The following is a 57671-nucleotide window of genomic DNA, read 5'->3' as shown; positions in this document are numbered from 1 at the left end:
CGCAAGGACCAGGGATCGAGGAGACGCGCCCGTCGGCGCAGCATGGTGCGCAAGGGGCGGGTATTGCTCGTGGCCAGGGGCCAGGGGCACCTTCTCCTGCTGATATCCAGCCGACGCGGCCCGCGCATCACCTGGCGGATGGGCAGCGGCAGGTGGCGCCTCCGCAGCGGATCGAGCCGGGTCAGCAAGGGGCCGCACCGCAGCAGCAGGCGAACGCCGGCGGGGCGGGTCGGTCGAAGCGGTTGGTGTTGGCGGCGGCGGGTGCGGCCGTGCTCGTCATCGCGTTGATCGTGGGCTTCGTGCTGATGACGACGGGTGACAATTCGCCGGAGGGGCAGGTGCGGGCGGTGATCGGTGAGTACACCGACGCGCTGCGCGAGGGTGATCTCGAAACCCTGCGGTCCACCACCTGTGGACAGCTGCACGACTTCTACCAGGGCATCAGTACCGAGCAGTTCCAGGGCGTACATCAGCTCTCGACCGAGCAGGGCTCCATTCCGGTGGTCGACAGCGTGGACGCGGTGCGGATCACCGACGACACGGCGCTGGCCGAGGCCACGGTGTACACGGCGGCGGAGACCAAGCGCACCGCACGCACCTTCGACCTGCAGAAGACCGACGGCGGCTGGAAGGTGTGCGACCCCACGGCGGCACCCTGAACCGGTGATGACCCGTCGTAGCGCCGGTCAGAGGTGCTATGACGGGTCACACATAACTGGTATCGGGCGCTGTGCACCCAGTATCATTTTTCGGATCATGAGCACGGAACACACAACGTCGCAGCCGGACATCGATGCTGTGGTCCCGGAGGCGGCGCTGGTGGGCCAGCGCTTCGGATTCCGCGATCACTACGAGGTGGGGCGCGAGAAGATCCGCGAATTCGCCCGGGCGGTGCAGAACACGCACCTCGCGCACCAGAACGAGGTCGATGCCCGCAAGCTCGGCTACGACGCGGTGATCGCACCACCGACCTTCGCCTCGGTGATCGGCATGAGCGCCACCCGCGCCCTGCTCGACGGCGTACTCACCGAGTACGACCTGTCGCAGGTGCTGCAGACCGATCAGGTCTTCGAGATCTTCCACCCGATGCTGGCAGGCGACCGGATCCGCACGGAGATCGAGATCGAGTCGATCCGCCAGTTCGCCGACAACGACTTCGTCAATGTCGGGTTCAAGCTGGTGAACCAGCACGACGAGGTGGCGGTACAGGGAACGACGACCATCGTCGCGCGCCGCGGCGTGGAGGTCGACCCCAATATCGTCGAGGCCGTCGAGAACATCAGCATGCACCCGCGTCCCGGCGACACCGGCATCGCCGACGACCTCCTGATCCGCCGCACCGGCCCCGCCCCCGCCGTGCCGCCGCGCGAGTTCGTACCCGTGCACACCGGCCCGGCGTTCGAATCGCTGACCAAGGGTATGGAACTGCCGGTCGCCACCGCGCGCGTCACCCGCGGTGACCTCGCCAACTACGCGGGCGTCTCGGGCGACCCGAACCCGATCCACTTCAGCGACCGCGCCGCCGAACTGGCCGGCCTGCCGACCGTCGTCGCCCACGGCCTGCTCACCATGGGCCTGGCCGCCCAGTACCTCACGGACTGGCTCGGCGACCCGACCGCTATCGAAAAGCTGGCCGTGCGTTTCTCCGGTTTCGTCCCGGTCCCACCGACCGCGGCGGGCGAGATCCAGTTCTCCGGCAAGATCAAGTCGATCGATACCGACCGCCGCGCGGCCACCGTGCTGCTGAGCGGAACCTCGGAGGGCCGCAAGCTCTTCGGCCGCGCCGCCGCGGAGATCCGCCTGACCTGACCGAAGCCGCACCGCGTAGCTGATACGCGGTGTCACATGTCGCTTACCTGTGTGTTGTCGTGCCGCAACACCCCGCGCGCACGCTTCGTTGATGAACGGGAATGTGCGGTTCATCGAGGTGCACGGGTATCGGCGTGCGTATCGGATGGCCGGGACAGGTCCGCCGGTGCTGCTCATTCACGGCATCACCGACAGCTCCGGAACCTGGGCGCCCGTCTTCGACGCGCTCGCCGAGCACCACACCGTGATCGCACCCGACCTGCTCGGACACGGTGAATCCGCGAAGCCGCGCGCCGATTACGCGGTGGCCGCCTATGCCAACGGCATGCGCGACCTGCTCAGCGTGCTCGGCATCGAACGGGCCACCGTGGTCGGGCACTCGCTCGGCGGCGGTATCGCCATGCAGTTCGCCTACCAGTTCCCGGAGAAAGTGGAGCGGATCGCGCTGGTGTGCCCGGCCGGCATGGGCGCGGGCGTGCACCCGGCGTTCCGGCTGGCCACGATCGCGGGCGCCGGGCCCGCGCTGATGGCCGTCACCAGTTGGCCGGTGCGCACGGCGGTGCGTGCCGTGATCCCGCTGGTCACGGCGGTCGGCGGGCTAGGCCTGGGACCCGATGCCGAATACGTGCTCCGCCTCTACGGCGGCCTGGCCGAATCGGGCGCACGCAACGCCTTCCTCCGGACCATCCGCGCGGCAGCCGACCGGCGCGGGCAGACCATCACCATGCTCGATCGCGGCTATCTCGCCGCCCACCTGCCCACCCTGGTCATCGGCGGCACGCGCGACACCGTCATCCCCTCCGGACACGCGACCCGCGCGCATCGCGCCTTCCCCGGCAGCCGCATCGAAATATTCACCGGCGCAGGTCATTTCCCGCACCACTTCGATCCGGACCGCTTCGTGACGCTCATCCGGCAGTTCATCGAGGAAACCGAACCGGCCGCCTACGATCCGCTGCGCTGGCAGCGCACCCTGCGCCGGGGCAGCCCTCTGGTCGCGCTGCCCACCCCGGAACCGGATCCCCCGATGATGACCGAGCAGGGCTGATGCCCCGGCTACCATGCGGCCTATGAGTTACCCGCTGCCGCCGCAGGGCTACTACCGCCCGCCGGACCACCCGGAGTCGACCCTCGTGCTGGTGCTCGGGGTGATCGGGGTGTCGTTCTGCGGTCTCACCGCGCCGTTCGCCTGGCTGAAGGCCAAGTCGGCGCTGGCCGAGATCGACGCGTCCAACGGCACGATCGGCGGCCGTTCGCAGGTGTACGCGGGATACATCATGGGCATCATCGGCTCCGCGATGCTCGGCATCGTGCTGCTGTTCCTCGTGCTCGCGGTGGTACTCATGGTGATCGGTGCGTCGGCGGACACATCCACCTACTGAGCTAGCATCCTGCGGGTGATCGAACCAGAGGCCGACGTCGCGGGACCAACCGAGTGGGGTGAACATCCACACGGCCTCGGCCCGTGGGAGCAGGAGTACGGCACGCCCGCTCCCACCGACGACCGCTACGACCCGGTGCTGCTCGCCGAGGGCGACCGCCGCAATGTGGTCGACGCCTACCGCTACTGGAAACGCGAGGCGATCGTCGCCGACATCGACGCCCGCCGCTTTCCCTTCCACGTGGCCATCGAGAACTTCGGCCACGACGCCAATATCGGGACCGTGGTCCGCACCGCCAACGCCTTCGCCGCCGCCGCGGTGCACATCGTCGGCCGGCGCCGCTGGAACCGGCGCGGCGCCATGGTCACCGACCGCTACCAGCACCTGGTCCACCACACCGACCTGACCGAGCTGCGCGACTACGCCGCCCGCGAAGGACTCACCGTGGTGGCCGTCGACAATGTGCCCGGCTCGGTGCCGCTCGAAACCGCCCAGTTGCCGCGCGACTGCCTCCTGCTGTTCGGCCAGGAGGGACCCGGCGTGAGCGACGACGCGAAAGACGCTGCCGCCCTCACGGTTTCGATCTCCCAGTTCGGTTCGACCCGCAGCATCAACGCGGGGGTCGCGGCGGGCATCGCCATGCACACCTGGATCCGTCAGCACGCGGATCTGTCGCTGGCCTGGCCGATCACCTGAATCCCGCGCGTCACATCAGGTCTGCCACGCCACACCGGTCGCCACAGACCACAATTTCCTTGCCCCGCATGCACACCGACCTGGCAACATGGACCCCATGACCTCGCGTGGGGGCCGGCGCCCGCAGCCGACTGATACCGGATCCGTACCGACCCCTGCGCTGTGGTCCGAACGTGCCGACATGGCCGAATCGGCCATCATCTCGCGCCACCTGCGCGCCCTGTGGGGTTGTCCCGGAACGGAATTGGGCGTCGTCGGCTGGCCGGCCACCCGCCGTGAGCGCCTGTTCGGCAGCTGGCACTACTGGTGGCAGGCGCATCTGCTCGACTGCGCGATCGACGCCGCGAACCGGGTACCGACACCGGCCCGGCGCAGGCGCATCGCCGCCATCGCGCGCTCGCACCGCATGCGCAACATCACCGGCTGGACCAACCGCTACTACGACGACATGGCCTGGCTGGCCATCGCCCTCGAACGCGCCGAACGCACCCAGGAACTCAGCGCGGCGCGCGGCGGTCTGCTCGCCCTGGAACAGCAGCTCTACAGCGCGTGGAACCCGGGGGTCGGCGGCGGCATCCCGTGGCGGGTGCGATCCGATTTCTACAACGCACCGGCGAACGGCCCCGCGGGCATCGCGCTGTTGCGACTGGGCCAGGTCGAACGCGCGCAGCAGATGGCCGACTGGCTGCACGACACCCTGCGCGACCCGCAGACCGGTCTCGTCCTCGACGGCATTCATCTGCCCTCCGGCGAGATCGAACGGCCCACGTTCACCTACTGCCAGGGTGTGGTGCTCGGCCTGGAGGCCGAGCTGGCGGTACACACCGACGACGACCGCCACATCGACCGCGCCGTCGACCTGGTCGACGCGGTGGAAGACCACATGACCCACCGGCTGGTGATCTCCGGCGGTGGCGGGGGCGATGGCGGCCTGTTCAACGGCATCCTCGCCCGCTACCTGGCCGTCGTAGCGCTGATGCTGCCCGGCGAGGGCAAACGCCCCGAGGCCGCGCGCCGCATCGCCGCGGCCATCGTGAAGACCTCGGCCACCACCGCCTGGAGCAACCGCCTCGAGGTGGAGGGCGAACCACTGTTCGGCTACGACTGGAGCAAACCGGCCCGCCTGCCGGGCGGTTCGGCGGGCGCGGGCAAGTTCACCGCGGGCGGTTCGGTGACCGCGTCGGTGGTTCCCGAACGCGACCTGTCGGTGCAGCTGTCGGGCTGGATGCTGATGGAAGCCGCCTACCAGGTGAGTGCCGCGGGCCTCTAGCGCTCGCCGACGCTCGCCTCGCACTCGACTTCGTAGTCCTCGGCGGGCTTGGCCATTTCCTGGCGGTAGTGCCGGATGCCGATCACTGTGCCGATGATCAGGCCGACGACGAGGGTGCCGATCACCGCGGGCATCAACCACGACACCCGCTCGAGGAACTCACCCGCGTAGTAGCCGATGAGCAGCAGCACCGGCGCCCAGATGATCGCACCGATGGTGCTGGCGATCGTGTACTTGCGGTGATCCATCCCGGCCGCGCCCGCGACCATCGGGCACAGCGTGCGCACCCACGGGATCCAGCGGGCGATCATCACCGCGAAGAACCCGTGCCGTTCCAGCAGATGCGTCACCTTCGCCAGGTTCTCGGTATTGATGTAGCGGCCGTTCTTGCGCGCGACCACACGATGGCCGGTGCGTTGGCCGACCAGGTACCCCACCTGGTTCCCGGCGATCGCCGCCAGCATGGTGCCGACGGACAGCCCCCACACCTGCGCTTCGCCGTTGGCGTGGGAGGCGAGCACGATACCCGCGGTGATCAGCATCGAATCGCCGGGCAGGAACAGCCCGATGATGAACGCGCATTCCAGGAACACGAACACCAGCACGACCGTGCAGACCACAGCGGGCCCGGCCGAGACCAGCGGATCGAAGCTGCCGACGGCGTAGGTGGATGGTCCCGCTGTCACGTCGATCAGAGCGTCTTGTTCGTCGAGACGGCCAGCTCGGCAGGCTCGGCGGGCACCACGGGCACCACGGGCAGAGCGCGGCGCGCGAGCACCTTCTTACCGACTGTGATGATGGCGGGCAGGATCGAGACGAACACGATCAGCAGGAAGATCGCTTCCACATGGTCGCGAATGAAGGGCACATTGCCGAGGAAGTAACCGATGATCGTCACGCCGCCGCCCCACAGCACGGCACCGACGATGTCGAACGCCACGTACTTGCGGTAGCTCATCTTCGACACACCGGCGAGCACCGGCATGAACGTGCGGACGATCGGCACGAACCTGGCCAGGATGATCGTCTTGGGGCCGTGCTTCTCGAAGAACTCGTGTGTCTCGACGACGTACTGCTTCTTGAAGAAGCGGCTGTCCTCCTTGCGGAAGATCGCCGGCCCGATTTTTCGCCCGATCCAGTACGCGCACTGGTCGCCCGCGAACGCGGTGACGATCACCAGCGGGACGAGCACCCAGATGTTCGGGCTGCCCTGCGCGGCCAGCATGCCACCGGTGAACAGCAGCGAGTCACCGGGCAGCAACGGGAACAGCAGACCGGTCTCGATGAAGACAATCGCCAGGATGGCGGGTAGCACCGCGTTCTTCAGCCACGTGTCCTGGAGCAGATACATCGGGTCCAGCAACTGGGTCAACGCGAGGTTGTGCGTCATCACATCGGAAACCGCCAGCAAAGTCACGGGGCCCACAGTACCGGTCGCGGCTGTGAAGTGAATGGGTGTGGGCGACCTGGCGGAAACCAGCCGGTGAACTCATCGATCACTTCCTAACCTAGGGTGTGGCCTGACAGAATTGGTTTTTTGCTCCCCACAGACGGAGGTCACTGCTGTGCCTATCGCGACTCCGGAGGTCTACGCCGAGATGCTCGGCCGGGCCAAGGCGCACTCGTTCGCATTCCCGGCTATCAACTGCACTTCGTCGGAGACGATCAACGCCGCCATCAAGGGCTTCGCGGAGGCCGGGAGCGACGGCATCATCCAGTTCTCCACCGGCGGCGCCGAGTTCGCCTCGGGCCAGGGTGTGAAGGACATGGTCACCGGCGCGGTGGCGCTGGCCGAGTTCGCGCACGTGGTCGCCGCGAAGTACGACGTGACGATCGCGCTGCACACCGACCACTGCCCCAAGGACAAGCTGGACACCTACGTGCGCCCGCTGCTCGCCATCTCCCAGGAGCGCGTGAACAACGGCCTCAACCCGCTGTTCCAGTCGCACATGTGGGACGGCTCGGCCATCCCGATCGACGAGAACCTCGAGATCGCCAAGGAGCTGCTCAAGCTCTCGAAGGCCGCCAACATCATCCTCGAGGTCGAGATCGGCGTCGTCGGCGGTGAAGAGGACGGCGTAGAGGCCGAGATCAACGACAAGCTCTACACCTCGCCCGAGGACTTCGAGAAGACCATCGACGCGCTCGGCGCCGGTGAGAACGGCAAGTACCTGCTCGCCGCCACCTTCGGCAACGTGCACGGTGTGTACAAGCCGGGCAACGTGGTGCTCAAGCCGGAGGTGCTGGCCGAGGGCCAGCGCGTCGCCGCCGCCAAGCTGGGCCTTGGTGCGGACGCGCAGCCGTTCGACTTCGTGTTCCACGGCGGTTCGGGCTCGCTGAAGTCGGAGATCGAGGACTCCCTGCGCTACGGCGTGGTGAAGATGAACGTCGACACCGACACCCAGTACGCCTTCACCCGTCCCGTCGCCGGGCACATGTTCACCAACTACGACGGTGTGCTCAAGATCGACGGCGAGGTCGGCAACAAGAAGACCTACGACCCGCGCAGCTACCTGAAGAAGGCCGAGTCCTCGATGGCCGCGCGCGTGCTCGAGGCCTGCAACGACCTCAAGTCGGCCGGTCGCTCCGTCAGCGGTTCCTGATCGAAGTATCGAACAACGGGGCCCGAGCTCATGAGTCTTGATGTCCGTGTGCTCGGGCCCGTTCGACTGCTCGTCGGCGGTGAGCCGGTGGCGGTCGGCGGGCCCAAGCCGCGCGCGCTGCTTGCCGCGCTCACCGTCAACCGGCGGCGCGCGGTGTCGTCGGCTGTGCTCGCCGAGATGGTGTGGAACGAGGATCCGCCCGACTCGTACGCGGCGAGCCTGCAGGTGTTCGTCTCCAATATCCGCAAGGCGCTGCGCAACGCCGGGATCGATTCCGCACAGGTGCTGCGCACCGAGGGCGCCGGGTATCGGCTCGAAATCCCCGACACCGCTTGCGATCTCGGCCGTTTCGAGAACGCGCGCGAGGCCGGTTCGCGCTGCCTCGACGCCGGTGATCATCCCGGTGCGGCCAACCTGTTCGGCGCGGCGCTGCGGGAGTGGTCGGGGCGTGCGCTGGCCGATCTGGCCGGCCTGCAGTTCGCCGACGGGTTCGCCACCGCGATGAACGAGGAGCGGCTACTCGCCGCCTCGGCCCGCATCGATGCCGAGATCGCCTGTGGGCGTTCGTCTTCGGTGATCGGTGAGTTGGTCACCATGACCAACGAGAATCCGCTGCGTGAACCGCTGTGGGGTCAGCTCATCACCGCGCTGTACCTGTCCGGTCGTCAGGCCGACGCGCTCGAGGCGTGCCGCCGGGTGCGTACCGTCCTCGCCGAGGAGCTCGGCATCGATCCGGGCGCGGCGCTGATCGAACTCGAGCAGCGTGTTCTTCGCCAGGAACCGCTGAATGTGCAGGCCTTCAAGCGATCCGAGCAGGTCGCCGCCGCGATGACGGAGACCGTCACCGAGGTGCCGCGCTCGATCCGCAACGGCAACCTGCGCTTCGCCGACGGCCGCACCATCCCGATTCCGCACGGGGGCTTGCGAATCGGGCGTATGACCGACAACGAACTGGTGCTCGACGACCCCAAGGCGAGCCGCTACCACGCCCACATCATGCCCAGCCGCGCCGGTCTGCTGATCAAGGATCTGCATTCGGCCAACGGTGTCTATGTGAACGAATTGCCCATCGACAGTGGGGCTTTGCTGGGCGATGGTGACATCATCCGTATCGGTGCGACCGTCCTGACGTTCCTCGCGGTGAGCTGACCAGCGGGTCGGCGGCTGTCGGCGGTGCGACGGTGAGGTGGTACTGGGCCGCCGCGTAGGTCGCGAGAATGACGCCCTCGGTGAGGCGGCGGGATCTTTCGGACTTCGCGAAGAGGCGGCGCAGGACGATCAGGCCGTCGGAGACGGTGAACAGCAGCGCGCCCACGCCGTAGCGGCTACGCGGGTCCTCGTTCGGAATATTCAGCCCGGCAAGGTTTTTCGCGTCGGGAGCCAGGGCAGGATCCGAGGCGAGGGTCGCGGCGGTTCCGAGAGTCGCGCCGTACGCGGTGAGCGGCAGAGCAAGCGCAGGCGCCTTGGCGCGGAGCAGCGCGGCCGCGCCTGCCCAGGCGAGCAGACGCGGCACGGCGATCTCGGGACGGGGGCGGGCCCCACGCTGCCACCACAGCAGCGTGTAGCCCGTCTGCATCACCGCGAACGACGACGCGCCCGCGATGAGCCGGCGGTCGTCGTCCGGGTCGATGAGCAGGACGTCGCCCACGGTGGCGGCGGCCAACGAGCCGAGCAGGATCCGGCGCTCGGCCGGGTCAACGGCGCCGCCGGTCACCGCGTCGGCCGCGAGCAACGGCATCAGCAGCGGTTTGGCCACCCATTGCAGGCGTTCGCGGCCGGTGACGGCACCGAAAACGGTGACCGCCGCCGCCGCGAGATAGCCCGCGCGCAACGGACGCATCGTCAGAAGCTCGGTTCCTTCGGGGCGGGCGGCAGGGTGACGACCTGGCCCGCGTAGCTCAGGCCCGCGCCGAAGCCGAGCAGCAGCGCCAGCTGACCGCCCTTGGCCTTACCGGTCACCAGCATCTCCTCCATGGCCAGCGGGATCGAGGCGGCCGAGGTGTTTCCGGTGTTCTCGATGTCGTTGGCCATCGGGATGTTCTCGGCGAGGCCGAGGTTCTTCTTCATCAGCTCGTTGATGCGGGCATTGGCCTGGTGCGGGATGAACACCTCGATGTCCTCCTTGGCCACACCGGAGGCGTCGAGCGCCGCCGACAGGGCGCGCGGCAGGGTGACCGCGGCCCACCGGAAGACCTTCGGGCCCTCCATGTGCAGCGACATGCGGCCGATCGGCTCCACCTCGGGATCGGTGCCCTGCATGGCCTGGGCCTTGTTCATGTAGGCGAGGAAGTCGACGTCCTGGGCGATGGCCTCGGCGTTCTCGCCGTCGCTGCCCCACACCGTCGGTGAGATGCCGTTCTCCTCGGCCGGGCCGACGACGACGGCGCCCGCGCCGTCACCGAAGATCATCGCGGTGCCGCGGTCGGTCGGGTCGAGGCCGACCGTCATGGTCTCTGCGCCGATCACCAGCACGTATTCGGCCGAACCGGCACGGATCAGGTCGGCGGCCACGCCGAGGCCGTAGCCGAAACCGCCGCAGCCGGAGGTGAGGTCGAACGCGGCGACACCGTTGAGGCCGAGGTCGTAGGCCACCGACGGCGCACCGTGCGGGGTGAGCTTGAGCCAGCTCGAGGTGCACAGCAGGACCGCGCCGATCTTGGCGCGGTCGACCGGGCTGTTCTTCAGCGCGCGCTCGCCCGCGGCCGCCGCGATCGAGCGGATGGTCTCGTCGCCGCTGATCCAGCGCCGGTTGTGGATGCCGGTGCGTTCGTAGATCCAGTCTGGCGTCGAGTCGAGAACCTCACACACCTCGGCATTGCTGACGATGCGCTGCGGGCGGTACGCACCGATCCCGAGCATCGCGACATTGTCGCGACCTTTGTTGATTGCAATGCTCACCACGGGTGACTCACACGTCCTTCTCACTGCCGGACGGCTTCGTCGCCGTCCGAGTTTTCTGACGTTCAGGCTAACTCAGAGCCAAGTCGTCGAGACCGAGGATGGACCGGTATTCCAGCCCCTCGGCGGCGATCACCTGGTCAGCACCGGTTTCGCGGTCCACGACCGTGGCCACACCCACCACGATGGCGCCCGCGTCACGCAGCGCGCGCACAGCGGTGAGCGGCGAATTGCCCGTGGTTGTGGTGTCCTCGACCACCAGCACCCGCTTGCCGACGACATTGGGGCCCTCGATCTGGCGCTGCATGCCGTGGGCCTTGGCGGCCTTGCGGACGACGAAGGCATCGATCGGGCGACCGGGCGCGTGCATGACGGCCATCGCGACGGGGTCGGCGCCCATGGTGAGCCCGCCGACGGCGTCGAAGTCCCAGTCGGCGACCAGCTCACGCAGCAGCGACCCGATCAGCGGGGCGGCCTGGTGGTGCAGCGTCGCGCGGCGCAGGTCGACGTAGTAGTCGGCCTCCTTGCCCGAGGACAGTGTCACCTTGCCGTGCACGACCGCGAGCTCGCGCACGAGCGCGGCCAACTGGTCGCGATCGGCTTCGGTGAGCGCCTGACGTGCCTGGTCGATCATGCGGTTTCCTTTCGGTCATCTGCGTGGGCCCTGCGCGATTACGCTACGCTGCCGCCGCCGGGGCCCACGCCATGCCCTAGGTCCTGCCGCGTGCGTTGAACAGGCCGCGATTGAGCCGCGTGATGAGGGTGCGCGGAACCATCCCCGCCACCGTGGTGATGACCTTGTACTGCAGGCCGGGAACGCTGATGACCCGGCCCGCTTCCAGGTCGTGCAGGCAGCCGTCGACCACCTGGTCCACCTCGAGCCACAGCGCCTTGGGCAGCGAACTCATCTCGATGCCGGCTCGCTCGTGGAACTCGGTGTGCACGAAGCCGGGGCACAGGGCCTGGATACGCACACCGGTGCCCGACAGCCCACCCGCGAGACCTTCGGTGAAGGCGACGACATAGGCCTTCGACGCCGAATAGGTGGACCCGCGGCCGGGAACGAGTCCCGCCACGCTGGCCACATTGACGATCGAACCGGACGCGGCCGCGATCATCGCGGGCAGCGCGGCCCTGGTGAGCTGCACGACCGAGGTGACGTTCACATCGAGCTGGGCCTGCAGCTCGGCGGGCTCGAGGGTCCAGAACTCCCCCGAATGCGCGAAACCGGCGTTGTTGACCAGGAATTGGAGGCCGGCCTCGGCACGTTCGGCGACGCGGGCGCGGTCGTCGTCATCGGCCAGGTCGGCGACGAGGACTTCGGCGGAGGTGGCGTACCGGCGGCCGAGTTCGTCGGCCAGGCCACGCAACCGCACCTCGTTCCTGGCGACGAGCACCAGGTCGTAGCCGAGCGCGGCGAGGCGGTGGGCGAAGCCGAGGCCGATGCCGGAGGTGGGGCCGGTGATCAGGGCGACGGGTCGGGACGCACCGGGCAGGCGCGCGGGGATATCGGTCATAGCTGGTCGATTCGGGTCGACGGGTGATGCCGTGTCACGGCATCGGGATCACTTGGGGACGGGGCCCTGGTAGGGGCGGAAGCCGGGGTGGAAGGGCCCGCCGGGCTGGTCTGAATCGTCGTCGGCCCGCTCTTCCTCTACGCGCGGACGCGGTTCCTCCGTGCGCGGACGCGGCGGCTCCACGCGTGGGCGCGGTTCCGGGACGACGGCGAGCGACGGGCGCTTCGGCGGTTCGCCGAGCGGACGGCGGCCGGGTGCCGGCTGGTCCTCGAAATCCGGGTCGTCGAGGTCGGGATCGAAATCCGGGTCGGCCGCGAAGGCGGGTTTGCGCGGCGGCAGGCGGTCGTAGGCGTCGTCGGGTGCCTGGGCGGGGCGCGCGGGGAACAGCGGTTCGGCGGCGCGGCCGTAGTGGTCGTCGACATCGGCTTCGTCGTCGGGACCGGGGAAGCGGGCGCGGCCGTCGATATCGGGCACGCGGGCGGCCGGAGCGTAGTCGTCGTCGTACTCGTCGCGGAAACCGTCGGGCGAGGGTTCGCCGATTCCCGAACGGGGACGGGTGTATTCGTTCGGCTCGGCCACCGGCGGCAGCACATGCAGCAGACCCGACAGGCGGAGCACGGCGTCGATCGCGGTCTCCCAGTCCTTGGACCCGCTGCCGACCGGGAGCATGCCGAGGGTCCAGTTGCCCTCGCTCCACAGCATCTGCACGGTGTCGGACAGGGATTCGATGAAGCCGACCATCCGCTGGTCGACGGCGTGCCGGGCGATCTCGGGGTCGGTGGCGAACACGACCCGGTCGCCGATGGCGCCGAGCAGTTCCAGGTCGTGGTCCTTGGGCGGCGACGCGGTCTTGAGCCGCATGTCGACATCGATCTCGGACCCGATCTGGCGGCGCACGGCCACCAGGGTGGCGGCGTCTTCCAGGTCGAAGAGCACGAACTTCTCGCCCTTACGGATACCGGAGACCACGTCGACCGCGGACAGGTACCCGAGCTTGGTCAGCGCGCCGCGCCGCCACGTCGAGGCGAGGGCGGGCTCCACCGACACATAGGTATAGCCCTGGGACTTCGCCCACACCTGGCGGGCGTGTCCGGTGCGCTGTCGCTGGACCCGATCGAAATACAGCAGTACGACCGCACCAACGAGTGCGATCGCCGCCAAGCCGAACCACATAGCCGTCATCGTCGCCTAGCCTATCCAGCCGTCGCCGTGATTGCCCGGTAGCACCGGGGATTCGACGCGCGGGTCGCTCATCGGGGGCCGCTCGGGAGCGCCGTGCTGATGATGATCTTGGCGCGGATCGACCCGTCTGGGTTCTTGTCGCCCTGCACCATAACCATGTCACCCACCGGAAGTTCGCTCGCCTTGGTGGTGCTCAGCGAGATCACCTGCGTGGCCTCGTCGATCAGCACCCGCACACTCGACCCGCCGAGGGTGCTCATGGTGATCTCGGAACCGGTGTTGGCGGTGATGCTGCCCATGGTGGCGCCGAGGTCTTCGGTGCCACCGAGGCCGGGTAAGCCGGGCAGGCCGCTCGCGCTCGGCGGCGCGGTCGGGGTGGTTTGCCTGGTCGGTGGTTGCAGAGTCTGGGTGGTGGGTGGTGCGGCGGCGGTGTCGTTGTCGGAACCGTCGCCACCGGTGAGCATCAGACCGGCCAGGATGCCGCCGAAGGCGATGAGCGCCACGACGGCCAGGCCGAGCGCGATCCACAGGCCGGTGTGCTTCTTCGGCGGTTCCTGGTCGCCGTCCTGTGGGCGCGGTGGATATTCGGGCTGCTGTTGCGGCCCGTAGCCCGGCGGCGGGGCGGGCGGATATCCCTGCCCGTAGGCCGGTTGGGGCGCGGGTTGCTCTGCGGGATAACCACTTTCATACGGTCCCCATTGAGCGTCGTGCGGCGGTAGTGCCTGGGTGGGGTTCGACGGTTGTCCCCACTCGTCGAACCCACCGCCGTACGGCCGTGTGGTTTCGTTCCCTGGCGAACCCAGCCGTTCCGTCGGCGAATCCTCCGGGCGTTGTCCCCACGGATCGTTCGGATTCGTCATGTCCCCAGCGTAGGTCAGCCCGGCGCGTAGAGAGGGTCCTACGCACCGGGCTGTGGATAAATCATGAACTGTGGACAACTTCGCGTCCGACGACCAGCTTGTCGGCGGCGTCGTCCACACTCACCGACACCGTGTCGCCATCGGTGACCGTGCCGGAGAGCAGTTCCTTGGCCAGGCTGTCGCCGATGGCCTGCTGGATCAGCCTGCGCAGCGGGCGCGCGCCGTAGGCGGGGTCGTAACCGCGCACCGCGAGCCACTGCTTGGCCTCCTCGGTGACATCGAGGGTGAGCCTGCGCTGCGACAACCGCTTCTGCAGCTGACGCAGGTTGATGTCGACGATCGACTCCAGCTGTTTCGCGTCGAGCGCGTGGAACATCACCACGTCGTCGAGCCGGTTGAGGAACTCCGGCTTGAACGCGCGACGCACCGCGTCCATCACCTGGTCCTTGGTGCCACCGGCACCCAGGTTGGAGGTGAGGATGAGGATGGTGTTGCGGAAATCGACCGTGCGGCCCTGGCTGTCGGTGAGCCTGCCCTCGTCGAGTACCTGCAGCAGGATGTCGAACACGTCCGGGTGTGCCTTCTCGATCTCGTCGAACAGCACCACCGAATACGGCCGCCTGCGCACCGCTTCGGTGAGCTGACCGCCCTGGTCGTACCCGACGTAACCGGGCGGCGCACCGACCAGGCGAGCCACCGAGTGCTTCTCGCTGTACTCGCTCATATCGATGCGGACCATGGCGCGTTCGTCGGCGAACAGGAACTCCGCCAGCGACTTGGCCAGCTCGGTCTTACCGACACCGGTCGGCCCGACGAACATGAACGAGCCCGTCGGCCGGTTCGGGTCGGCCACCCCCGCACGCGAGCGGCGCACCGCGTCGGACACCGCCTGCACAGCCTCCTGCTGACCGACGACGCGCCCGGCGAGCTCGGTCTCCATGCGCAGCAGCTTGGCGGTCTCGCCCTCGAGCATCCGCCCCACCGGCACACCGGTCCACGACGACACCACATCGGCGATGTCGTCCGGGGTGACCTCCTCGTTGAGCATCACCTCACCGCTAGCGGCGGCACCGCTGGCCTCCTCGGCCGCGGCCAGCTGCTTCTCCAGCGCCGGGATGCGGCCGTAGCGCAGCTCGGCGGCCTTGCCGAGATCACCGTCGCGTTCGGCGCGTTCGGATTCGCCGCGCAAGCGCTCGAGCTCCTCCTTGAGCCCGCGCACCGAGTCGATGGCGTTCTTCTCGTTCTGCCAGCGGGTGGTGAGCTGGTTGAGCTTCTCGCGGTCGTCGGCCAGTTCCTGGCGCAGTTTCTCCAGGCGCTGCTTGGACGCCTCGTCGGTTTCCTTCTCGAGCGCGACCTCCTCGATCTCGAGGCGCCGCACCGCGCGCTCCACCTCGTCGATTTCGACCGGGCGCGAGTCGATTTCCATGCGCAGCCGCGACGCCGACTCGTCGATCAGGTCGATCGCCTTGTCCGGCAGGAAGCGGGAGGTGATGTAGCGGTCCGACAGCGTCGCGGCCGCCACCAGCGCGGAGTCGGTGATCCGCACGCCGTGGTGCACCTCGTAGCGTTCCTTGATGCCGCGCAGGATGCCGATGGTGTCGGCCACCGTCGGCTCGCCGACCAGCACCTGCTGGAAGCGGCGTTCCAGTGCGGCGTCCTTCTCGATGTACTTGCGGTACTCGTCGAGCGTCGTGGCGCCGACCAGGCGCAGTTCACCGCGCGCGAGCAGCGGTTTGATCATGTTGCCCGCGTCCATCGACGAGTCGCCGGTGCTGCCCGCGCCGACGATGGTGTGCAGTTCGTCGATGAAGGTGATGATCTCGCCCGCGCTGTTCTTGATGTCGTCGAGCATGGCCTTGAGCCGCTCCTCGAACTCGCCGCGATACTTCGCGCCCGCGACCATCGCGCCGAGGTCGAGCGAGATGACCTTCTTGCCGCGCAACGACTCCGGCACGTCACCGTCGACGATGCGCTTGGCGAGGCCCTCGACGATGGCGGTCTTGCCGACGCCCGGTTCACCGATGAGCACCGGGTTGTTCTTCGTGCGCCGCGAAAGTACTTGCACCACACGGCGGATCTCGGTGTCGCGGCCGATCACCGGGTCGAGCTTGCCGGTGCGGGCGGCCTCGGTGAGGTCGGTCGAGTACTTCTCGAGTGCCTGGTAGGAGGCTTCGGGGTCGGGATTGGTGACCCGCGCGCTGCCGCGCACCGTGGTGAAGGCGTCACGCAACGCCTCGGGAGTCGCGCCATGCCTGCGCAGCAGCTCGGCCACCTCGCCGCTGCCGTCGGCCAGGCCGACCAGCAGGTTCTCGGTCGAGACGTATTCGTCGCCGAGTTCGGTGGCCAGTCGTTGCGCGGCGGTGATCGCGGCCAGCGCCTCGCGGCCGAGCTGAGGGGTGGTCGTGGCGCCGGTGGCGCGCGGCAGCCGGTCGACGAGGTCGCCCGCTTCCCGTTCGACGGTCGCGGGGTCGACACCGATGGCCTTGAGCAGCGGGGCGGCGATGCCATCGGTCTGATCCAGCAACGCCACCAGCAAGTGCGCCGGACGGATCTCCGGGTTGCCCGCCGCCGACGCGGCCTGCAAGGCGGCCGTCAGGGCCGCCTGGGTCTTGGTGGTGGGATTGAACGAGTCCACTGGTCTCCTCGGGGTAATTCCGGTATCGACTTGTTCAACGTCGGCAAAGTTGAGTCTGTTCCGCTCAACTTAATCTTTTTCTCGCCGGTTCGCCACGCCGCCTCACGCTACGCCGCATGTCGGAGCCCCCTCAGCCTAGGATTGCGGTGCCTGGATCACCCCCGATACGAGGAGTTGTCGACCATGCGCGCCATCGTGGTTCACAAGTTCGGTGCCACGCCCGAACTCGCCGATATGCCGGTGCCCGAACCCGGTCCGGGTGAAGTGCAGGTCGCCTTGGACGCCGCGGGGGTGAATCCGTTCGACCTGAAGATGGCCGACGGGCTGCTCGAAGGAAAAATGCCGACCGACTTCCCGATGATCCTCGGCGTGGACGGCGCGGGCACCGTGTCGGCGGTCGGGTCGGGCGTCACCTCGTTCGCCGTTGGCGACAAGGTGGTCGGCAAATTCCTGACCGCCCCCGCCGGCCACGGCAGCTGGGCCCAGTACGCGACGGTCCCCGAAGACGCCACGCTGGTGAAGATCCCCGACGGCATCACCACGGTCGCCGCCGCCGCCCTGCCCATCGCCGGGCTCACCGCCCAGGACCTGGTCGACGCCGCCCACATCCAGCCCGGCCAGACCGTGCTGATCGTCGGCGCCACCGGCGGTGTCGGTTCCTTCCTTGTACAGCTGGCCAATATCGCGGGCGCCCACGTGATCGCGACCGCCCGCGCCGACGCCACCGACCAGGTCGCCCGCCTCGGCGCCGCCGAAACCGTCGACTACACCCAGGCACGCCCCGACCCGCACGACCCGTCCACCCAGGTCGACTCGAACATCGTCGACGCCGTGCGCGCCACCCACCCCGACGGCATCGACGTCCTGTTCGACCTGGTCAGCACCGCCCCGGCCTTCGCCGACCACGCCACCCTCGTCCGCCGCGGCGGCCACGCGTACTCCACCGTCTGGGCCGCCGACGAACAGGCACTCACCGAGCGCGGCATCACCGGCGGCAACTTCGAATCCAAAGGACGCGGTCCGGAACTGAGCCGCTTGCTCGGGCGCGTGGCGGCAGGGGATGTGGTGGTCCCGGTCCAGATGACGGTGCCGCTGGAAACCGCTCCCGCTGTACTCGGCGCGGGTAGTGCACGTGGAAAGACCGTCCTGGCCATCTGATCCAGAGCTCGAGTACGTTGGGCTGCTATGAGTGAGTTTCGGTCGGCGCCGCCCTTCGACGGGAGAGATGCCGAGGGCAGGCCGGTGGTCAACCGGCCGCCTGTCGATCCACGGATCGTGGCACAGGTACTGACTTATCTCGAGTCCGCGCCGGTGATCCTGAGCGCCCGCAGTTACGCCACCGACGATTTCGACCCCGCGCAGCGTGATGTGCCGCTGAATTTCCAGACCGACGGCGTTTTCGTCTGGGCCGGTGCGGTGCCCCATTATCTGCGCAAATACGGGGTGCCCCCGGAACCTTCGCTGGTGCAGCACATTGTCACCAAAGGGTTCGTAGTCGGTGCTGTCGACGACGAAACGCGTCAGGCTGCCGTTCGCTCGGTTACAGGCTGAATCTCGCAGCCTGCCGGCCTGATAGCCCATAGCTCTCGAATGAGACATACCGCACAATAGGGATCCTCTTCGCGTTCCCGCGCGTCCAAAACCTCGACAGCACTGTTGGGCGAGGTTGGGATTTGGAATGAGTTCGATCGAGGCCGATCCCGATGCGCTACGCGGCACGCAGACCTCGTTCGACTCGGTGGCATCGACGATCTCGACCGCCCTCACCACGCTGACCGCCGCCCTGGCCGCCGAGGGTGAGTGCTGGGGTGGGGACGAGATCGGGCAGGCGTTCGCGCAGAACTACACACCCGGCGTGGAGCAGGGCAAAACTTCCGTCGACAATCTCGCGAAGTCCATGACCCAGCTCGGCACCAACATGGTGTCGATCGCCGACGCCCTCGTCGCCCAGGACACCGCGAACGCGGCCCAACTGAATCAGGTGGCGGGGAGCTAGTTCGTGGGTATCGAAATCCCCGATTCGCTCCAATGGGTCGCGAAATACATTCTCGGCGCGGGCGATTGGCCCGACGGTGACGAAACGGCTATGCGTCGCCTCGCCGATGCCTGGACCACGACCGCCGACACCCTCAACACCGTCGACGAGGATGCGGCCAAGGCACTGAATGCGGCCCTGTCCGCGCTGTCGGCGGGCGAGACCCACGACGCGATCGCCGCCTACCGCGACAAACTCCTCGCCGGCGACCAGGCCGCGTTCACCGCGATCGCCAAGTGGTGCCAGAAGCAGGCCGAACTGCTCGACGACGGCGCCAACGACATCGAACACACCAAGCTGGTGATCATCGGCACGATGATCGTCGCTGCCGTGGAAATCGGTCTGGCCCTTGCCACTTCGTGGACCGGTGTCGGCGCGGTCGCCGGTGTGGCCGCGCGCGTCGCCGCGCAGGTCGCGGTGAAGATGGCGATGAAATCGCTGCTGACCCGGATGATCGCGCGTGGTATTGCCAAAGCGGCGTCGCGGGCGGCACTGCGTGGGGCGGCGTTCGAGGCGCTCGAAGAGGGCGGCATCGATGCTCTTGCCCGTTCGATCCAGGTGGCCAAGGGCGACCGGTCGATGGACAAGTTCGGTTGGGCCGACCTGGGTTTGGCGACTTTCGGTGGTGCGGTCGGTGGGGCCGTCGGTGGTGGGCTCGGGAACAAGCTCGACGGTGTCGGGGAGGGGTTGTCCAACGGGGTGAGCAAGCTGGCGGCCAAGTCGGTCGCCGGTGCCGGTACCGAGCTGGCCGCCGATGTTTCTGCCCAGGTCGCTGCCGCCGGGGCGGCGTCGACGCTGATGGGGCAGGAGTTCCAGCTCGATATCGGGGTGGATACGTTCACCAGTGCTGGGGCTGGCGGGTTGCAGAGTGGGTTGCAATCCGGGGCGTTGGGGGGTGGGGATTCCTCGGCCGCGCCGGACGTTCCCGAGTTGGGGAATGTGGGGGCGCCCGCGACTTCGCCTGCGAATACCGGTGATTCGCCTTCTGATAGTCCTGGTGGCGTGCCTTCATCGGTCGGGGATGAAGGCGCTACCAGTCCGGCATCGGTTGGGGATTCGCCGGGGGCGGGTGGGGATTCACCCGGTTCGGCGGGTGATTCGCCCGGCGGGTCGCCCGGTTCGGGAGGTGATTCGCCTGGCTCCGCAGGTGATTCGCCTGGTGCGGGTGGCGATTCACCCAGCTCTACCGGTGATTCGCCCGGGGTGGGTGGCGATTCGCCCGGGGTGGGTGGCGATTCACCCAGTTCGCCGGGTGGGAATCCTGGCGATTCCGCGGGTTCACCGTCGACGGAAGCCCCAGCTGCTCAAGGGAATCCGCCCGGCGATGCGGGGGCGCCGTCTACTGAAGTGGCGCAATCGAACCCGTCCGACGCGGGATCACCCTCGCCGGGTGAGGGTTCTCCGGGTAACCAAGACAATCCCGCCGCTGCACCGCAGAGCGGAAACCCCAGTCAGCCACAGGAACCCGCACCTGTTGCTGGGCCGTCCACGGTCATGGATTCGCCTACCTCGGATCCCTCCGCGGACTCCCCCGCTTCGAATCCATCGACGGCCGACCCCGGCAACTCCAGCCCCGCCACGCCATCGGATTCGTCCCCGTCGAACCCTTCGTCGGCGAATCCGGCGAACCCCGGTCCGTCCACCGCTGCCGACGCACCGCCCTCGAACCCCGCACCGAGCCCGAACCCCACCGATTCGAACCCGTCCGCACCTGCACAATCGCCCGGCTCGAACCTGTCGACCGGGATCAACCCCGGCAACACGAACACGCTGGACACCTCCTCCCCTGCGCAGCCGTCCAACGCCGCGCCCTCATCGCTGAGCTTGCCGCCGATCGAAACCCCGGCCGTCCAGCCCCCCGATTCGCCTACAGCACAACCAAATTCGTCTCCCATCACCGGCGACACGAACAACCCGGCCGCCACCCCATCCACCCCGCAAGCCGGCGTCTCGAACCCGACCAGCACGAGTGCGCTCCCCACATCCGCGCCCGCGCAGTCCCCCGAGACCAGCCGACCATCTCAAACAACCGACCCCAGCACCACCAGCGCCGCGACGATGGCACCCGCAGCTCCGTCGACGACGACGCCCGCCGCACAGTCACCTCAGGGCGGCCCCACCACGCCGAGCGTCCCCACCAACTCCGGCCCTCCGAGCGGCACCCCGATCAACTCGGCGCCTCCAACCAGCGCACCCAACAACCCCACGCCAAGAGCCAGCACCCCAACCAACGGGACGCCACCAACCAGCAACAACCCGACGCCACCGACCGGGGCGCCCCGCAGCTCGGTGCCCCAGTCCAGTGCGCCCATCGACCCGACTACACCCGCCGACCCGACGCCGAGGTCGGCCTCCCCGAACACCCTTCACCAATCTCCCGCATCCAGTTCTCCCCAGGCACCCCCACCAAATCGGTCAACAGAGCCAGTCACGCCTGCACCGACCTCGAGCACGCCGACCAACTCTGTTCCGCCTCGAACGGACACACCGAGTAGTCCCCAGACGTCCCCAAACACGCGGCCGACGACGCCTCTCTCCACCGACCCGACCACAGGCATCCCCTCATCGGCGCCGACCACCCCTCGCGATCCCACAACCAGCCCTCCCCAACGTGGCTCATATCCCACCCCCGTGCCGACGACACCCCTGCGCGCCAACGGCAATCACGCCGCACCGACCCTTGCGCCGAGCACCGACCCCGCGCAGCCCTCCACTCCGACCACCCCGACTGATCCGGCAACCGATGGCACGCCTGTCGATTCGACCCCGACGACCACAGACCAGTCCGCACCCACCGATACAACTTCGACCACCACCCACCCGTCGGACCCACCACTCACCCAGCAAGCCCTCGCCAACGCCGACCAAGCACGCCAAGCCCGCGAATCCCTGCGCCCCCTCACCCCCGCCAACGACCAAGCGCTCCAGGTCAACCCATCCCCGGGCCGCCCATACCTCAGCGCCAGCTACCCCACCGCACTCGGCGCACCCGTCCGCGTAATCCGCCTCACCACCGCCGTAACCGGCTCCCCCACAACACCCCCCACCACCATCGACGCCGTCACCGCCCGCACCCAACTCGCCACCGACCTCACCTTCAACCAGGGCAGCCAATTCCCCCTCGGCGACTGGCTCATGGTCGACACCGTCCCCACCACAAACCCCACCACCGCCGACCTCACCATCAACGCCGACACCAACCCCACCCTCACCGACCTGGCCAACACCGTCCGAACCCACCTCGGCCTCCCCCCACGCCCCAACCCCACCCTCACCCCCGACGACATCGACCGCCTCGGCGCCGACATCTCCCGAGCAGACCTGGCCCGAGCCACCACCCCCTCCTGGGCAGACCAACACCGAACCCCCACAACCCAACCCGACAACACCGTAACCCCCACCACCGACACAAACCCGCCCATCGACCTCGACACCATCCACAACACCCACGCCGAACAAACCCCCGCAGGCATCTCCCACCACCGCGGCGACCCCACCATGGGCGACCTCCCCCACCGAGTCCCCGCCGACCCCACCCGCTTCACCGCCGACACCCACATCACCCCCGACGGCCACGCCGTCATCGGCAACCAAACCCTCACCCCCGAGCAGTACGGCGACCTCCTCCGCCGCACCCACTGGGACGGCACCACCCCCATCCGCCTCATCGGCTGCGACGCCGCAACCAACGGCTTCGCCGACCGCCTCGCCCAACACCTCGGCGTAGAAGTCCTAGCCCCCACTCAAGCCGCCTGGACCGACACCAACGGAAACGTCTTCACCACCAGCGCCATCACCAACCCCGACGGCACCCGCTCCCCCCGCATCCCGCCGGATGGTCAATGGCATTCCCACCTCCCGTCCGGGTCCACTGCAACCCACGGGACCAATCCGAACGCGCCTGGATCAGCACCGAATGCGATTGATGCTGACAGTGCGGTCGACCGCTCACGACAAGCCCCGAGCACCACGCCCCCGCCAGGCCACGAAACACCCTTCGCCGACCGCCGAGACGATGTACGAGATCGAATCACCCCACCTCGCCGTGTAACCAACAGCCCACTGCTCGACCCGAACAACCCCGACCACGTCAATGCCCGCGGAACTCTCCGGCCAGGCGACTATCCCCTGCCAACACCACCCGGAAACCCGACGGACGTACTTAATGGGCAAACTCCTAACGGCGCCCCGTTCACGGACACCATCTACGGAGAGCCACCCGCACACACCACGGTCCGCGACTACCACCCACGCATTGCCGAGTACCCACGCCGAACCGGCGGCACATTCACCGCCTTACGCCATGAACAACAAGTCATCTTCCCACCCGATGCCGACGGCAACGTCCAGTCGTTCTCACGATCCCAAGTAGGCGACAACGTAGTGCTCACCGAGTCACTCAACGGGCGACACGTGGCGACCACTGGCGTCATCCGTCACGACTTCTCCACGGGAGACGCGGTCAACCGCGACCGTGATAGCGCCGAGGCAACCGCAGCAACAAGCGTCGGCCATGAAGGCGTGGCGCCTCCAGGCACTAACATCACACATGATGGCGGCCATGCGTCCAGCTACCGAACTACCTTGGACAGGGGACTCGTGAACCTTTTCGCCCAAGAAAGTGAATTCAACCAACGACAATTCCGGGTACTGGAGAACGCTATTGCAGACTGGCCCCGATCGCGCGCGGGTCGGGAAACGCATATCGATTTTAGAACAGACCCTCCCGGCTCGAAAACTCCAGAGACGGTAATCGGTACAGTAACCATGGTCGATGCGCGAGGCGAAATTTTCCGCGAGCTAATCATAAACTTCAGCAACCGAGGCGGAAATACTTTTACACGCAAAGAGCACGGGATTCAACTGAAAGATTTTAGAAGATATGACGAGCATCGGACGTAGGAGGGTTCCATGACTGACATCGACGAGGCCGAAATGATTACCGAACTTGTGAAAGCAACAGGGGAATCGGCGGCGCTCGCATATCCAGACTGGACTTTTGCAGTCTCAACCAATGTCCAGACGGCCCGAGGAGTCAGCACCGCACTTGTGGTCGCATACCGTGGAGAGGAAGGAAAAGTTGTGAGCTTTTTCCGCCATGGCGATCTAAGTCACCGCGTCGCGAAGTATTCGGACAGGCTATTTGTGGCACAGGGGTCGGAGTGGGCTGGAATGAAATGTAACGTTGCTCGATCAGGGAATTTCCGTATCGAGTACTCATACAACGGCGACGAAGCAATCAGGTGGGCCAACCAGGTCTTCTCGGGACTTACCCCTGAAGAACTCGTGGAAATCCTTAGGCCGCCGCGTGATCTGTGACCCAGGGTGACATCACCAGAAGAATCTCACACGATTCATTCAGCAACCTTGATACCAACGGCCTTCGCGGAAGGCATTAATTCGGCAGCAGATGAGGAACGAGGTAAAGTCGCTACGGAACTGGTTCGAGTTATGGGGCAGGCGGGCGCGCTCCAGTATCCGGATTGGACGCATGTGGTTTCGACAGGAGTTCGGCCCTCGCGCGGCGTTAGCACCTGGGAAGTAATTGCCTATCGAGGCAGCGAGGGCGCGGTCGTGAGCCTCTTCGACCACCGCGAAATAGATCGTAGCCTGGAAAGCTCCTTGATGAAATTGTTTGCAGCCCAAGGAGAGACGTGCATGGGCCTAAAATGCTCAGTCGCCCGGTCGGGGCAATTTCGCATCGAATATTCCTACGACATCGACGAAGCGATCAAGTGGGCAAATCAGGTCTTCAGTGGCCTCCCACCAGAGGAACTGGTGGAAATTTTGCGCCCAACGGGCGATCTGTAACCAGAGGTCACTGCCAAGGGACAGGCACCAGAGACAGAGGCGGCAGATAGTGAGTGAAGTGTCGGTCTTGGCACGACGCATCTGGGATGTGTTGGTGGAGCGGGGTTTCGATCCTGTGCTACGACGTGGGGGTGGGGATGCGGCGTCCTACAAGGAGGAAACCGGGGTGGCTCCGCCTGCGGAAGCGGTCGAGTTGTGGTCGGTACTTGGGGGGCGGGACATTCTGGGGATGGACCTGGAGGGTGCGCAGTCGGCTGGGCGGTGGTGTGCTGCTCGGGCGGATGAGGCAGAGTCCAGCGGGCCGGGGGTGCCGTACGAGGAGTTGGACGGGTCGTCCGACGGGGCTGTTCGCATGGTGTGGTGGGACCGTGGATGGTGCCCGCTTCACGCCTCGGCCGATTGGGCGGTCGCGGTCGACACGCATCCTGGCGCGAAAGGGCAGGTAGGGCAGGTTATTTTCTGCGATCTGGATGTGGACTGCGATCGCGAAGCCGTGTGGGGGTCGGTTGCCGAGTTCCTTCGTGATGTGCTCGCGGTCGTCTCCTCGGATGCGCTGATCGTGGAGAACGGGTTCGGACTGTTGGATCACGTCGACAACTGGACCTGCACTGTTCTGATGGCAGTGCGGGAGCTCGGTCTGGCACGGCGAGATGGTCGCCCGATCCCTCTCCCCGGGATCGACCATCCAAAACCGTAGGTGACACAGAGAACCGCCCGTTCGCGACGCGTTGACGTAATGATCACGTCAATGCCTCATAGAAGGAGGCTCTATCCAACGCCGCAGCTCAGCAGCCAAGACAAGAAGGTCTTGGCCGCGGTCGACGACATGCGGGACCAGTTGCGCCACCGGGTGCAGGGCATCCCGGCGAAGTGGACCGGTGGGCTTCGAAAATTCCTCACAGCTGACGCGGTGGCGGCATCGAACTCGATCGAGGGTTTCCAAGGTCTCCACTGTTGAATTTCCGGTTCAGCAAGGGCCAGCTGAACGCGCTGCACTGGAACCTGCAGGGGCACCGGCACACCTCCCGCAAGCCTGCCGGTCAATGGCAGTCCGGCCCGGTCTATGTCATCGATGCGCGAGACCCCAGCATCGCGGCGTATACCGCCCCCGACGCCGACCGCGTTCCCGCGCTCGCCGATGAGCTCGTTTCCTGGCTGAACACCTCCGACGACACACACGCGCTCATCCGAGCAGCGATGGCGCACCTGCACCTGGTGTCGATCCACCCGTGGTGCGACGGCAATGGTCGCATGTCGAGATCGCTGCAGACCTTGCTGATCGCGCGGGAAGGCGTACTGGCACCGGAGTTTTCGTCGATCGAGGCCTGGTTGGGACGTCCCGGGAACACATGGGAGTGGTACTCGGTCGCCGCGGCGCGCACTACCAGCCGGATCAGGATGTCTCCGAATGGATCAGTTTCAACCTGCTCGCCTATCATCAGCAGGCGCAAACCGTGCACGCGAGGTTCGAGCGCTCGGCACGAGTGTGGGAACAATCCTCGAAATTCGCTACCGGATCCGGCCTCGACGACCGGATCGCCTCCGCCCTCCATGACGTGGCGATGGCCGGGCGGGTTCGCCGGTCACGCTACGGAGCAAGCGAAGGGTTGAGCGTCCAGCAGGCGCAGCGGGATCTCAAAACCTTGACCCAACGCGAGATCTTGGAGCCTGTCGGCCGAACCAGGGCTCGCTATTATGTTGCGGGGGAGAGGTTTCCGGAGAACATACTCTCAACGGCCCGAACGCCGATGGGGCTGGTGGATCCTTATCGTTTGTAGCGCGCATCGTTCAGACGTCGAAACAGGCCTCTGTTCAGGCGACTGAGGGGCGGGGGTTGGTCCAGAGGGCGTCGCCTGTGGCGGTGAAGCGTTGGGCGAGTTCGGTGCGGACGTTGGTTAGGCCGGTGGTGCCGGAGACGCAGAGTTCTGTTTCCGCGGGGGTCAGGAGTTTGATGTGGACGAGGCGGATTTCCGAGAGGGGGCCGGTGACGGTGCGGGGGACGTCGGGGATGTCCATGCCGAGCAGGACCGTTGCTTGGCCGGATTCGTCGAGGTAGGTGTCGGCCAGTTCGGTGGGGAGGTCCAGTTCGCCGATGCCGATGGACAGGGTGCCGTAGTGCTCTAGTGCGCGGGTGAACGCGAAGCCTTCGCGGCTGATGATGTTGGCGATTCGGGTCACCAGCCGGCCCAGCCAGTCGCTCGCTACCGTTGGCGCGTCGGCATCTGTCGGCACCGCGGTCGAGGCGGCGTAGACCTCGACTTCGAACCCGTTGGTCGGGTCGGCGTCCGACCAGCGGGCGGGCCAGGACAGGCCGCAGCTGCTCACCAGGACACCGTCTTCGCGGCGAACCACACGCAGGCTGGGGTGGTCGATGCTCGCGGGTTCGGGTTCGTGCAGGAAGTTCATGTGTTGCCACAGCTCGGCGGGGAAGATCTGCGATTGGTACGCGGGTGCCATTGGAGGTTCGACGAGCTGGCCCCAAGATTGCCAGAGTTCATCCATCAGCGTCCACATGTCGCCGTTGTATTGCATGCGGAAGTCTTCTTCGGTCAAGTCCTGCATCGTTGCAGTCAACCTGCGGACCCTGGCCCTCCGCAAATTGGAGCAGCTCTGACCCCTGCGAAACAGCTTGTGGAGCAAGGGATTCAGCCTAGGCGCGCCAGGCTTGTCGATCCGGCTCCCATACTGCCGTCGAGGTGGTAGCCGGGACGCTGATCAGGATCAGGTCGTAGCAGGCGCGTGCCGCAGCCAGCGCGATCTCCAGGTCGTGGTGCTCCGTGGCGAGCGGGCTCTTCCGGGCCGTTCCTGGCCACTGCCGGATCCAGTCCGAGCCGGGCGCCTGCATCGTCGAGGGCAGAGTGGGAATCCGCCGCAGCAGACGCTCGGCTTCCACCGCGGCCACCGTCGCACCGAGCTCGACCCGTAGATAAGTGCTGACCAGCAGCAGATCGACGAGATCACGGTAGCGCCCCGACGAGCCACCCGCCGCACCATATCGTTCGAACATCGCACACAGTTTGTCGGCGACTTGGTCAGCCAGTGGATACAGTGCGATTCGCGCCCCGCCCGGGAAGTCTCCGTTCGTTATCAGCTGCGGAACCTCCCGGTGTTCGATCGCGCCGACGAGCTCGCGTCGTCCGTCGACGACATCGATGGAGAACTTGTCGAACTCGCGAGCACCGAGCAGCGCTATCACCAGCACTGTCGAGCCTTTGCCATTGCTCAACGGTGACGGTTCACCGACCTCGAAGCGGAAATGGTCGAGATGGGTGTCGCGAACTGCGCTTCGCAGTTGGCTGATCGGGTCGGAACCCGCTGTCGGGTTGATAGCCAGCAGGTCGATGTCACGGCTGTAGCGCGAGCGGGGAAGACGAACCATCATTCCGACACCGCCTTTGAGGATCCATCGGTCCGGGTCGACAACGAAGACGCGCTCGAGGAATCGCGACATCACGAACTTGCGGAGCACCGAGTTGAAGTCCTGCCCCTGGTCCTTGGCTACTCGCTTGAGATGGTCGGTAATACTGTTGCGCAACGCATTCGGGTTTCGCATCACTGTTCGGTCCGCCCACCTGTTCGCTGCGCAGCGCGGATCGCGCGCAGTGTCGCCGGATCGAGTACCGGCCTGGCCTGCTCGAACGCCTCACGCAGCCCCGCATTCTGAAGAGCCGCAACAAGCGTCGGATCCTGCATTATGGCCCCGAGCACTTTGGCTAGAGCCTCCTCGATGGTTGTCTCGGTTCGAATTCTTTCCAGCGCGGAGAGGAGTTGGCCTGGCGGCAAGAGAGATTTTAGGGCCTCAGCCAGCTCGGCGGGGTCGGTGGCGCGCGCGACGGTGTGCTGAGCAGCTATGTGCGCCAGCGAAATTGCCGTCGTCGGCACTCCTGCCATCTCGACGAGTGCGTCGAGGAACCCTCGTCCGTCGAAGGGGGCATGACCGTAGGCCAGAGCCTGGTCGGCCAGCGCTGCGATGAGATCGTCCTCGCCGACCCGTCCACGGCTCAGCGCGTCCCGGACCACCCCTCCCAGGTGGCCGGTGTCGATGCCCGCCTTGGCAAGGTCGGCGACAGTGCGCAGCCCGGTGGTCACCGCAAGCCCGTCGATCACCTCCCAGTCCGCACGTTCGAGCCGCCCGCGATGTATTTCGACCTCGGGCATCGAAAGCCGGATTCGACGCTCGCTGGTTAGTTCCACGACATCAGCGTCCATGTCGCCGAGCCCGTGCAGCACCGCTGCGGACCGATGCGAGATCACCCCGACCGGCACTTGGTCATCGAGACGCTCCCACACCACCCGCGCCGGGTCCAGTGCCATCCACGCCACCCGAAGATCCTGGTGTTGGTCGTAGGGGAAGTTCGCCACCCTGTACATGCCGTGCCGAACGCGCTCCAGCACCCCCGCATCCGCGATTTGCTTGAGGTGCTGCGGGCTCACACCCACAACCGTCCCGGCCTGGCGACTAGTCACCAGGCCCCACTGATCATTGGCGAGAGCCACGAGCGCTGCGGCACGACTATCGCTATGCATGGCACGATAATAGCTTAAATACTTTAGTATTGTGCCAGTCGGTCCAATTATAGTGACCTGGCACAGGGCATTGATCGGACCATGCTGGGCGATGTCGACCGATCGGAGCACCCAGGGGTGCCGGTGTCGTTACCCCCTTCCCCGGACTCCCGATCACCATGCCCCGATAGACCCTCTCGGCCAACACTTCTGGCCGCGCGTCGCAATGGACGCGTGGCTCTGGTTGGACCGTGGCGAAGGTGTGCACTCCCGGCCGTCACGGTGCGTACGTGCGAGGCGTACGACTGGGGTACTCGCAGACGGCTGTTTAGTGGGTTGGCTGATCCCCGGTCGGGCTCGTCGGTGACGACCGCAGCGCGGCCCACCTGGAGAACCTGGGAACGAAACGACTGGTCGCGGCCGAGCACGGGGAGCATCGATCTGCTCCTAGCATCAGGACGGACGCTCGGCTGTGGAGCATGCCTGAGCGATGTAGGTATGGTGATCCCTACGGTGCGAACAGCTGCTATCTGTTTCGTACCCAGGCCCTCGGTAGCGTTGGTAGCGCTGCCGGGGGCCGAACTATTGTGCGCGACGTTACACCCGAAAGCTATTGATCAGCAACAACGTTGCCGAAGCGGAAGTACTGGCTGTATGCGGCGCTGAGATGCATCGACTGCTCGACATCTACAGCCACCGCCGACCAGTTCGTCACGGTCAAAGGCTATGGTCAGATGCCGAGTTCCTGGCCGAGGTCGGCAAGTTCTTCGACGGCGGCGCGACTGCGGGCCGCGCTGCGCCGCCGATAGCTCTTCAGGTCGTCGTATCGGATGCGGCGATGGGTTCCCAGCCCGACGACATACGGGCGCGAGACGTTGAGCAGATCCGCGGCCTGCCGGGTCGTCAACTCCGAGTGTGTGGACACGCACTGACCGTATGCCGTTCGGGCGGTTCCGGGCGAACGGATTCAGTGGGGGAGATGGGTGCCGGTGCGGGCTTTGGTGGCGGTGGTGTGGAGGATTTCGGTGAGGGTTTTGTGGATTCGGGTGGGGGTGGTGGGTTTTACGGTGAAGGTGGTTTCGCCGTAGAAGACGTAGCGGCCGTCGCCGGGGAGGTCGTGGAGCTGGAAGTCGTCGCGGCCTTCGGTGTGGCGGTTGTCGACGCTGGCGTGGGCGTAGACGCCGATGTGGGTGAGGGTGTCGGTGGGTTTGGCGAGAAAGGATTCGAGTTGTTCTCGGGGGGTGGGGTTCCAGCGGTCGCGGGTGTGGGGGCGGGGAGCCGCGAGTTCGGCTGCGGTGACGCGGATTTCGCGGCCGCGGCCGGGTGAGACTTTGGGGAGGGTGGAGAGGACGGCGGCGGCCAGGGTGTTGGGGGTCATCAGGTGCAGGGTGATGTCGCCGGGGTTGCGGGTGTCGCCGGGGGCCTGGACGGCGAGGGAGGCGTAGGTGTCGCGGGTGCCGCCGTGGGCGCGGATGGTTCGCACGCCGCGGGAGGCACCCGCCACCTCGACGCGGGCGTGGGGTGCGAGCAGGGCGGCCATGGCGCGGTCGAGGTCGGAGTCGAATTCGGCCATCAGGTTCTCGGCGGCCTTGCGACGCAGGCGGAGGACCTCGGCGTAGGTCTCGACGTCGGTGTACTGGTGTTGTAAGGGGTACGGGAGGACGTCGCGCCCCGCGGCTTCCCACAAGGTGCGGAAGTCGAGGGCGGTGAGATGCCAGGTGCGCACGGGAAATCTACTCTGTTCCATCGAGATCGGCACTCAGTCGGCGCCGATGACGGGCGGGACCATCTTGGGCAGGCTGTCCAGACCGGTGAGCTCCTCGCCGTTCTCCTGCGTGACGAGGTAGTCGGGGATGCCCTTGGTCGACTCGTCGTCCTTGCCGCCGCCACGTCCCGCGCCCGGGCCCATCATGCCGGGCATCCCGGAGCGGCCCGCAGCGCCCGCTCCGCCGCCACGGTTCGCGCCTGCGCCGGCCGACGCGGGGTTGCCGGGGACTGCCGCACCCGCCCCCGGTGAACTGGCGCCGGGAGAACCGCTGCCCGGCACGCCTGAGCCCGGGGAACCGCCACCACCGGGAAGGCCTGTGCTGCTCGGACTTCCGGGAGATCCCGGCGTTGTCGACTGCGGGGTGGTCGCGGCGGGGGTCGTCGAGGCCGGGGTGGTCGACGAGGGATCGGTGGTCTGTGGGGTGTCGTCCTCGGATGAATTCTGGTCATCGTCGTCGGCGGGGGTGTCGCCGGGCGTTTCGCCTGGGTCGGTCGTCGGGGTGACGGCCGCCGGCGTGCTCGGCGTCGCCGCGGGCTGACCGGACGGCGAGCCTGGATCGCCGGGACGTGCACCGCCGCCGGGGATTTCGGGATCCGCACCGTTGTCCACAGCCTTGGGGACCGGAATGACCGGAACATTCGTGTCGGACTCGTAAATGACTGGTGCGTAGACGGTTTGGAGCACACGCACCGCCTCGACCCGCGCATTCTCTTCCGCCACATCGTCATCGCGCCACGCTCGACCGGTGAACAGGCCGGTGAAGTTGTCGACGCCGCTGCGATGCTCGGGCTGATGGGGCACAAGACGTTTCGTCGGCTCGAGGCCCGTTCGCAACTCGACCAGTTTGTTGCTGGTGAGGGCGGCCGCGGTGGTGACCCGTTTGCCCGTGGTGTCGTAGGCCGCGACGGTCTGTGCGGCGGCGGTCGCGGCCGAACCCGCCCAGACATCGGGCGACATCCCGCGCGAGATCTGCTTGCGGAACTCGTCGAGGGAAGTGGCGTTGCGGGTGGAGATCTCGGTCCACGCGCCGATCAGATCGTTCACGGCATCGAGATCGATCTTGTCGACCTTGGCGCGAAGCTCGGCGACGGTACCGGCGAACAGGTTGTTCTTGACCACCGTTTGCGGGCGGAATTCGCCGTCGAAACCGAGCTGGCTCGCCTTCTGCCGGGTTACTGCGCGCTGGTCGTTGTATTCGTCCTGGATGTCGGCGATTTCGGAACTGTCGAGTTCGCCGTCGTCGCCGGAGAAGGAGACGAGGTCGCGCAGTTTGCCGTAGAGGTCGAGGCCGTTGATGCTCTGCATGCCGGTCATGGGGTCACCTGCTCGGAGATGTAGTCCATGGCGTTGGCGTTTTCGATGTCGGTTCCGGTGAGACGTTTGAACGAGAGGGCGAAGACTTCGCGCAATCGCTGCACGGCTTCGATGTCTTTGAGGATGACATTGTCGATCGAGTTCTCCTCCCCCGTCGCTTGGAGGAGAAACTTCTTTTCGAGGTCCTTCGCGATCTGGAAATCACCGAAGCCGCTCACAGCCTGTGTTCGTCGCACAGAGTCGCGTAATCCGCGGAGGTCGTTCAGGCGCACGTCGCAGGCTTTGAACATGTGGTAGGCGGCGGCTTCGTCATTCAGATAGACCGCACCGGCCTTGGCTTGGCTCAGCAGGTTGTCGTACGGGTTCGCTTCGGCCATCGGGCGACCTGCCTACTTCGGGAACGTGGGCACTAGAACTTCGCCCACCGTCGCCAGAGTCGTGCACGGGTCCTCGAGGTCGTCGATCAATGGGGAGCCGAGTACCTGCAGTTGGACCACACCCTGCGAGCTCGGGAAGACGACGTCACAGTCGAGGTGCTTCGAGGCACCAGCGACCCGGAACTCGCGGCCTGATCGACCGGCAATGGTCACGTCACGGAAATCGACGTTCCCCGGCTTCTGTTCGAACTCCTCGACCTTCTTACTGGTCGTGTACACGGTGAGTGAGTAATTCGGGCCTTCCCAGCCACAGATCTCCCACCCCGATTGCGGAACCCCCGCAACCCCCTTCTCCTCGGTCGCCGGGTCGACCCCGACCTCCGTCAACAACGCATCAGGAATCTCCGTACACGGATTCCACAACACCGGCTTGGCCGTCGTAGTCGTCCCCGAAGACGTCGACTTCCCCGCCTCGCATCCGGCTGCCCCGACAACCGCCAGACCTGCGAGCACTAGCGCGATCCCCGCCCGTTTCATCCCCACCCCTTCTCGCCGGTCCACTGCTTTGACCAGGGAGATTAGCACGGGCCTCGGACACGGAACCGGGTTCGAGCGGCGGGCAAACCGGTAGCAGCCGGCCTCTCATCGTGCGGTCAGCGACTCCACACCCGCGCCCGTCAGGGCGGGCAGCACGCTCGGTCTTCCGGTGAGAAGTAGGAGCAGATCCAGCGTGGAGCCGCGGATTTCGGGACCACTACCAACGGTCCATGCGGAGTCGTCGGCCACGAGGGACACACCGCGTAGCCGGCGGCGGGCCCAGAACGGCCAGCCCATCGTCCAGACACGCTGTGCGGCAACCGCGCACGCCCGCGCGTCGACTTCGATCGTGCGCGAGAGCGGGCGGGCGATGTCCTGGGCGTGGACGATCACGTCGAAGTGGATGTTGCGGTGGTTGGTGACCACGGGCAGGTCGCGGGAATCGGCCAGGCCGGCGAGGGCGGTGGCGAGGTCGGGGGTGGTGTCGGCGTAGCGGACGGCCAGGTCGTGGTTGAGGCGGTGGAAGCTGCCGTGGGCGCGGGCGGCCTCGCGCAGCATGGCGAGCGGGCCGGGCGGCTGGGGTGCCAGCGCGACATGCGCGGCGACATCGCGGACGCGCCAGCCCGCGCACAGCGAGGGGGCGTCGAGTTCGGCGGGAGTGAGCTCGGCCAGGAGCCCCGCGATGGCGCGGCGCTGATCGGTGATGGTTCGCCAGTACTGATCGGGGTCCATGCTCGGCTCCTTGTAGTCAGCCTTTCTGACTAATATAGTCAGTGTTACTGACCTAATCAAGGAGTGTCATGCCCGCTGACGAGCTCAATCTCGGAGTTCTGCTCTTCATTCCGTACCGGGAGATGGAGCGGCGGGTGCTCGACGCGCTGAGCGAGGGCGGCTTCGACGACCTGACCCAGGCCCAGGCGCGACTGGTCGCACGGATCGGGCCGGACGGGTCGCGGTTGACCGACTTGGCCGCCCAGGCGCAGGTCGCCAAGCAGACCGCGGGGGTGCTCGTCGACCAGCTGGTGCGCGCCGGATACCTGCGCCGCGAACCCGACCCCAGCGACGGCCGCGCGCGGCTGCTGCGGCTGTCGGACAAAGGGACACGGGCCGTCGAGGTCGCGAATCAAGCGGCGCGCCAGGTGGAGTCGGAATGGCTCGCCCACCTCGGGCCGCGACGGTCGACCGCGCTGCGCGGGGCGCTCGAGGAACTGCGGAAGATCACCGACCCATATCGATGACGCGAACTCGCGGACGCGCAGCAGCGCCGGGCATACGATCCGCGAGGCGTGATGAGCATCCCTGCACCGAGCTGGCGTTTTCGGGGGATACTTGAGACGGCGCCCGCCGTGGGGGCGGGGCCACCGGGCAACAATTCTAGGAAAGGGAGCTTGACGACGTGGATGCGCGTTCGCTTGCGCTGGTCCGCGCCGATTTTCGCGGAGTGATGGAGGCACCGGGCGGCCCCGAGCGGCTGACCAGGGCTTTTTACGGGCACCTGTTCGCACAGGACCCAAGATTGCGTGATCTCTTTCCGCCCACCATGGACATGCAGCCCAAACGGCTGACCACGGCGGTGCAGTTCGTCCTCGAACATCTCGACGACTTCGACCGCGCTCAGCGGTTCCTCGAGCAATTGGCGCGCGACCACCGCAAGTACGGGGTCGAGGCCGACCACTACGACATGGCGGGCCTGGCGTTGCTCGGTGCGCTGCGCACCTACCACGGCAACCGCTGGAACCGGGAGCTCGACGAGGGCTGGCGCGATGTCACCATCGTGATCTCGGCGGCCATGGCGATCGGCGCCAACCAGGACAAATCGCAGCCGTACTGGGACGCGACGGTGGTCGGTCATCGCCGCGTGCTCGACGATCTGGCGATCGTGCGGCTGCAGGCCGACAGCCCGATCCCGTTCAAGGCGGGCCAGTACGTGCCGATCGCGGTGCCGCAACGGCCGAACATGTGGCGTTACCTCTCGCCCGCCATCCCCGCCAACCCGTACGGCGAGATCGAATTCCATGTGCGGCGGGTGAGCGGCGGCTGGGTGAGCCCGGCCATCGTGAACGACACCAAGGTGGGCGACCGGTGGAAGATCGCCGGACCGCTCGGCGGGTTGCAGGTGGACCGCGAATCCGGGCGCGACGTGCTGATGATCGGCTCGGGCACCGGCATCGCGCCGCTGCGCGCGCAGCTGATCGAGATGAGTCAGCGCGGTATCAACCCGCGCGTGCACTTCTTCATCGGCGGGCGCTTCCCCGGCGACCTGTACGACGTGAACAACATGTGGCAGCTGTCGCAATCGAATCCGTGGCTCACGATCGTGCCGGTGTGCGAGGAGCCCGAGAACCCGTGGTGGTATCCGCCCACCCCGTCCGAGCCGCCGCCGGGCATGCACCGCAGGCTCACCGGGAATCTCGGCGCGGTGGTCACCAGTTTCGGCGCCTGGGCCGATCGGCAGATCCAGATCGCCGGATCCGCCAAGATGATCGACGACACCCGCCGCGCCCTCATCCGGGCCGGCACCCCGACCGATATCATCGCGGCCGATCCTGTCGGCTGACCGCGCGAAAGTGACTGATGAGCACCGAGTTTCCCCACCCGGCCTGGACGGCGACCGTTGTCGGTCATCATCGGCTGCGCAACGATCTGGCCGTGATCCGGTTGATCGGCGACTTCGTCCCGTTCGCCGCGGGCGGGTCGGTGGAGGTGGAGGTGCCGCAGCATCCGGGGGTGCGGCGGCGGTTGTCGCCCGCGCTGCCGCCCTCGCTGGACGGCAAACTCGAATTCCATGTGCGGACGGTGCCGGGCGGGTGGTGCTCGGGGTCGATCGTGGCCGACACCCAGCCGGGTGATCAATGGCGAATCAACGCACCGCACACCGTGTTCGCCGTCGACCCCGACGCGACCGAGGTGGTGATGATCGCGGGCGGCACCGGACTGGCACCGATGCGCGCCCAGATCCTCGACCTGGCCCGCCGCGAAAACCCGCCACGCACCTACCTCTTCTTCGGCGGCCGCAGCCCACGCGACCTCTACGCCGCCGACATGCTGTACCTGCTGTCGGGCGAATTGCCGTGGCTCACGGTGATTCCCGTGGTCGAAAGCCCCGACGACCCACCGATCCGCGACGAATGGCACGAACAGACCCGCGTCGATATCGGCTTCGCCCCCTCGGAAATGCTGCACGGCACCCTCGCCGACGTAGCCGCCGCCCACGGCCCCTTCGACCGACACCAGGTCCTGATCTGCGGCTCCCCCGCCATGGTCGCCACCACCACCGACCGCCTCGTCGCCGGCGGCACTCCCCCAACCAACATCACCTCCGAAGGCGCTTGAACATCACCCTTTTCGAGGTTGTCGCTTCACTGCGCCTGACCGGCACTTTCGACCCCGAGGAGATCACGGCGGCGCTATGTCGAGTGCCGACCGATCAGTGGCGAGCCGGACAGGCAGGGCCTGCACCCAAACTGCGTAGGAGTTCCGATGGTTGGGTGCTCGAATCGGCTGCCGGCGCCGGTCACGTCGGCGAGCAGGTGGACCGAGCCCTCGACGAACTCGCGCCGATCAGTGACCGATTGCGGCATATTCTCTCGGCGCGAGAGATGTCCGGGTGTCTGAGCGTCGCGGTCGACACCGACGGGCAGGGCAGGCCGGTCATCGCCCTTTCGGCTGCGGCGCTGAGGCTGCTGGCAGCTTCCGGACTCTCCTTGGATGTGGATGTCATCTCGGGGGCGACCGACGATCCGGACCCGGCCACTCCGGTCATACGAACCGAATCGACCGGGCATCCGGATGGGCCATTCCATCGGACGGTCGTGAGCTGGTGCGCTGAAGATGCGGTCAGCGCATTTCTGGACGAATGGCCTGACAGGTCGATGACTTCGCAAGACCGTCCTGGCGGCGAAATCTTGGTGCAAGCCGAAATGTCGGTGGGAAGCTTTCCTTCCATGTACTTCCACCCGCACCTGCTCGCCCGCCTTGCCTCGACCGCGATGTCGCTGCGGATCGAGACCTGTCCGCGCACGACCTGAGATCGGCTCAGAACAAGGGGTCGTGGCGGATGGATTTGGCTTGGGTGCCTGCGGCCATGAGGCGGAACTTGGTGGTTTGGACCATGGAGGGGGAGCCGACTATTTGGACGTCGCGGTCGGCCCAGGGGCCGAAGGCGGCTACGACCTTGCCGATCTGGCCGGTCATGCGGGGTTCCAGGCCGGGGAGTTCGACCTGGGGTTCGCCGGAATCGTAGTACCACCAGGGGTTTTCTTCGTGTTCGGTGACGGGGGTGACGGTGAGCCACTTGTTGGCGACGGCCAGTTGGCTCAGGACCTGCAGGTCGTAGAGGTCGCAGGGGTGGTGGCCGCCGACGAACAGGTGGACCTTCGGGTTCACCCGGCGCTGGGCCATCGCCATGATCTGGGCGCGCAGGGGGGCGATGCCGGTGCCACAGCCGATCATCAGCATCTTGCGCTTGGTGTTGCGCGGCACGCCGAGACCGCCGAGGGGGGCGCCGAGTAACCACTGGTCACCGACCGTGGTGTGCGACACGATCGCCGGACTCACCCAGCCGCCGAGCACACTGCGGATGTGGAATTCGATCTCGCCGTTGCTGTTCGCGGGATTGGCGGGTGACAGGTATCGCCACATACGCGGACGCGAGGGCACCTGCACACTGATGTACTGGCCTGCCGCGTACTCCATCGGATGTTCGAGCTGGACCCGGACGATCGACAGGTTGCGCAACACTTCGCGGCACTCGACGACGGTGGCGGTCCACGCGGCGGGACTGGTTTCCTTGTCGGCGGCGCCGATCATCGCGCCGCTGATATTGGCCAGGCCCTCGTCCCAGGCGGCGGCGACCTCGTCGGTCCACATCTCGTCGCCCACGCAGGCGCGGATCGCCGACTTCAGCGAATTGGCCACCGCCACATAGTGCGCCGGTTGCACGCCGTACTTGCGATGGTCGCGCCCGAGCTGCGCGAGGAACGGCAACAGCTTGTCGGGTTCTTCGAGCCGGTCCAGCGCGTAGGAGATCGCATGGACGAGGCGGTCGCGCTGGGCATCCATGGCGGCTGGGAAGAAGTCACGGACACCGGGGTAGTCCGTGAACAGGATCGAGTAGAACGACCTCGCCAGTGTCTCGGACCCACCCTCTTCCGCAGCAACCGCCTTGAACGTGGTACGGATCAAAGCGACAGTCCGCGAATCCATATGTGTCACAACCTCGTTTCGCCATCGAACGCTTGTCGCGCCGGCGAGTGACGGGCTGGGAGGACACTCGTCAGCAGCCGATGCGAGAAGTCTAGGCGAGGTTTGCCAGCTTAGGAATCGTACTCTTAAACATCACGCATGTAATTCTGACAAAACTGGATACAGACACTGTGGCGCGCCAAAGAAACAGACCTGGAGCCCGTGAATGAGGCGTGGACGTGACCGATTGGGCCCGGAATTCGGACGTCCTCGCCGCGCGCTTCTACTTCCGGACGGCAAGATCGAAAATAAATGAGTTGCTGGATAGTCACCAGCCGATCGCCGGGGATTGACCAGCACACGACAGAGCCCCCGATCCGCGACCGCCGTGGCGGACAAGCGAACCGGGGGCTCGGTGAAACGAGTGCCTCAGCGGCGATGACGTGGCTGCCACACCACGAGCGCGGTACTGCGTTGCGGCGGAGACAGATCGGGCCGGTAACCAGCCCGCAACCGCTCCAGCTCCGCGCTCATCTCATCCACCCGCTGCTGCAGAGCCTCCACCTGATTGGTGAGCTCGATGATGCGTTTGATGCCCGCCAGGTTGACGCCCTCGTCCTGCGACAGCCGCTGCACTTCGCGCAGCAGCTCCACATCGCGGGCCGAGTAACGGCGTCCGCCACCCGAAGTACGTTGAGGGGTGACCAAACCCAGCCGGTCGTAGGTACGCAACGTCTGCGCGTGCATCCCCGCCAGCTGAGCCGCCACCGAGATCATGAAGAACTCGGCGCGCGAGGATCCCGCAGACTTCGGATCATCGGACATCAAGCACCTGCCCATCCTGCACGCGGATCGAAACCGCTCGCCTTCTCCGCCTCCTGGTACCGCTTCAGGGCCTCGGTCGCCTCGGCATCGAGAGCCTGCGGAACCGCGACCTTCACCGTCACCAGCAGGTCACCTGCACCACCGGCCGGACCGCGCTTGGGCACACCCCGGCCGCGTACCCGCAGGATACGCCCGTCGGCGGTACCCGGAGGCACCTTCACGCCGACCCGGCCCTCCAGCGTGGGCACCGAAACGGTTGTCCCGAGCACCAATTCGGCATAGCTCACCGGCAGCACCAGGGTGAGGTCGTCACCCTGACGACCGAAGACCTTGTCCTGGCTCACGTGCACCGTGACATACAGGTCACCCGACGGCGCGCCACGCAGGCCCGCCTCACCCTGACCGGCGAGCCGGATCTTCTGCCCGTCGCTGACACCCGGTGGGATGCGGACGGTGATAGTGCGAGTGCGGTTCTGGATGCCGGTGCCCGCGCAGTCGGTGCACGGGTCGTCGATGATCGAGCCGGTACCGCGGCAGTCGTCGCACGGTTCGCTGAAACCGAACGCACCCTGATTGCGGCTCACCACACCCGCACCGTTGCAGTGCGGGCACACGCGCGGGCTGGTGCCCGGCTTGGCGCCGCTGCCGTGACACGTGGTGCACGGTGAGGGGCTCGTCATCCGCAGCGGAACGGTGACACCCTGGGCCGCCTCGCGGAAGCCAAGCGTGGTCTCGGTTTCCACATCGGCGCCACGGCGCGGACGGCTCGACGCACGCCCGCCCCGGTTGAACAGGCCACCGAGGATGTCACCGAGGCCACCGTCGCCCGCACCGGGACCACCCGGCTGGCCGAAGATGTCGCCCAGGTTGAACTCCTGCGAGAACCCGCCGCCCGCACCGGGAGTGAAGCCGCCGCCGTAGCCGCGACCGCCACCACCGGCGAACAGGCGCCGCGTCTCGTCGTACTCCTTGCGCTTGGCCGGATCCGACAGCACCGCATTCGCTTCGCTGACGGCCTTGAACCGCTCCTCGGCCTTCGTGTCACCCGGGTTGGAGTCCGGGTGCAGGTCACGCGCGAGCTTGCGGTAGGCCTTCTTGATCTCGTCCTGCGACGCGCCGGAGGAGACACCCAGCTCCTTGTAGAAGTCCTTCTCGATCCACTCCCGTTGACTCACCGGGCATCTCCTCCTCTCACGCTATTCGTTATCGGCGTCGGCATCCGAATCCGATGCCCCCACGGTCTCGGGATCGGTTACCCCGACCATCGCGTGCCGAAGCACCCGATCGCCGAACCGATAGCCCTTGCGCATGACCACGCCGATCACCGGCTCCGAACCCGAACCCTCGTGCTGCACGGCCTCGTGCAGCGTCGGGTCGAACGGGTCACCGACAGCACCGAATTCGACCAGGCCCTGCTTGGTGAGCGCGGTCTCGAGCTTGTCGGCGACCGACTTCAACGGGCCGGAATCCAGGTCGCCGTGCGCCCTGGCGCGGTCCAGATCGTCGAGGACACCGAGCAATTCGGTGACCACGCTCGCCTTGGCCGCGTCGATATTGGCCTGGCGATCGCGCTCCACCCGGCGGCGGTAGTTCGCGTACTCCGCGGTCAACCGCTGCAGGTCGGCGGTGCGCTCGGCGAGCTCGTCGCTCTCCGGGGCTGCCTCGACCTTGGGTTCCGGGGCGGACTCCGCCTCGGGGGCGGAGTCCTGATCCGGTGCCGCGTCCGCCTCGGGGGCTTCGGCGGCGGTCTCCTCGATCAATTCCTGTTCGGAGTTGGCCTCGGTCACTTCTTCTCCGTATCAACCGGCTCGTCGACAACCTCGGCATCGACGACCTGGTCGTCGGCCGCGGTGTCGGGGCCCGCACCGTCGGTGGCCTGGCCTTCGGCGGCGCTGGCCTCGTAGAGCGCCTGGCCGAGAGCCTGCGACTCGGCGGCCAGCTTCTCCACCGCCGACTTCACGGCGGCGATGTCGGTGCCCTCGAGCGCCTTCTTGGCGTCGGCGATGGCCTCTTCGACCTTCGACTTGGTGTCGGCCGGGACCTTGTCCTCGTTGTCCTTGATGAACTTCTCGGTCTGGTGCACCAGCGACTCGGCCTGGTTGCGGGTCTCGGCCTCCTCGCGGCGGGCCTTGTCCTCGGCGGCGTGCGCCTCGGCGTCCTTGACCATCCGGTCGATCTCTTCCTTGGACAGGCCGGAGCCGTCCTGGATCTTGATCTTGTTCTCCTTGCCGGTGCCCTTGTCCTTCGCGGTGACGTGGACGATGCCGTTCGCGTCGATGTCGAAGGTGACCTCGATCTGCGGCACGCCGCGCGGGGCCGGGGGCAGGCCGGTCAGCTCGAAGGAGCCGAGCAGCTTGTTGTGCGAGGCGATCTCGCGCTCACCCTGGAACACCTGGATCTGCACCGACGGCTGGTTGTCGTCGGCCGTGGTGAAGGTCTCCGAGCGCTTGGTCGGGATGGTGGTGTTGCGCTCGATGAGCTTGGTCATCACGCCACCCTTGGTCTCGATACCCAGCGACAGCGGGGTGACATCGAGCAGCAGGACGTCCTTGACCTCACCCTTGAGCACGCCGGCCTGCAGGGCGGCGCCGACGGCGACGACCTCGTCCGGGTTCACGCCCTTGTTCGGCTCACGGCCACCGGTCAGTTCCTTGACCAGGTCGGAGACGGCGGGCATACGGGTGGAGCCACCGACGAGCACGACGTGGTCGATATCGGCCACGTTGATGCCGGCGTCCTTGATGACGGACTGGAACGGCGCGCGGGTGCGATCCAGCAGATCGGAGGTGATCTTCTGGAACTCGGCGCGGGTGAGCTGCTCGTCGAGGAACAGCGGATTCTTGTCCGCGTCGACGGTGATGTAGGGCAGGTTGATCGAGGTGCTCTGGCTGGAGGACAGCTCGATCTTCGCCTTCTCGGCGGCCTCACGCAGACGCTGCATGGCCATCTTGTCCTTGGTCAGGTCGATGCCCGAGCTGGCCTTGAACTTGTCGACGAGCCAGTTGACGATGCGCTCGTCCCAGTCGTCGCCACCGAGGTGGTTGTCACCGGAGGTGGCGCGGACCTCGACGACGCCCTCGCCGATCTCCAGCAGCGACACGTCGAAGGTGCCGCCACCGAGGTCGAAGACCAGGATGGTCTGCTCTTTGTCGCCCTTGTCCAGGCCGTACGCCAGCGCGGCCGCGGTGGGCTCGTTGACGATGCGCAGCACGTTCAGACCGGCGATCTGACCGGCTTCCTTGGTGGCCTGACGCTGCGCGTCCTCGAAGTAGGCCGGGACGGTGATGACCGCGTCGGTGATCTCCTCACCGAGGTAGGCCTCGGCGTCGCGCTTGAGCTTCATCAGCGTGCGCGCGGAGATTTCCTGCGGGGTGTACTTCTTGCCGTCGATCTCCACGGTCCAGTCGGTGCCGATGTGGCGCTTGACCGAGCGGATGGTGCGGTCGACGTTGGTGACGGCCTGGTTCTTGGCAGGCTGACCGACGAGAACCTCACCGTTCTTCGCGAACGCGACGATCGACGGAGTGGTGCGCGAGCCTTCCGAGTTCGCGACGACGACCGGCTCGCCGCCTTCCAGCACGGAGACGACAGAGTTCGTGGTCCCGAGGTCGATTCCGACCGCACGAGCCATAGTGGGTTCCTCCTGATAATTGACGACAACTCCCAGCAACGCTGAGCGTGATGCGCTCAATCCTGCCTGTCGGCTCCGCCGGGCGTCAACCCGAACTTGAGTGACATGCGCTCAACATCGTTGATCTGCACAACGAGCACCTGCGGCGATTCATTCCCGCCACCCGAAAATTCTTCCCGACACCCTTGGCCATTCTTGCCACGACCGCACTCAACCACGGCGGCCGATGCGGGATCGTGACGGATCGTTCATGCCTTGCGCGCGGGTTCGACGAAGGCGGTAGCCGCCAAGGCAAGCACCAGCAGGCCCGCGCACAGGTAGCTCGACACCTCGATACCCGCCGCCATGGCCGCCCGGGCCGCTTCGGCGGCATCCGCGGGGAGGGCTGGGATCACCGATCCGGCACTGCCGGTGACTGTCGATGTCAGCTGATCGGCCTCGGCTTCGGGCATGTTCGCGTCGGCCAGGCGGTCACGAAGGCCGGAGCCGAGGGTGCTGAAAAAGACAGTGGTAAGGACGGCGATACCAAGGGCCGAGCCGAGTTCACGTGCGGCACTCTGAATTCCCGAGCCTTGGCCTGCGCTTTCGGCGGGGACGTCGGCGAGCACGACATTGGTGACCTGGGCCGTGGCGAAGCCGACACCGATGCCGTAGACGAACAGGGCCACGGCGATCGACCACCAACTGGCGTCGGCGACGGCGAACAGGCCGAGCAGCGCGAGACCGGCGGCTTCCAGCAACAGGCCGATCCTGACCTGACCGAACGCCGAGACCGTCATCGCGAAGCTCGCGCCGCTGGCGGCGAAACTGCCGACCGCGAGTGGGACCAGTGCCAGGCCCGCCTGCAGGGCGGTGTAGTCGAGGGCGAACTGCATCCACAGCGGCAGGACCGCGATGATGCCGAATTCGCCGAGGCCGACGAGCAGGGTCACCACATTGCCCTTGCGAAACGAGTCGATGGTGAACAGCCGCACATCGAGCAGCGGGTGACCATCGGCGATCCTGGCTTGCCTGCGCCAGAACATGCCGAGCGCGAGGATCGCACCGGCAAGTGCGACGAGGACCGGAGAAGGTCCACTGCGCCAGGCGAATCCGCCGATACTCAGGGGCTCGGTGACCACCAGCCATCCGTAGTGACGGCCCTCGATCAGGGCGAAGGCGAGGAGACCGAGGCCCAGTGCCGACTGCGCGGCGCCTCGCCAATCCACCTCGCCGGTAGAGCTCGGCGACACCGGGAGATAGCACAGCACTGCGACCATGATCAGGGCGACCATCGGGATGTTGATGCCGAAGGCCCAGCGCCAGGAGAAGTCGGCCAGCCAACCACCGAGCAGTGGGCCGACCGCCGCGGCCGCGCCGATCGTGGAGCCCCAGATCGCGAAGGCCTGTCCGCGCGCCTTGCCGGTGAACGCGGAGTTCACCAGCGCCAGGGAGGTCGGCAGGATCATCGCTCCGCCGATGCCCTGCAGGAATCGGGCAAGGATCAGGAGGCCGCCGCTCGGGGCGAGGGCGGCGAGCAGGCTCGTCACGCCGAAGACGACGAGGCCGATCAGGAACAGCCTGCGTGCGCCGTACAGATCGCTGAGCCTGCCGGTGAGCAGCAGCAGCGCCGCGAAGACGATCGCGTAGGACTCCTGGATCCATTGCGCCTGAATCGAAGTGATCGCTAGGTCGTCGACGATCGGCGCGACGATCACGTTCACGATCGTCAGGTCGACCACGATCAACGCGACGCCGAGCGAGACGGCGATCAGCCCCAGCCACAACCGCAGCGGTGGGGTCTCGGTTTCGGTAGACAATTTACCTCCATCATAAAGTCACTTTATGATGAAGCTAATTGTCAGGCGGTAGGTTGTCAATCGAGCGGCGAACGAGAGGACGACATGGCGAAGACATCCGGCGATGTCGCACGACAGCGGCAGCGGCTCGCCGCCGGGCTCATCGGCTACGGCGCGAGTTTCACCGAATTGGGCCGTCGGTTCGCCGAGACCCTCGGCGTGCACTCGACCGACGCGTTCGCCCTGATGGAGATCGCCGCCGCCGAGGCGGCGGGCACACCGCTGTCCCCCGCGCTGCTCAGCAAGCGGATCACGCTCACCTCGGGGGCGATGACCACCCTGATCAACCGGCTGGAGCAGGCGGGATACGTCACCCGCAGCCGCGAACACACCGACCGGCGAGTGGTGACATTGCGGTGCAGCGCGCAGGCCCGCCGCCTCGCCGACGAGTTCTTCCACACGGTCAATGCCGAGCAGGACGCGATCCTGGCCGAGTACCCGGCCGACCAGCTCGAGCAGTTCGAGACCCTGATCGCGCGACTGCGCGCGGCGATGGACGGGCCGTCCACCTAGCGCGGCGGCTACTTCGGCAGCGGGATGCGGGTGGGGGCCGTGAGGGCGGTGGCGTGGTTGCGCAGGGCGGCTACGGCGGTGAGCTGGTGTTCGAGGGCGGCTGTCCGTTCGGCGCGGTGTTTGGCCTGGATGGAGGCCGCTTCCTGGGCGGCGGTGAGGGATTCGTCGATGGAGCGGAGGCTGCGTTCGGCGATGCCCGCGTAGTGGTCGCGTAGGGCGCGGTGGATTCGGTGGATTCGGTCTCGGGAGTCCTTGCCCGCCTGGAAGGCCACGTCGTCGAGGAAGCGGCGGACGGCGTTCTTGGCCTCGGCGCGGCGGCGGGTGAGGCGGGCCTGCTTATCGTCACGGTACGCCTTGCCGCCCACGAGCACGCCCGCGCCGAGGGAGATGGGGTTCAGCAGGGCAAGGCCCGCGAAAGTCGTTGCCAGACCGACCATCAGGACGCCGCCGTAGGAACCGCGCATGCCGACGAGGACCTTCGACAGGACGCCGATATCGGGTTCGAGATCGCCCAGAGTGCCGGTGCGGTGGGTGGTACCGGAGGGGTCGAGGGCGGTGGGGAGGTCTACCGCGCCCAGCTCGAGGAAGTGTTCGGCCACCTGGTCGGCCAAGGCTTCCGCTCTGGTGTGCGCCCAGAGCAAGTTGTCGCCCAGGGCTGAATCGACTGTGCCCGTGAGCCATTCGGTGATGGCTCCCCAGTGGCGGCCGGGGTCGTGGTCGTCGATCCACTCCTCGCCGGTGCGGGCGATCTCGCGCAGGCGTTCGCGCAGGTCGTGGTCGACGTCACCGGCCAGGTCGGTGATGCCGTCGGCGAGGGTTTGCTGCCAGGCGGCGGTGCGGCGATGCAGTTGCTGTGCACGGGCTTTGGCCGATTGCAGCTCGCCGACCGCGGCCGCGGCTTGTTGCGGATCGCGTAGGGCGACGAGTTCGCTGCCCAGAGCCAGTGCCAGATGCTCTGCGGCCGAGGACATCTCACGAGCGATGGCGGCGCGGGTCGTGGCTTCGTCGCGGGCGACCACCTGCTCGCGCAGGAATTGGTAGAGCTGCCCGTAACCGGACTCGGCGCCCAGCTGCACGTCTTGCAAGCGCAGGGCGTGGGCGCGGAGCAGGGCCGAAATCGGGAGCAGCGGGAGGTCGAGGTTCGCCCTGCGCAGGTGTTCCCGGTCGGCTTCGAAGACCTGGCGCCAGTGCGGGTAGAGGTCGGTTTTCGACATCAGAACCGCTGTGGCCGGGCACAATTCGGTTGCTTGTCGCAGGAACGTGAGTTCCGGGGCGGTGAGTTCGGTTGAGGCGTCGGAGATCACAAGGACGGCGTCGGCCGCGGGAAGCATCTCCAGGACACCGAGGGCGCCCGCCGTGGTTCGGGCGCCGATGCCGGGAGTGTCGATGAGGACTATGCCGTCGGCGAGCAGGTCGGCGGGGAGGTGCACCTCGATGCGAAGGATCTGTTTGCCCGCCACGGATCGGTCACCGATCGACGGCAGATCGGCGATCGGGAACTCGACCCGCTCCTCCTCGGAAGATGTTGTAGCCAGCACCAATTCAGCTCGCGGCTGCGGTGCGTAGGCGAGCTGCATCGGGAAACGGGTGGTGACGTCGTCGCCCACGGGACAGATCTCGACATTGAGCAGCGCGTTGATGAAACGGCTCTTGCCCTGATCGAGCTGGCCCGCGACGACGATCCGCCGCCGCGGGTCGCGCACCCGGACCGCCGCCGTTTCCAGGCGGGCGACCAGGTCGTCACGACCCGCGGCACGAGCCGCCGCGACGGTGTTGTCGAGAACCGACAGCAACGAATCCATCGGTCTGAACTACAGGGCTTCAGGGGTGTCGAACTGGGTCTCCGGGGCGGTGAACGAGGAGTCGAGCAGGCCCGTTCCGCCGGAGAGCGGGGAATCGCCGAGGGCCGGGCCGAAGGCGCTGTCCACGTCGACCGTCGACCAGGTATCGGCGGCCGAGGTGAAATCGATGGTCGAGGTGGGTTCGGTGGTGGCTTCGCCGGTGAGGTTCATGGAGGTCTCCGAGGTGAAGGCGGTTGATGCCACGGTTTCGAAGCCGCTGGTCGCCCCGAGGGTGGATTCCAAGCCGGTGGATGTGGTGAAGGTGGAATCGAGTTGCGGCTCGGAGTGGATGGTGGAGCCGAGGCCTGCGGCTACGCCGGTTTCGGTGGACCAGTCGGGGGTTGTGCCGAGGCCGAGTTCGAGACCTGTTGCGGCGGAGGTTGTTACGTCGGCGGTTGCGGCAACGCTGGCTGCGGCTTCGGCAGACGCGGCTGCGTTGGCGGCGGCGTCCGCGGAAGCGTGGGCTCCGGCGGTGGCAATGCCGCCGAGGCCGGTGGCGATGCCGGTCGAGTTCGCTACTGCGCCGGTGAGGGTGGACTGGAGTGCGGTGGTGGTGTTCGCAGCACCGACCAGGGCGGTATCGAAGGCCGAGGTGGACACGAGTTCGGCCGCGGTGTCGACGGTCGAGGCTGCGGCGAGATCGGTGTTGAAGGCTGTGCTGAGGGCGGTTTCGAGGCCGGTGGCCGGGGCGGCGGTGAAGGGAGCGCCGAGAGTCGCGGCTGCACCGGTGGACAGGCCTGCGGCGATTTGAGTGCCGAGGTCCGCTGTCGCCGCGGCGCCCGTGAGACCGGCGGCGAGATCGGCGCCTGCGCCGGTGAGGCCGATCTGCGTGGTCGAGGCGACCGCACCGGTCAGCGAAGTCGCCGCAGCAGCACCGGCATTCGCAGCCGCACCGACCTGCATCCCGACCCCACCCGCCCCCGAAAGTCCTGTTTCAAGACCCGTCTCGAACGCACCACCAACGGAAGTGCCCAGCCCCGCAACGCCTTCGGTCAACCCGGAAGCAGAGGCATCGAAACCCGAGCCCAACGAACCCATCCCGGACAGGGCGGCGGAGTTCAGACCCGCCGTGGAGCCAGCGGCAAGGTCGGCGACAGTATCCAGCGCACCCCCGGCGGCGAGACCCGAAGTCGCGCCGAAGCCCGCAGTGGCGCCGGCGGTGAGGTCGGCGACAGCGTTTGTGCCGATCGAGCCTGCGGTCGTGAGGCCGGTTTCGAGGCCGGTAGTCGCAGCGGTGCTGGCGGACAGTGCCGACTGGACGGCGGCAGCGTTGGTGGCGTCGAGTGCTGCGGAGACGGCGAGGTCGGTCTCGGTTGTTGCTGTAGTCAGGCCGCTCACAGTCGTGCCGAGGCCGGCGGCGACACCCGTGGTGGCGTCGAGTGCGCCTGCGACGGTGGCACCGATTCCAAGGTCGGTTCCCGCCGTTGCGGAGAGGTCGGCACCGGCGGTGGCCACCGAATCGAGGGCGGAATCGAGACCGGTGGCGGCACCGATCACCGAATCGTGTCCGAACGAAAGGCTCTCGCCTACCGCGCTATTCGTGGCGGCAGTCAGTTCGAGGCCGAGGTCTGCGGTGGTGTCGGTGGTCGTGGTGACGGCCGAGTGGATGATTGCCGATGCGTCGGCGAGGAGACCTGTGGTCGTCCCGAGACCTGCGGTGACGTCCGCGCCCAGGTCGACGGCGGCATCCGCGCCTGCACCGAGGCCGGCCGTGAGGTCGGTGGTTACGTCGGTTGCGGCTTCGAGGGTGGTTCCGAGGCCGGTAGTTGCGGTGGTCACCGCATCGAGGGTGATGTCAGTGGTCGCACCCAGATCAGCTGTGGTGCTGCTGATGGCGCCCAGGCCGGCGGCGATGTCGGTGGCAGCTGTGGTGCTGCTGATGGCGCCCAGGCCGGCGGCGATGTCGGTGGCAGCTGTGAGGCCTGTGTTCACGCCGGCGCCCAGACCTGCTGTGAGGCCTGCTGCTACGTCGGTTGCCGCGTCGAGGCTGGTGTTCGAGGTCGCGCCGATACCTGTGGTTGCGTCAGTGGCGGCACTCAGGCCGGTACCCAGAAACGCACCGAGACCGGCGGAAACGTCAGCGACAACACCCAGACCGGCACCCACAGACGCACCGAGACCGGCTGAAACCTCAGCGGCAGCATCCAAACTCGCACCCAATCCGGCAGACAAATCGGCGGCTGCATCCAGGCCGGCACCTACAGACGCGCCCAAACCAGCAGACACATCAGCGACAGCACCCAGACCAGCACCCACAGACGCGCCCAAACCGGCGGAAACATCAGCGGCAGCGGTCAGGCCGGTGCCCACGGTGGCGCCGAGGTCGACGGTCGTTTCCAGGCCGGTTTCGATGTCGGCGGCCGTGGTGACGGCTGCGGCGGTGGTGGCGGCTACCGAGGTGGTGGCGGCGGTGGTCACCGAGGCGGCGGCGGTGTTGAGGGCGGTGAGGGTGGAGGTGCAGTCGGTGGAGAGGGTGGCGGCGATGGTGGGGGCGGCGGCCGCGATCTCGGCGGGGGTGGCGGGGAGGTCCGCTTCGCAGAGGACGTGGACGGGGTTGGCGCAATAGTTTGCTGCGGCTTGGGGATCGCGCAGCAGGTTCAGGATGAACTCGAGGATCGCGGTGGGGTTCATTCGGGTCAGCTCCTCCAGATCGGGGCTTGCGCCGGATCCGTACTCGTCTGTCGGTGGGTGCTTTTCACGCTTGGCCATGCGAGTGTTCGGAAAGCTAGTCCGATTCCGCAACGAAATCGTTACCGATGAAGAGTGTGACCTTTTCGGGGCCGAAAAATCGGTGTCTCCTAAATATCTCGCCGCACCCAGGCGAGGTTGCCCGCGTCGTCGGCCATGGCGGCCAAGGCGGTGAGTAGACGATCCCAAGTGCCGTCGGCCTGGTAGCGGCGCTGCCGTTTCCAGACCGTCTGCCACGGACCGAATTCGGCGGGCAGATCACGCCACGCGATACCGGTACGCAGCCAGAACAGCATGCCCTCGACCACGACACGATTGTTGGCGAAGTCACGGCCCGCACGGCCCGCCGAGGTGGGCAGCAGCAATTCGAGCAGCGCCCATTGCGCGTCCGTCAGTACCCGGACGGGGTCGCCGATCGTCGTGGTCACGGCGGAATCATGCCGTATCGAGCAGCGACAAGCCCAATCGATCGGCGAAATAATTGGGAGACAGGATCAGCCCGGTAGCTGGGAGAGTGCTCCCTCGACACTGCGTACGGCGGTCAGGCACGCCTCGACTGTCGTCTTGTCGATGAGCGGATGCCGGGATCTGGTGCGCCACTTGCGCGCCGCGTCGAGGGCATGGGCGCGCATCGTCGCGGGGTCGGTGTCGGCGGGTAGGCCCAGGCGCACGTGCGGGGCGACGCCGGCGCCGCCGACCAGGCGGAACAGTTCGGCGAGGTCGTCGGGTGGCAGTGGCAACTCGTCGGCGCGCAACCGGCCGAGCAGTCGCAACTCGGCGAAACCGTGCACGTCGGCGAGCAGGGTGCGCACGCGCGGCAGCAGTTCGTCGGCGGGGGTGCCGGGGTGGGCGGTGATCACCCGGTCGAGGGTGGTGAGCGCGGAATGGGCTTTGAGCTGCTCGGCCCGCTGACCGAACTGCACGTCGAGGACCCGGCGCAGCTCGTCGATGCCGCTGCGGGCACTCAGCTCGGCCGACAGCGACGCCGCGTCGCGCACGCCGGTGCGCACGAGTTCGGTGGCCATCCGCACACCGAACATGCCGAACCGGTCCAGCAATTGGGCGCGGACCAGCGGCGATACCGGCAGTTCGATATCGGGGCGCGAGAACCGGTCGGCCGAGAGCAGGGCCAGTTCGAGGGTGTCGGCGGGCAACCCCGCCAGGGCTGCGAACGCGGCGAACTCGGGCTGGGTGAGGGTGGCGGCGGCGAAAGCGAGCAGGCCCGCCACGGGGATCACCGCCTGGCACAACCCGGTGCGTTCCAGCTCGGTGGCGAAGCGGGTGGCCACATCGCGCGCCGAATTCAGGGCGTTGATGTGGCCCGCGCTGATCTCGTCGGCTCGCGACACCACCCCGACCACACCGAGTGGACCGGCCGGACCGCCGGAGCCGATCTGTTCGAGGAAATGGACGTCGGTGGCGTCGAGGCGGCGCAGCAGGTAGACCACGGCGTCGGCGCCGGGGATGCGCAGGGCGCCGGGTTCGACATCGGCGGGGGTGAGCAGGCGCATGGTTCGCTCGGACACCTCGTGCGACAGCGACGACGTGCCCGGCGTGTCGATGATGGTGGTGCGTGACAACTCGGCCGTCGGCCAGCGCACTTCCAGGTGGTCGACGGCGTGCGTGCCCGGCGGCTGCCAGCGCAGACCTGACAGCTCGAAGGTGAGACCGTGCGCTCCGGCCCCTCGACGGACCGCCACGTTCGCCGACGCGCCGTCGGCCGCGAACGCCGTCACCGTCGGGGTGGTTCCGCTGCGGTACCAGGTGACCACGCGGGTGCATTCGGTGGCGTCGGTGGGGGCGATGCTCTGCCCGACCAGGGCGTTGAGCAGCGTCGACTTGCCCGCCTTGATCGAACCGGCCAGCGCGACCCGCAGCGGCTGACGCAACCGCTCGGCGCATTCGTCGATCAACTGCCGGGCGCCGGGGTCGCGCAGTTCCCGCGCGGCGGCCTCGACGAGCCGGTGCGCCTCGCCCGCGCCGGTCGTGGGTGCGGTGGGTGCGCCGCCGGGAAGCGGGGATTCGGGCCGATAGTGTCTCATCGGCGCGCGGCCTCCGCTTCGACCCACGCGGCGAGCATCATTCCTTCACTTAAACACACCCTCGCGCGCCGGAGCGAACACGGCGTTCACCGGCGTCCGTCCTCGGCGGGCACCGGCCGCACACCGGGTGACGGCGCCGAATACGAACGCTGCCTGCCCGGCGCCGAGGTGAGTTCGAGCATGCCGTCGGCGTAGCGGCGCAACTCGGCGACCCGCACCAACTGGTGTTCGAGCTCGCCGCGCCGACCCGACCGGCTGTTCACCGCCGAATTCGCCGCGTCCTGCGCGGCCTTCAGCGAGGCATCGATCGAGCGCAGGCTGCGTTCGGCGACACCGGTGAAGTGGTCGCGCAGGGCCCGGTGGATGCGGTGCATGCGGTCCTTGGCCTCCTTGCCCGCCTGGAACGCCACATCGTCGACGAACCGCCGCACCGCCGCCTTGGCCTCGGCGCGCTTGCGAGCCAGGCGCAACTGTTTGTCGTCCTTGTAGGCCTTGCCGCCGACCAGCACACCCGCGCCGATCGACAGCGGATTCAGCAATGCCAGGCCGGCCAGTGTCGAGGCGAGACCGACCATCAGCACGCCACCGTAGGAGCCGCGCAAGCCGACGAGGACCTTGCTGGTGACGCTGATATCGGGTTCGAGACCGGCCAGGGTGCCCGCCGCCGCGCCCGTGCCCTCGGCATCCATCGCGTTGTCCACATCGGGCAGGTCGACGGCGCTGGCCTTGCCGAAATGTTCGGCGACCCGCTCGGCCAGGGTTTCGGCCCTGGTGTGCGTCCACAGCAGGTTGTCGCCGAGGGCGGTGTCGACCGTGCCGGTGAGCCACTCGGCGATGGCCTGCCAGTGCCTGCCCGGATCGTGTTCGTCGATCCAGTCCTCGGCGGTGTGGGCCACCGCGCGCAGGCGTTCGCGCAGGTCGTGGTCGATATCGCTCATCAGGTCGGTGATGCCGTCCTGCAGGGTCTGCTGCCAGTAGCCGGAGCTGCGGCGCAGGTCCTCGGCGGCGGTGCGGGCGCGTTGCAGTTCGCGGATCGCGTCGTCGGAGCGTTCCGGGTCGCGCAGGGCGATCAGTTCGCTGCCGAGGACCAGGGCCAGATGTTCGGCCGCCGCATGCAGTTCGCGTGCCACCGCGGCCCTGGTCGACACCTGGTCGCGGGCGACGACCTGTTCCTTCAGGAACGCGAACAGCGCGCCGAAACCGGACTCGCGACCGAGCTGGGCATTGTTGGTGCGCAACGCGTGCGCGCGCAGCAGCGACGACACCGGAAGCATCGGGATCTCGAGCCCCGACCGGGCGATGTGCCCGCGATCGGCCTCGGCGACCTGACGCCAATGCGGATACATGTCCACCTTGGTGAGCAGCACCGCGACCGTCGGACACAGTTCCTTGACCTGCCGCAGGAACGACAGCTCGGGTTCGGTGAGTTCGGTGGAGGCATCGCTCAGCAGCAGCACCGCGTCGGCGGCCGGAACCATGCCGAGCACGGCCGCCGAATACGCGCTGCTGTGCCCGCCGACACCAGGGGTGTCGACCAGCACGATGCCCTCGCTGAGCAGCTGATTCGGCACCGCCGCCTCGATCCGCGCGATCTGGCGGCCCTGCGCGTACGGGCTGCGGGCGTCGAGGGAACCGATCTCGTCGAACGGCACCTCCACGCGGATGTCGCTCGCGCCCGGCGCGGTGAGCACCAGCTCGGCGCGCGGGACGGCACCGTACTCGAGCTGCAAGGGGATGGTGGTGGTCTGGTCGTCGCCGACCCGGCACACATCCAGCCCGAGCAGCGCGTTGACGAAACGGCTCTTGCCCTGTTCCAGCTGACCGGTCACCACGATCCGCCTGCGCGGATCCCTTACCCGTTGCGCGACCGCCTCCAACCGGACGACCAGGTCGTCGCGGTCGGCGGCGCGCGCCGCCTCGATCGTGTCGCCGAGCACCGTCAGCAGCGGGGTGGCTGCTGACGGTGCTGCCGACGTCTTCGCCGGAGTCGTCATGACGATCCTCAGAGGAGGCCGCCGCCGAGGAGGCCACCGTCGTCGGCCTCCGGGGTGGTCGTGCTCGACGAGTCGCCCAGCAGGCCGGTGTCGGTGGCGCCGAGGCCCGGGCCGAAGGCGCCGCCCACATCCACGCTGTCCAGGGTTTCGGTGACACCGCCCGTGGCCGCCTCGGTGGTGTCGTAGACCCCGCCGGTCGCCGCCTCGGTGGTGTCGGACAGGCCGCCCGTCGCCGCGCCGGTGGTGCCGGAGGTGTCCGGTGCGGTGGTCGGCATCGGGGTGTAGTCGTAGCCGGGGACCGGGGCGTCGACCGCGTCGCCGACCGTCGAGCCGGCGCCGGTGAGGGTGTCGAACGGTTCGCCCGTGCCGACCACCTCGGTGGGCACGTCGCCCAGGAGGCCGCCGCCGGTGAGGCCTTCCACCGCGCCGAAGCCGGTTTCCAGGCCCGAGCCGACGAGGTTGCCGTCCTCGTACGGCATGGTGTGCATGGTCGGCAGCACCTCGTCGACCAGGTCGCCTGCCACATCGCCACCGGGGAGAACCTCGCCCGGGTCAGCGCCGAGGAGTCCGCCGGGCGCGTCGTCACCGGGCAGGACACCGTCGAGCAGACCGGCCCCGGTCGCGTCGCCGGTGATCGCGCCGGTCACCGCGTCGAGGGGGCCGAAGCCGGTCTCCAGGCCGGTGCCCGAGGGGTTCGGTTCACCGGGTGCGATGCCGGTGAGGCCCGCGTCGCCGAAGGTGTTGCCCAGGTCGAAGCCCAGATCGTCGTCGCTGAGGCCGGCCAGGCCTGCGGTCGAGGCCGCCGCGCCGGTGAACGCGCTGGCCGCGTTCGCCGCCGACGCCGCACCGTCCGAGGCCGCCGAGGTGGCGTTGCTGTACGGCGAGGAGTTCGTCGAACCGGTGTTCTCGTGGGTGCTGCCCGTCAGACCGCTGCTGAACAGGCCCGCCACCGCGGTCGGGTTCAGCACGTCGGTCATGCCGTTCATGACGCCGCCGACACTGTCGACATTGCCGCCGACACCGGTGATGTCCTCGAAGTTCGAGCCGTTGATCAGACCGTCGACCAGGTCGTTTCCGATCGGGCTCTGGTCGATCGCGGCACCGACGCCGTTCGCGGTGATGTCCTGGAAGGCCGCGCCGTTGAGGACGTCGACCACACCGTCGTCGACCACGTCGTTGAGGATCGGACTCTCGTCGATCGCCGCACCGACGCCGTTCGCGGTGATGTCCTCGAAGTTCGCGGCGCCGAGGAGGCCGCCTTCGCCACCGAGGAGGCCGGAGGCGATGCCGCCGTCGACCACGTCGTTGAGGATCGGCACGTTCGACTCGTCGATCGCGGCACCGATGCCATTCGCGGTGATGTCGTTGAAGTTCGCGTTGCCGAGCAGGCCGCCTGCCACTCCACCGTCGAGGGTGTCGGTGAGGATGCCGTCGTCGACCACGTCGTTGAGGACGTTCGACTCGTCGATCGCCGCGCCGATGCCGTTGGTGGTGATGTCCTCGAACACCGCGCCGTTGAGGATGCCGTCGTCCACTCCGGCCACACCGCCGTCGACCAGATCGCCGACGCCGGTGACGTCGCCGGTGTTGGTGACGCCACCGAGCAAGCCACCCTCACCGCCGCCGAGCAGGCCGCCGTTGAGGACGCCGCCCAGATCGTCGACGTTGCCGCCGATGCCGGTGACGTCCTCGACGTTCACGTTGTTGAGAATCGCGCTCTCGTCGATCGCGGCACCGATGCCGTTGATGGTGGTGTCCTCGGCGCCGCCGAACAGGCCGCCGTCGCCGCCAGCTGCCAGCAGGTCGTTGCCGACGCCTGCCGCGCCGAGCAGGCCGCCGTCGCCGTTCAGCACGCCGCTCGCACCGGCCAGGCCACCGTCACCGTTGAGGACGCCGCCGGTGCCGAGCAGGCCGCCGTCGCCGTCGCCGGTCACCGCGCCGACGATGCCGCCGACCACGTTGCCGTTGCCGATGCCGTCGCCCGCCGCCAAATCATTGAGGACCGAGCTCTCGTCGATCGCCGCACCGATGCCGCTGGTGGTGATGTCCTCGAAGGTGTTGCCGGACAGGATGCCGCCGTCGACCACATCGGACACGTCGTCCACCGCGGCGCCGACGCCGTTGGCGGTGATGTCCTCGAAGGTGTTGCCGTTGAAGACGCCGCCCGCGCCGGCCAGACCGCCCTCGCCGTTCAGGACGCCGCCTGCCACGCCGGCCACGCCGCCGTCGACCACGTCGTTGAGGACCGAGCTCTCGTCGATCGCGGCACCGATGCCGTTGGTGGTGATGTCGGTGAAGTCGGCGAAATCGGTGACATCGTTGCCGCTGAGCAGACCGCCCGCACCGGCCAGACCGCCCTCGCCGTTCAGAAGGCCGCCTGTCACACCGGCGACACCGCCGTCGAACACGTCGTTCACGTCGACCGCGTCGGTGACATCGTGGGCGCCGATTCCGGTGAGGTCGCCGCCGACCAGGCCCTCGCCGAGAGCGCCTGCCAGCACGCCGTTGCCGAGGCCGCCGAAGTTGTTGAGCGATTCGTCGACCTGGCCGCCGATGCCCTGGATCTGCACGTCTTCCCAGTTGTCGGCGATGCCGCCGAAGTTGTCGCCGATGCCGTTCACATCGTTGAGGCCCGCACCGAAAATGTTGTTCTCGCCGCCGATATTGATGTCACCCATGTCACTCACATCCCCAATTCCAAGGTCAAGGTCGCCTACCACCCCGGTCACGTCGCCGACCGCGCCGACAACTCCGGTCACATCTCCCGCGATGTCACCGACGACGCCGGTCACATCACCACCGATATCGCCGACGTCGACCGAGCCGGTCACGTCGCCGATCGTGTTCGCCAGATCCAGATCACCGATCAGTCCGGTCGCGCCGGTGATGTCACCGAACGAGCCGGTCACATCGCCGACCACCTCGCCGACGACGCCGGTCACGCCGACGCCGGTGAGGTCACCGACCGAGCCGATCAGGTCACCACCGACACCGGTGAAGGTTCCGGTCAGGTCGCCCGTGAAGGCGGCCACGTCACCGGCGATACCGGTGAAGTCTCCGAAGAAGGCGGTGAGATCGCCGACCGAGCCGGTCAGGTCACCGCCGATGCCGGTCAGGTCGGCGACGAAGCCGGTGACGTCGCCACCGAAGCCGGTGAGGTCGCCGAAGGAGCCGGTCACGTCGCCGAACACATCGGACAGGTTGCCGCCGATTCCGGTGATGTCACCCGCGATACCGGTCAGGTCGCCTGCCACGCCGGTCAGGTCGCCCGTGACACCGGTCAGGTCACCCGCGACACCGGTGAGCGAACCGGTGATGTCGCCGACCGAACCGCCGATCCCGGTGAGCGAGCCGGTGACGTCGCCGATCGAACCGCCGACGCCTCCGACCGAGCCGACCAGGTCGCCGCCGATGCTCACCACGTCACCGCCGATGCCGACCACGTCGCCGAAGCTGCCGGTGATGCCCTCGACCGTGTTGTTCCAGTCGCCGGACACGTTCACCAGTTCGCTCACCACGCCGCTGCCGAAGCCGGTGATCTCGAGCGCGTTGTCGCTCAGGCCGGCGATCATCGCGGACCAATCGCCCGACACGCCGGTCACGTCGCCGAAGACGTCGCTCACGTTCAGGTTCTCGAACGCGCCGGACAGGTCACCGAAGGAGCCGCTGATGTCGCCGATCATGTTCGACCAGTCACCGAACACGTTCGTGATGTCGCTGAACGAGTCGGTGATGCTCACCAGGTCGCCGACCCAGGTGACGTCACCGGTCCCGCCGCCACCTCCCCCGCCGCCGCCTCCGCCATTGCCGCTGAGGATGTCGCCGATCGTGCCCGAGATGTCGTTACCGCTCAAAGGTCCGGTCATGTCGCCCACCGTGCTGGTCAGGTCACCGGCGATGCCGGTCACGTCGATG

53 protein-coding genes and 1 pseudogene (1 of these 54 only partly in view) are annotated in these 57671 nt (G+C 67.4%); 21 read left to right on the top strand and 33 right to left on the bottom strand.

Annotation, left to right across the window (positions count from 1 at the left end):
• Positions 1-152 precede the first annotated feature (152 nt).
• The 6 genes from ACSVDM_RS21585 (at position 153) to ACSVDM_RS21560 (ending at position 5157) form a co-directional block, all read left to right on the top strand.
• Complete coding sequence (locus tag ACSVDM_RS21585) at positions 153-659, top strand: Rv0361 family membrane protein (protein WP_439267328.1); 507 nt, start codon at positions 153-155, stop codon at positions 657-659.
• A gap of 97 nt (positions 660-756) precedes the next feature.
• Entirely contained in the window at positions 757-1809 is a 1053-nt protein-coding gene (locus tag ACSVDM_RS21580) for a fused (3R)-hydroxyacyl-ACP dehydratase subunits HadA/HadB (protein ID WP_067642139.1), read from the top strand.
• Positions 1810-1900: 91 nt separating this feature from the next.
• On the top strand, positions 1901-2857 hold the full coding sequence (locus ACSVDM_RS21575) for an alpha/beta fold hydrolase (RefSeq protein ID WP_067642140.1): 957 nt from the start codon (positions 1901-1903) through the stop codon (positions 2855-2857).
• A gap of 22 nt (positions 2858-2879) precedes the next feature.
• Entirely contained in the window at positions 2880-3191 is a 312-nt protein-coding gene (locus tag ACSVDM_RS21570) for a DUF4190 domain-containing protein (RefSeq protein WP_067484345.1), read from the top strand.
• 15 nt (positions 3192-3206) lie between these two features.
• Positions 3207-3887, top strand: a complete 681-nt coding sequence (locus ACSVDM_RS21565) for a TrmH family RNA methyltransferase (protein ID WP_439267325.1) — start codon at positions 3207-3209, stop codon at positions 3885-3887.
• Positions 3888-4068: 181 nt separating this feature from the next.
• Complete coding sequence (locus tag ACSVDM_RS21560) at positions 4069-5157, top strand: glycoside hydrolase family 76 protein (protein ID WP_439267324.1); 1089 nt, start codon at positions 4069-4071, stop codon at positions 5155-5157.
• On the opposite strand, the gene ACSVDM_RS21555 is transcribed toward ACSVDM_RS21560, so the two are convergent.
• Together ACSVDM_RS21555 and ACSVDM_RS21550 are read right to left on the bottom strand one after the other, a co-directional pair.
• Positions 5154-5843: a DedA family protein gene (locus tag ACSVDM_RS21555; RefSeq protein WP_067484333.1), complete on the bottom strand. Its 690-nt coding sequence runs from the start codon at positions 5841-5843 to the stop codon at positions 5154-5156. The genes ACSVDM_RS21560 and ACSVDM_RS21555 overlap by 4 nt on opposite strands.
• 5 nt (positions 5844-5848) lie before the next feature.
• A complete protein-coding gene (locus ACSVDM_RS21550; protein WP_371851925.1) occupies positions 5849-6550 on the bottom strand; it encodes a DedA family protein in 702 nt (233 codons plus the stop codon).
• 172 nt (positions 6551-6722) lie between these two features.
• Between ACSVDM_RS21550 and fbaA the strand changes: the two genes are divergently transcribed.
• Positions 6723-7760, top strand: a complete 1038-nt coding sequence (gene fbaA / locus ACSVDM_RS21545) for a class II fructose-bisphosphate aldolase (RefSeq protein WP_067484330.1) — start codon at positions 6723-6725, stop codon at positions 7758-7760.
• A 30-nt stretch (positions 7761-7790) separates the two neighbouring features.
• The gene (locus ACSVDM_RS21540) at positions 7791-8909 is read left to right on the top strand and encodes a BTAD domain-containing putative transcriptional regulator (protein WP_067642144.1); all 1119 of its coding nucleotides are present in this window, start codon (positions 7791-7793) and stop codon (positions 8907-8909) included.
• On the opposite strand, the gene ACSVDM_RS21535 is transcribed toward ACSVDM_RS21540, so the two are convergent.
• The 7 genes from ACSVDM_RS21535 to clpB all read right to left on the bottom strand — a co-directional run bounded on the left by ACSVDM_RS21535 (position 8863) and on the right by clpB (position 16852).
• On the bottom strand, positions 8863-9600 hold the full coding sequence (locus ACSVDM_RS21535) for a lysoplasmalogenase (protein WP_439267323.1): 738 nt from the start codon (positions 9598-9600) through the stop codon (positions 8863-8865). The genes ACSVDM_RS21540 and ACSVDM_RS21535 overlap by 47 nt on opposite strands.
• A gap of 2 nt (positions 9601-9602) precedes the next feature.
• Positions 9603-10661, bottom strand: a complete 1059-nt coding sequence (locus ACSVDM_RS21530; protein ID WP_067484322.1) for a beta-ketoacyl-ACP synthase 3 — start codon at positions 10659-10661, stop codon at positions 9603-9605.
• A gap of 67 nt (positions 10662-10728) precedes the next feature.
• The gene (pyrE, locus tag ACSVDM_RS21525) at positions 10729-11292 is read right to left on the bottom strand and encodes an orotate phosphoribosyltransferase (RefSeq protein WP_067484319.1); all 564 of its coding nucleotides are present in this window, start codon (positions 11290-11292) and stop codon (positions 10729-10731) included.
• A gap of 76 nt (positions 11293-11368) precedes the next feature.
• Positions 11369-12175 (bottom strand): SDR family NAD(P)-dependent oxidoreductase, encoded by an 807-nt coding sequence (locus tag ACSVDM_RS21520; RefSeq protein WP_067484317.1) that lies wholly within the window; start codon positions 12173-12175, stop codon positions 11369-11371.
• A 48-nt stretch (positions 12176-12223) separates the two neighbouring features.
• Positions 12224-13357, bottom strand: coding sequence for a hypothetical protein (locus ACSVDM_RS21515; RefSeq protein WP_439267322.1), 1134 nt, complete (start codon positions 13355-13357; stop codon positions 12224-12226).
• A gap of 68 nt (positions 13358-13425) precedes the next feature.
• Positions 13426-14217, bottom strand: coding sequence for a DUF5666 domain-containing protein (locus ACSVDM_RS21510; RefSeq protein WP_378666829.1), 792 nt, complete (start codon positions 14215-14217; stop codon positions 13426-13428).
• A 61-nt stretch (positions 14218-14278) separates the two neighbouring features.
• Positions 14279-16852 carry an ATP-dependent chaperone ClpB gene (gene clpB / locus ACSVDM_RS21505; RefSeq protein ID WP_439267320.1) on the bottom strand — a complete coding sequence of 858 codons (2574 nt, stop codon included), beginning with the start codon at positions 16850-16852 and terminating at the stop codon, positions 14279-14281.
• Between the two features lie 183 nt (positions 16853-17035).
• Between clpB and ACSVDM_RS21500 the strand changes: the two genes are divergently transcribed.
• Together ACSVDM_RS21500 and ACSVDM_RS21495 are read left to right on the top strand one after the other, a co-directional pair.
• Positions 17036-18010, top strand: coding sequence for an NADP-dependent oxidoreductase (locus ACSVDM_RS21500; protein ID WP_378666827.1), 975 nt, complete (start codon positions 17036-17038; stop codon positions 18008-18010).
• A 27-nt stretch (positions 18011-18037) separates the two neighbouring features.
• The gene (locus ACSVDM_RS21495) at positions 18038-18403 is read left to right on the top strand and encodes a hypothetical protein (RefSeq protein ID WP_439267319.1); all 366 of its coding nucleotides are present in this window, start codon (positions 18038-18040) and stop codon (positions 18401-18403) included.
• Positions 18404-18560: 157 nt separating this feature from the next.
• On the opposite strand, the gene ACSVDM_RS21490 is transcribed toward ACSVDM_RS21495, so the two are convergent.
• The 3 genes from ACSVDM_RS21490 to ACSVDM_RS21480 form a co-directional block, all read right to left on the bottom strand.
• The gene (locus ACSVDM_RS21490) at positions 18561-19766 is read right to left on the bottom strand and encodes a hypothetical protein (RefSeq protein ID WP_439267318.1); all 1206 of its coding nucleotides are present in this window, start codon (positions 19764-19766) and stop codon (positions 18561-18563) included.
• Between the two features lie 572 nt (positions 19767-20338).
• Positions 20339-20782, bottom strand: a complete 444-nt coding sequence (locus tag ACSVDM_RS21485) for a hypothetical protein (RefSeq protein WP_439267316.1) — start codon at positions 20780-20782, stop codon at positions 20339-20341.
• A 210-nt stretch (positions 20783-20992) separates the two neighbouring features.
• Positions 20993-21250: a hypothetical protein gene (locus ACSVDM_RS21480; RefSeq protein WP_439267314.1), complete on the bottom strand. Its 258-nt coding sequence runs from the start codon at positions 21248-21250 to the stop codon at positions 20993-20995.
• Between the two features lie 268 nt (positions 21251-21518).
• Here ACSVDM_RS21480 and ACSVDM_RS21475 point away from each other — a divergent pair, with 268 nt between their 5' ends.
• The 6 genes and pseudogenes from ACSVDM_RS21475 (at position 21519) to ACSVDM_RS21450 (ending at position 26476) form a co-directional block, all read left to right on the top strand.
• On the top strand, positions 21519-23789 hold the full coding sequence (locus ACSVDM_RS21475; RefSeq protein ID WP_439267312.1) for a hypothetical protein: 2271 nt from the start codon (positions 21519-21521) through the stop codon (positions 23787-23789).
• A gap of 9 nt (positions 23790-23798) precedes the next feature.
• Complete coding sequence (locus ACSVDM_RS21470) at positions 23799-24206, top strand: hypothetical protein (RefSeq protein WP_439267310.1); 408 nt, start codon at positions 23799-23801, stop codon at positions 24204-24206.
• Between the two features lie 6 nt (positions 24207-24212).
• Positions 24213-24698: a hypothetical protein gene (locus tag ACSVDM_RS21465; protein WP_439267308.1), complete on the top strand. Its 486-nt coding sequence runs from the start codon at positions 24213-24215 to the stop codon at positions 24696-24698.
• A 49-nt stretch (positions 24699-24747) separates the two neighbouring features.
• Positions 24748-25395 carry a hypothetical protein gene (locus ACSVDM_RS21460; protein ID WP_439267306.1) on the top strand — a complete coding sequence of 216 codons (648 nt, stop codon included), beginning with the start codon at positions 24748-24750 and terminating at the stop codon, positions 25393-25395.
• 257 nt (positions 25396-25652) lie between these two features.
• A pseudogene (locus ACSVDM_RS21455) lies at positions 25653-25913 on the top strand (Fic family protein); the annotation flags it as partial.
• A 134-nt stretch (positions 25914-26047) separates the two neighbouring features.
• Positions 26048-26476 (top strand): hypothetical protein, encoded by a 429-nt coding sequence (locus ACSVDM_RS21450; protein ID WP_439267350.1) that lies wholly within the window; start codon positions 26048-26050, stop codon positions 26474-26476.
• Between the two features lie 34 nt (positions 26477-26510).
• On the opposite strand, the gene ACSVDM_RS21445 is transcribed toward ACSVDM_RS21450, so the two are convergent.
• The 9 genes from ACSVDM_RS21445 to ACSVDM_RS21405 all read right to left on the bottom strand — a co-directional run bounded on the left by ACSVDM_RS21445 (position 26511) and on the right by ACSVDM_RS21405 (position 33932).
• The gene (locus ACSVDM_RS21445; RefSeq protein WP_439267304.1) at positions 26511-27260 is read right to left on the bottom strand and encodes a hypothetical protein; all 750 of its coding nucleotides are present in this window, start codon (positions 27258-27260) and stop codon (positions 26511-26513) included.
• An 88-nt stretch (positions 27261-27348) separates the two neighbouring features.
• Positions 27349-28251, bottom strand: coding sequence for a nucleotidyl transferase AbiEii/AbiGii toxin family protein (locus ACSVDM_RS21440; protein WP_439267302.1), 903 nt, complete (start codon positions 28249-28251; stop codon positions 27349-27351).
• Complete coding sequence (locus ACSVDM_RS21435) at positions 28251-29225, bottom strand: type IV toxin-antitoxin system AbiEi family antitoxin domain-containing protein (protein ID WP_439267300.1); 975 nt, start codon at positions 29223-29225, stop codon at positions 28251-28253. The genes ACSVDM_RS21440 and ACSVDM_RS21435 overlap by 1 nt, the downstream gene beginning before the upstream one ends.
• A gap of 709 nt (positions 29226-29934) precedes the next feature.
• Positions 29935-30129, bottom strand: coding sequence for a hypothetical protein (locus ACSVDM_RS21430; RefSeq protein ID WP_439267298.1), 195 nt, complete (start codon positions 30127-30129; stop codon positions 29935-29937).
• A gap of 42 nt (positions 30130-30171) precedes the next feature.
• On the bottom strand, positions 30172-30930 hold the full coding sequence (locus ACSVDM_RS21425) for an ESX secretion-associated protein EspG (protein ID WP_439267296.1): 759 nt from the start codon (positions 30928-30930) through the stop codon (positions 30172-30174).
• A 33-nt stretch (positions 30931-30963) separates the two neighbouring features.
• Complete coding sequence (locus ACSVDM_RS21420; RefSeq protein ID WP_439267294.1) at positions 30964-32286, bottom strand: hypothetical protein; 1323 nt, start codon at positions 32284-32286, stop codon at positions 30964-30966.
• Positions 32283-32663: a hypothetical protein gene (locus ACSVDM_RS21415; protein ID WP_439267292.1), complete on the bottom strand. Its 381-nt coding sequence runs from the start codon at positions 32661-32663 to the stop codon at positions 32283-32285. The genes ACSVDM_RS21420 and ACSVDM_RS21415 overlap by 4 nt, the downstream gene beginning before the upstream one ends.
• 12 nt (positions 32664-32675) lie before the next feature.
• Positions 32676-33200 (bottom strand): DUF3558 domain-containing protein, encoded by a 525-nt coding sequence (locus ACSVDM_RS21410; RefSeq protein ID WP_439267290.1) that lies wholly within the window; start codon positions 33198-33200, stop codon positions 32676-32678.
• Positions 33201-33305: 105 nt separating this feature from the next.
• The gene (locus ACSVDM_RS21405; protein ID WP_439267288.1) at positions 33306-33932 is read right to left on the bottom strand and encodes a maleylpyruvate isomerase family mycothiol-dependent enzyme; all 627 of its coding nucleotides are present in this window, start codon (positions 33930-33932) and stop codon (positions 33306-33308) included.
• A 68-nt stretch (positions 33933-34000) separates the two neighbouring features.
• Between ACSVDM_RS21405 and ACSVDM_RS21400 the strand changes: the two genes are divergently transcribed.
• The 4 genes from ACSVDM_RS21400 to ACSVDM_RS21385 all read left to right on the top strand — a co-directional run bounded on the left by ACSVDM_RS21400 (position 34001) and on the right by ACSVDM_RS21385 (position 37228).
• Positions 34001-34438, top strand: coding sequence for a MarR family winged helix-turn-helix transcriptional regulator (locus ACSVDM_RS21400; RefSeq protein WP_439267287.1), 438 nt, complete (start codon positions 34001-34003; stop codon positions 34436-34438).
• Positions 34439-34596: 158 nt separating this feature from the next.
• The gene (locus tag ACSVDM_RS21395; protein ID WP_067484283.1) at positions 34597-35757 is read left to right on the top strand and encodes an FAD-binding oxidoreductase; all 1161 of its coding nucleotides are present in this window, start codon (positions 34597-34599) and stop codon (positions 35755-35757) included.
• Between the two features lie 17 nt (positions 35758-35774).
• Positions 35775-36533: an FAD-binding oxidoreductase gene (locus ACSVDM_RS21390; protein ID WP_439267286.1), complete on the top strand. Its 759-nt coding sequence runs from the start codon at positions 35775-35777 to the stop codon at positions 36531-36533.
• On the top strand, positions 36530-37228 hold the full coding sequence (locus tag ACSVDM_RS21385) for a DUF4279 domain-containing protein (RefSeq protein WP_439267284.1): 699 nt from the start codon (positions 36530-36532) through the stop codon (positions 37226-37228). The genes ACSVDM_RS21390 and ACSVDM_RS21385 overlap by 4 nt, the downstream gene beginning before the upstream one ends.
• A gap of 7 nt (positions 37229-37235) precedes the next feature.
• On the opposite strand, the gene ACSVDM_RS21380 is transcribed toward ACSVDM_RS21385, so the two are convergent.
• The 6 genes from ACSVDM_RS21380 to ACSVDM_RS21355 form a co-directional block, all read right to left on the bottom strand.
• Entirely contained in the window at positions 37236-38405 is a 1170-nt protein-coding gene (locus tag ACSVDM_RS21380) for a globin domain-containing protein (RefSeq protein WP_439267282.1), read from the bottom strand.
• A gap of 408 nt (positions 38406-38813) precedes the next feature.
• Positions 38814-39209, bottom strand: a complete 396-nt coding sequence (locus tag ACSVDM_RS21375; RefSeq protein ID WP_067484271.1) for a heat shock protein transcriptional repressor HspR — start codon at positions 39207-39209, stop codon at positions 38814-38816.
• A complete protein-coding gene (dnaJ, locus tag ACSVDM_RS21370) occupies positions 39209-40384 on the bottom strand; it encodes a molecular chaperone DnaJ (RefSeq protein ID WP_357150399.1) in 1176 nt (391 codons plus the stop codon). The genes ACSVDM_RS21375 and dnaJ overlap by 1 nt, the downstream gene beginning before the upstream one ends.
• Before the next feature lie 21 nt (positions 40385-40405).
• On the bottom strand, positions 40406-40996 hold the full coding sequence (gene grpE, locus ACSVDM_RS21365; protein WP_439267279.1) for a nucleotide exchange factor GrpE: 591 nt from the start codon (positions 40994-40996) through the stop codon (positions 40406-40408).
• Positions 40993-42840, bottom strand: coding sequence for a molecular chaperone DnaK (dnaK, locus tag ACSVDM_RS21360; RefSeq protein ID WP_439267278.1), 1848 nt, complete (start codon positions 42838-42840; stop codon positions 40993-40995). Before dnaK ends, grpE begins: the two co-directional genes overlap by 4 nt.
• Before the next feature lie 248 nt (positions 42841-43088).
• The gene (locus ACSVDM_RS21355) at positions 43089-44639 is read right to left on the bottom strand and encodes a DHA2 family efflux MFS transporter permease subunit (protein ID WP_439267277.1); all 1551 of its coding nucleotides are present in this window, start codon (positions 44637-44639) and stop codon (positions 43089-43091) included.
• 84 nt (positions 44640-44723) lie between these two features.
• Here ACSVDM_RS21355 and ACSVDM_RS21350 point away from each other — a divergent pair, with 84 nt between their 5' ends.
• Positions 44724-45191 (top strand): MarR family winged helix-turn-helix transcriptional regulator, encoded by a 468-nt coding sequence (locus tag ACSVDM_RS21350; protein ID WP_439267275.1) that lies wholly within the window; start codon positions 44724-44726, stop codon positions 45189-45191.
• 8 nt (positions 45192-45199) lie between these two features.
• On the opposite strand, the gene ACSVDM_RS21345 is transcribed toward ACSVDM_RS21350, so the two are convergent.
• The 6 genes from ACSVDM_RS21345 to ACSVDM_RS21320 all read right to left on the bottom strand — a co-directional run.
• The gene (locus ACSVDM_RS21345) at positions 45200-46993 is read right to left on the bottom strand and encodes a dynamin family protein (protein WP_439267273.1); all 1794 of its coding nucleotides are present in this window, start codon (positions 46991-46993) and stop codon (positions 45200-45202) included.
• Between the two features lie 9 nt (positions 46994-47002).
• On the bottom strand, positions 47003-49663 hold the full coding sequence (locus tag ACSVDM_RS21340) for an IniB N-terminal domain-containing protein (RefSeq protein WP_439267272.1): 2661 nt from the start codon (positions 49661-49663) through the stop codon (positions 47003-47005).
• Positions 49664-49830: 167 nt separating this feature from the next.
• On the bottom strand, positions 49831-50148 hold the full coding sequence (locus tag ACSVDM_RS21335) for a transposase (protein ID WP_439267270.1): 318 nt from the start codon (positions 50146-50148) through the stop codon (positions 49831-49833).
• A 66-nt stretch (positions 50149-50214) separates the two neighbouring features.
• Positions 50215-51762, bottom strand: coding sequence for a dynamin family protein (locus tag ACSVDM_RS21330; protein ID WP_439267268.1), 1548 nt, complete (start codon positions 51760-51762; stop codon positions 50215-50217).
• An 86-nt stretch (positions 51763-51848) separates the two neighbouring features.
• Positions 51849-53756: a dynamin family protein gene (locus tag ACSVDM_RS21325; RefSeq protein ID WP_439267267.1), complete on the bottom strand. Its 1908-nt coding sequence runs from the start codon at positions 53754-53756 to the stop codon at positions 51849-51851.
• Between the two features lie 8 nt (positions 53757-53764).
• On the bottom strand, positions 53765-57671 hold the end of the coding sequence (locus ACSVDM_RS21320; protein ID WP_439267265.1) for a hypothetical protein. Its footprint extends 11270 nt past the window's final position; the window shows 3907 of its 15177 coding nt (coding positions 11271-15177); its start codon lies off the right edge, out of view; its stop codon occupies positions 53765-53767.

The organism is Nocardia sp. JW2, from assembly GCF_051843015.1.
GTDB lineage: Bacteria > Actinomycetota > Actinomycetes > Mycobacteriales > Mycobacteriaceae > Nocardia > Nocardia coubleae.
The sequence above is the reverse complement of the archived record's forward strand: the minus strand, read 5'-3'. Positions and strand labels throughout refer to the sequence as shown.

Coding starts and splice junctions, on each gene's coding strand:
- ACSVDM_RS21580 (WP_067642139.1), top strand. CDS start 757: ATGAGCACGGAACACACAACGTCGCAGCCGGACATCGATGCTGTGGTC.
- ACSVDM_RS21575 (WP_067642140.1), top strand. CDS start 1,901: ATGAACGGGAATGTGCGGTTCATCGAGGTGCACGGGTATCGGCGTGCG.
- ACSVDM_RS21570 (WP_067484345.1), top strand. CDS start 2,880: ATGAGTTACCCGCTGCCGCCGCAGGGCTACTACCGCCCGCCGGACCAC.
- ACSVDM_RS21560 (WP_439267324.1), top strand. CDS start 4,069: ATGGCCGAATCGGCCATCATCTCGCGCCACCTGCGCGCCCTGTGGGGT.
- ACSVDM_RS21540 (WP_067642144.1), top strand. CDS start 7,791: ATGAGTCTTGATGTCCGTGTGCTCGGGCCCGTTCGACTGCTCGTCGGC.
- ACSVDM_RS21535 (WP_439267323.1), bottom strand. CDS start 9,600: ATGCGTCCGTTGCGCGCGGGCTATCTCGCGGCGGCGGCGGTCACCGTT.
- pyrE (WP_067484319.1), bottom strand. CDS start 11,292: ATGATCGACCAGGCACGTCAGGCGCTCACCGAAGCCGATCGCGACCAG.
- ACSVDM_RS21520 (WP_067484317.1), bottom strand. CDS start 12,175: ATGACCGATATCCCCGCGCGCCTGCCCGGTGCGTCCCGACCCGTCGCC.
- ACSVDM_RS21515 (WP_439267322.1), bottom strand. CDS start 13,357: ATGACGGCTATGTGGTTCGGCTTGGCGGCGATCGCACTCGTTGGTGCG.
- ACSVDM_RS21510 (WP_378666829.1), bottom strand. CDS start 14,217: ATGACGAATCCGAACGATCCGTGGGGACAACGCCCGGAGGATTCGCCG.
- ACSVDM_RS21500 (WP_378666827.1), top strand. CDS start 17,036: ATGCGCGCCATCGTGGTTCACAAGTTCGGTGCCACGCCCGAACTCGCC.
- ACSVDM_RS21495 (WP_439267319.1), top strand. CDS start 18,038: ATGAGTGAGTTTCGGTCGGCGCCGCCCTTCGACGGGAGAGATGCCGAG.
- ACSVDM_RS21485 (WP_439267316.1), bottom strand. CDS start 20,782: ATGGGAGACGAATTTGGTTGTGCTGTAGGCGAATCGGGGGGCTGGACG.
- ACSVDM_RS21470 (WP_439267310.1), top strand. CDS start 23,799: ATGACTGACATCGACGAGGCCGAAATGATTACCGAACTTGTGAAAGCA.
- ACSVDM_RS21450 (WP_439267350.1), top strand. CDS start 26,048: ATGGGAGTGGTACTCGGTCGCCGCGGCGCGCACTACCAGCCGGATCAG.
- ACSVDM_RS21445 (WP_439267304.1), bottom strand. CDS start 27,260: ATGCAGGACTTGACCGAAGAAGACTTCCGCATGCAATACAACGGCGAC.
- ACSVDM_RS21440 (WP_439267302.1), bottom strand. CDS start 28,251: ATGCGAAACCCGAATGCGTTGCGCAACAGTATTACCGACCATCTCAAG.
- ACSVDM_RS21435 (WP_439267300.1), bottom strand. CDS start 29,225: ATGCATAGCGATAGTCGTGCCGCAGCGCTCGTGGCTCTCGCCAATGAT.
- ACSVDM_RS21420 (WP_439267294.1), bottom strand. CDS start 32,286: ATGACCGGCATGCAGAGCATCAACGGCCTCGACCTCTACGGCAAACTG.
- ACSVDM_RS21415 (WP_439267292.1), bottom strand. CDS start 32,663: ATGGCCGAAGCGAACCCGTACGACAACCTGCTGAGCCAAGCCAAGGCC.
- ACSVDM_RS21410 (WP_439267290.1), bottom strand. CDS start 33,200: ATGAAACGGGCGGGGATCGCGCTAGTGCTCGCAGGTCTGGCGGTTGTC.
- ACSVDM_RS21405 (WP_439267288.1), bottom strand. CDS start 33,932: ATGGACCCCGATCAGTACTGGCGAACCATCACCGATCAGCGCCGCGCC.
- ACSVDM_RS21400 (WP_439267287.1), top strand. CDS start 34,001: ATGCCCGCTGACGAGCTCAATCTCGGAGTTCTGCTCTTCATTCCGTAC.
- ACSVDM_RS21390 (WP_439267286.1), top strand. CDS start 35,775: ATGAGCACCGAGTTTCCCCACCCGGCCTGGACGGCGACCGTTGTCGGT.
- ACSVDM_RS21380 (WP_439267282.1), bottom strand. CDS start 38,405: ATGGATTCGCGGACTGTCGCTTTGATCCGTACCACGTTCAAGGCGGTT.
- ACSVDM_RS21375 (WP_067484271.1), bottom strand. CDS start 39,209: ATGTCCGATGATCCGAAGTCTGCGGGATCCTCGCGCGCCGAGTTCTTC.
- dnaK (WP_439267278.1), bottom strand. CDS start 42,840: ATGGCTCGTGCGGTCGGAATCGACCTCGGGACCACGAACTCTGTCGTC.
- ACSVDM_RS21350 (WP_439267275.1), top strand. CDS start 44,724: ATGGCGAAGACATCCGGCGATGTCGCACGACAGCGGCAGCGGCTCGCC.
- ACSVDM_RS21345 (WP_439267273.1), bottom strand. CDS start 46,993: ATGGATTCGTTGCTGTCGGTTCTCGACAACACCGTCGCGGCGGCTCGT.
- ACSVDM_RS21340 (WP_439267272.1), bottom strand. CDS start 49,663: ATGAACCCCACCGCGATCCTCGAGTTCATCCTGAACCTGCTGCGCGAT.
- ACSVDM_RS21330 (WP_439267268.1), bottom strand. CDS start 51,762: ATGAGACACTATCGGCCCGAATCCCCGCTTCCCGGCGGCGCACCCACC.
- ACSVDM_RS21325 (WP_439267267.1), bottom strand. CDS start 53,756: ATGACGACTCCGGCGAAGACGTCGGCAGCACCGTCAGCAGCCACCCCG.